Source organism: Mesorhizobium sp. M0174, from assembly GCF_040322275.1.
GTDB lineage: Bacteria > Pseudomonadota > Alphaproteobacteria > Rhizobiales > Rhizobiaceae > Mesorhizobium.
Genome location: NZ_JAMYTB010000029.1, coordinates 1 through 46275, shown reverse-complemented (window position 1 = coordinate 46275; position 46275 = coordinate 1). Strand labels below are relative to the sequence as shown.

The following is a 46275-nucleotide window of genomic DNA, read 5'->3' as shown; positions in this document are numbered from 1 at the left end:
TGAGGACGAGGCGGGGGTCGGTCACGCTCGCCGATCTCGTGCGCTCGACCCTGCGGCTCAGACCCGACCGCATCATCGTGGGCGAAGTCAGGGGCGCGGAAGCGTCTACAATGATGGAACGAAAATATCCCGCCATGGTTGTATGTACGGATGGGTGGGGTGTATGTGATGAGTAGATATAGATCACTACACAATGCTGCTATGAAGCTCAAAGAGGACATTGATATCTTCGCCCCCGTTGTCCGTTCGCTGCCGCGGCGATCGCCGCCCGCGTCGTCGCCCTCCGGCCCGATGCCGAGCTTTTGGTGTGGTGGCTCGCCGACCTGGTGCTGGCGCAAAACCTGCGCTGGCCGCGCCCGCTGCCGCTGCTGATGGCACACGCTTTTGGCCCGGCGTTTCGGTCCAAGCCTGGCGGCGGCAAGCGGATCCGGCCAGGCGAAAAAGGGTTCGAGCGGGCAGTGTGCCTGGCGCTGGCGCAGGCGGCGGCGGACGCCTGCCGGTTGGCCGCCGAGCTGTCGCGGCGCGCGGAGCGGCTCATCGCCGTCGCACCGAAGCTCAGGGCAAAGGGGGCGGGCGATGTGATCCAAAGACTGCTCGATGACGACGCCCTCTCCGGATCGCTGACGACCAAAAACCTGTCGCGGTTTGCGGCGCGGCGCCTGTTCGAACGGCTGCAGCAACTCGAGGCCGTGCGCGAGCTGTCGGGCCGCCCCAGCTTCCGGCTTTTTGGGCTGTAGCGATGGCTGAAACCGCGAGAGCCGAACGCCCGCGAGACAAGGGTGATGTCCAGCGAATGCTGGTCGACACTGAGCTCGAGCACCTGCCGCCAGAACTGCGCTGGCGCGAGTGGATGGGCCGCGTGGAAGCAGTGGTCTTTGCGGCAAGCGAACCAGTGCCGCGAGCGGTGCTGGCGCGGGTCGTCGGCAAGAACTGCAATCTTGAACTGATCATCGACGACATCCGCGCCGAGCTCGCCGGCCGCCCCTATGAGCTGGTCTCGGTCGCCGGCGGCTGGCAGCACCGGACCAGAAAGGTTTTTGGCGATGCCATTCACGCAGCCTTCGGCACGTCAGCGGGCGAGGGGCAAAAGAACTGCCGCAGGCGGAGGCGCTTGTCTTGATGTGCATTGCCTACTTCCATCCGATCACCCGTGGCGAGCTCTCCAGCTTTTTCGGCAAGGAGGTGTCGCGCGACCTGATCGGCATGCTGCGCGCGCAGGATCTTATCGTTTCGGGTCCGCGCTCGCCGCAACCTGGCGCGCCCGATATTTATGTGACGACGAAAACTTTTCTGTCGCAGTTCGGGCTCGACACGCTGCGCCAGCTGCCGGATTCCGAGGCGCTTGAGGACGCAGGGCTGCTGTCGAAGGAGAAGCTGCTGGCCGGCGATATTCCAGCCGGGCTGGCGAGCGGGGAGGGCGACGGCGAGGACGATGTCATTGGGGAGCAAGCGCCGTGACGGGGGGCGTGGTCGCGTTGCGATCCCAGAGACAGTCGATAGCTCAGGACCAGGACGACTGGTCGTGCGGCAACCATTGATCGGGATCGTGAACCGCGACATGGTCGCTATCGACAAGATTGGCCGGAAAGATCACCAGATTGGTGCCGCCGGCGTGACGCAGCGACGGAAACAAGATGCCCCGAAGGCCGGCGGTGATAACCAAATCCGCAAGCTTCCACGATGGGGGAGCCTTCTTGTCGATGCGGGCGATCTGGCGCCAGGCACAATCCCAGTCCTTCCAAGCGCCGTCCCAGATGTCCGGGTCGAAACCCTGCGAAAGGTCGGCTACCTCGGCGAGCGTGATCTTGTAAGCGGCAAGGGTGGCGGGCGGGGTGATGCTGGCTCCCTGCTTGTATTCATCAAGCGCCGTCTGGGTCGCACGCGACAGATAAAGTGCTCGATGCCTGGCCGGTTGAAACGACCGCCGTCCATCGCTGCGCCTGCACCGCTGGTGGGCAGGAAAGCCCATTTGGGAGTCAGATAGCGATGGAAGATTTCGTCTGGACCGATGCGGGTGATCCTCACCCGCGCGCACCATTCTCGAGATCCCGGATAAAGGCCAGAACCGCCTCGACCTGGCCGCCCGCGACGAGCTCGGCTGCGGTACGATGGCCATAGTCGGCGATCGGTTCATTGCGGTACCAAAAGATCGCCTTGTTGACCTCGCCGGTGAGTTCCGTCGCCGCCGAGATCACTTTCACCATCTCGCGCATCCGGCTCTGCAGGCGCTCCGATGAGGGGTTGCGGAGCGTGTTGCGGTGGACACCGGTCAGCTGGGCCAAGTTGGCCACCTTCACGCCCAGCGCCTGCGACAGCCGCTTCGGCGAGATATAAGGCGTGCGCGGCTCCTGCAGGCTATCGACAAAGCCTGAAATCACCGTGGAATGTGCGAGCTGTGCGTGGGCCATGACAATCTCCGACCTCTCATATGCACAATATATGCACATTCCGATGCATAGCAAGTGGACGGAGGCCTACTCCTTCCACCAGACTACTTGCCCTTCTTCATCCCGTAGCGTTTGTTGGCTAGCGGCGGCATGCGCCCAACCTCGGTCGTTTATTGCGGCCCTGCACGCCCCTGAAAGCGGACATCGCTGGTGCCGACGCCATGAGCGGTGCTGCGCCATGACCCGATATTGCAGAATCGAGCTTAGGCCCTTGTCGTCAGGGTAGAGAGCTGGTCAGTGTCGTAACGGTTCCGCAAGTCTGCAAGCGCTTTCGGATCCGGAGAGCCGTGCGCAGCGAGCCTGGCAAGCTCTTCAAAATAGTGCTCGTGTCCGGGCGGAGAGACGGTCATCAGCACCCGCGCCGGCTCTTTTTGTGTCTCTGCTGACCATCGCCCTCGTCGGGACGTCCTGATCTTTTTAGACAGCAGGATTGGACCGGCGGGCGCGAGGTCTTGTGAGCTTAGGGGCGGATGCCGCGCTGCTGCACCAGCGCGAGCAGGGCCAATTCCACTTCGTCGAGCCGCGTCGGACGCGCGTTCTACGGTATCCCCTCGGCGGTTGCGAGATCGGCCAGATACTCGTTCCATGCCCAGTTGCGCAGGATGGCGCGTTTCTCGTCGGCGGTCAGAAGAGGGTCGACGACCACATCCATCGGCGATGCAAAAAGTGCCTCCTGGTCCGCCAGCGCCGGTCGATAATGCGACGCCTTCGAAACAGCGCCATAGCTGGTCTGCAGCAAAGTCAACTGGAGGCGGTTCAAGACAACGTCTGCGCCGGCCTGCAGCCGCTTGTCCGCATCAGAAGATTCGACGGACTTTTCGGCCGCCGGGCTTCCTTGAACCTCGTAGGCAAGCCCCTGCCGTTCGGCATAGTCGATGGCCGCCTGAGCCGTCGGAAAATCGAGCTCCACCTGGGTCAGCGTGTCACCACTTCCGGTGTAGCCCATCAGCGGTTCAATGACCGGCGCAGTACGCCGCTCGAACACCAGCCGCCAGACCTTCGGCCGCGCACGGCCGGAGGTCATGACTGAGCGGCAAGGCTTGTAGATCCGTGCGACCGCATCACTCGGGAACTCGGATCTGCCGAACGACGGCGCTCGCCCGCGTTTGTCGTTTGCCAGTTCGAGATTTTCTACGACTGGTGTGACTTCTCTTTCTTGCTTCTGCATCACTCATCCCTCCCATTTTGGCGAAGGATGCGCCGGAGGCAGCGGCCTGCCGCCTCCGACTTGCTCCATGCGTCAGTGGGTGATCGGGATGCGCTTCACCTTCGACTGCGCGTTCGGGTTCTTCGGCAGCGTCAGGGTCAGGACGCCATTGGCAAAGGACGCCTTGACCTTGTCGTCCTCGACCTCGTAGCCAAGGGGTATGCGCCGCTCGAAGCGACCATAGAAGCGCTCGGAGTAGTCCTTCTCGTCGGTCTCCGACTGCTTTTCGCCACGCAGGGTCAGCACGTCTTCGTCGAGCAGAACTTCGATGTCCTTCTCTTCCATGCCGGGGACCTCGGCGGTGACGCGAAGCTCATTATCCGACTCCGAGATCTCCACCTTCGGCCAGCCGCTATCGAAAGGCGAAAGCTGCCCCGCAGCAGGCAAGCGCGTCTCGAAGCTCCTCAACATATCGTCAAAGAGCCGGTTTACCTCGCGGTGAAGCGAAAGGAACGGGTCGCCACCGCTATAGATGCTCGGGGCCTGGTTGTTGTTGCGGCCCCACGGGATAAGGTCACGCATGTTCATTGTCATTCACCTCCACGTTCAACCGCGCGGCACCGGGCGATTGCCGGTGCCGGTCGCTTCTGATTCACTCTGACTTCAGGCTGCGTTCTTTTCGGCGTCGATCTGCCGAGGCGCCGCCTTTGCCGTACTGCCGGCGATGGCGATGCGGCGCGGCTTCATCTCTTCGGGAAGCTCGCGCTTGAGATCGATGTTCAGCAGCCCATTGTCCAGGCTGGCGCCGACGACTTTCACATGGTCGGCCAGTTCGAACCGACGCTCGAAGTCGCGCCCGGCAATGCCGCGATAGAGATACTGGCCGTCATCGTCGCCAGATTGCGACCCGCTCACAACCAGCAGGTTAGGTTGATGAGTGATGGTCAGCTGATCCTGTGAGAAGCCGGCGACCGCCATGGTGATGCGATAGGCGTCCTCACCAGTCTTGGCGATGTCATAGGGCGGCCAATTGTCTATCGCAGTGACACGGCTCGCATTTTCCAACATGTTGAAAATGCGGTCGAAGCCGATGCTGGACCGGAACAGAGGGGTAAAGTCGAGGTTTGTCCTCATAGCCACATCCTCCTTTGAGCAACATGGACACAATGAGACGCCAAGAGAGCCTTGACGCCTCCTGGACTTGCGCCGGCCCCATCTGGCGACCGGCGATTAGGTATTTATTAACAGTGCTTTACGGATTCAAGGGCGTTATAGGAAAATTTTCAGCCAGACGAATCGTCGCAGAAGAACACGTCTATCCCGCCCGCCGGCAGGACCTCGCCGGTGGGCGGATGCCTCGGATGAAGAGCGTGGCCGCGCTCCGCTCAAGGTCGATCGACGGATGCTGTAAAACCGGTGACCGCGATGCTGTCAATCTCACGACCCCGACCGGCGCCGGGAAGCTTCTCCAATTGATCCAGTTGGCGCAACGCGTCCATGATGGCATCGAAGCTGACCGGTTCGGTTGCTCCCGGCGGCATGCGCAGCGCCGGCACTGATTCCACTGCACAGGCATCCGATGCCCATGACGAAAGGATTGCACGCTTCTCCTGGACGTCCAGCGTCACGTCGGTCAGCACGTCCTGAGGTCGCTCGAAATGCCGTGCCGGATGGAGCAGCCGGTCAAGAAAAACATCGGTGCCCACGGGCGCGATTGAGGGAAAACTCGTCGAAATGGCTCCTTCCATCGAGGGTCCTCCGCTTTGAATAGTCTCCTCTGTTGACGTCATGTTTGGTGGCTCTCGCGATTTCCACCAGCCAAAATTTCGGAGAGTTTCGAGCAAATTTCAATGGCCCCGCAAGGCCACATTTTCGCAGTTCAGCCCACCATCAACATTTTTTCGAACCGGTGAAACAATCGCCGTGAATGTCAGTTCTTGCGTCTGGGACAAGTCGCGCAGCAGCGCCAGGGCGGTCGGGCAGGAGAACCAATCATGTCTTACATTTCCAGGAAGCGACTGTGCATTGGCTTCGTCGCAGGAATTTCGATGCTCTCGGCTGGTGGCTTTGCTCCGGTTTCAGCACAGGACATCCCGAACGACTTCAGCGCAATCGTGCGTCAGAAGCTGCCGGCCGTGGTCGCGATCACGACAAGGCAGATCATCCAGGACCAAACGATGCTCGACGATTTTCTCAACCCCTTCGACAGCCGCGGGCCTGCCCAGCCGCAGGTGCGAGAAGCCCTTGGCTCCGGCTTCGTGGTCAGTCCCGAGGGCTACATCGTCACCAACAATCATGTCGTGGCCGACTCCACCGAAATCCGCGTCGTATTCTCCGATAAGGAGACTTCGCCCGCTCGACTTGTGGGCCGCGATCCAGCAACCGACATCGCGGTGCTGAAGGTCGATCCACGCCCCAACATGACGACCACCGCCTGGGGTGACTCTGACGCAATGCAGCCGGGGGCCTGGACGATCGCGATTGGCAGTCCCTTCGGCCTCGGGGGAACCGTGACCGTCGGCGTTCTTTCCGCCCGCTCGCGCGACATCCAAGCCGGCCCTTACGACGATTTCCTCCAGACAGACGCCTCGATCAATAGAGGCAATTCCGGCGGCCCCCTGTTTAACGCGCGCGGCGAAGTGATCGGGGTCAATACAGCCATCGTCTCTCCGTCTGGCGGCAGCATAGGCATCGGTTTCGCCGTGCCGTCCCGAACCGCACGAAGCGTTGCCGATCAGCTGATCCGCACCGGCCGGATCGAGCGCGGGTTCATCGGAGTGCGTCTCCAGGAGGTGACGCCGTCGATTGCCCAGGCACTTGGCATATCGAGCACCAAGGGGGCGCTGGTCGCCTCGGTCGAGCCCGGCAGTCCGGCGGAGAAGGCGGGCTTACAATCGGGAGATGTGATCACCCGGTTCAACGGCAAAGACATCCAGGGCGTCCATGACTTGACGCTGGCGGCAGCGAACGAAAAGCCAGGGTCGAAAGCGACGTTGACAAGGAACCGCGGCGGCTCCGAGCAGGAGGTGGAGCTGATCGTCGGTCAACGCAAGGACGAGGAGGTGCAGACCGGTGCCGTTCCGAGTCCGGAAGCGGCGGGCCAACGGCTCGGACTGTCGCTCAGCCCCATTCCGGATGAAGCGCGCCAACAACTCGGTCTCCAGCCGGGTACCACCGGCGTGTTTATCCAGGAGGTGGCGCCGAATAGCCCCGCCGCCGAGAACGGCCTTCGGCCCGGCGACGTCATCGTCTCGGCCAACAACCGGGATGTGGCACAGCCGTCAGATATCCAGGAGGAGTGGGCAAGATCCCGGCAGCAGCACAAGCCCATTCTGTTGAGCATAAACAGGCAAGGACAATCCCTCTTCATTGCCCTAGCTGCTTCCTGACGTAGCGTGCGTCGAAACCAAAAATGTGACAAAGTTTCCGTTCCGTATCCGAAAGAACGGAATCAGGTCGCCGGAGCCCAAACATCACTTCAGCCGCCTCCTCCCATCTCGCGCGCGGCAAAAAGCAGCCAGCCGGCCGTGGCTCCCATCATCGTCCGCACTTGAGCAGCTCGTGCCGAGTCCGTGTCAATTTTGACGCACTCCGTTCCTACATAGCGTGACAGAAGACCTTCGCCGCGTTGGCGATGATGAAGACCGGCCTTGCCGGAACCGCGCAGCGAGCGCCCTTCCCGAAGACGCCATATGACCACATCTCGCACGGTCATTGTTGAGACGGCAGCGTCAAAGTTCGCCGCATCAGTTGCAACGAGTTCTGGAAAATCAGGCCGGACTTGAGGCCAGCGAATGATAACGTCAGGTCGGCTCGCCGTGTTCTGCATCGCTCGTTGTCGATGGGTGGCGATCATAATCGACGGGCGGTGACAACATAACTTCGGCCTCGGCTCTGCCGAACTCCCTGCCGATTTGGAATGCCGCTGAAAGCTGTCTCATGAACGGAGGGCGGCACGTATTTTGGAGGCATCGTTGGATCTTCCCGCTTTCATTTAGTCGACAATAGCTGGTCCGCTTGGAACGGCAGTCCGTCACCGTTCAAAAGCCCCCCGTCGAGGCGGCCTTTCATTAGGAACCCCTCCACATGACCAAACCCACCCCAACGCGCCGCGGCGCCAACACCGACGTGCGTGCGACCGTGAAGCGGCAGCACTTGCAGGTTCAACACTGGCTTTCGCAGGCGATGCCGTCTTTGTCGCGGTCTAGCTTGCGGCCCCAAGAGCAGTTGGCTAGGTACCAACTTGCTTCATCGCACGAGCTGATTTGGGAACAGGTGCGCCGCGGCTCGCATGAATAGCCGCTTTGTGCGACCTGATGGCGGTTGATTAAGCCAAGCGGCTGGTTAAAAAGCGGCCGGTTGTCGGCATGCGCTAGACGCCACACCCAAGGCGCCTGAAAAGTTCCGGCCCACAGACCGAGCTTTGCCGCCTCTGCCTTCGCCTGCTGCCCCGCATAGGCGCCGTGGCTGTAGAGGGGCCAGTCCAGTGCCAAGCCCTGCTCGACAAGCCAGCGCTGAACGCTACGACCGTCCGCCCGATCGCAGTTCCCGACAAGACGCCCGTACCAATCACGATCGACAAAACTGCAATGCAGCGGTTGCGAAGCTGCCAGGAACTTGTCCAAGGCTTGGGCAGCGCGGCGCCCGCATGGATAGTCAAAGCCCTTGGCGTCGTCGCAGTGCTGACGGCTCTCGGGCGCGTCGATGCCATTGAAACGAATCCTTTGGCCTGCAATCTCTACTGTGTCGCCATCGATCACCGAGGCGCGGCCTTCCATGTGGCCAGGCAATGGTTCTGTCCAGTTTGTTATCGTGCTCTGTTGGCCGGCGGTGCTCTGGATCGCGAACTGGGTGACTGCGGCGGCAAGCGTGCCGGCGCCGAGGAAGATCAGCCCCAAGAGGGGTCGCGGCAGCCGCCGTGACGGCATTCTTCTGCCGGCGCGCCTTCGCCAGCGGTCAGCCTGATTGGCGCCTTGATAACGGTGGCCTTTGCCCACGCCCGCTCTCCCGGAAGAGAGAATGCCGCCATTCCGGGCGAGAGTCCAGAAGCTGCACTAGCCGGTCGGCAACTGGTCAACGCGGGGGGCAACGGCTCAGCCTTTCAACCGTCTCAACTATGGCCTTCGCAAGCGGGCATCAAGGTCCGCGTGAAGCACCTCCGGGGCGAGGAAGACCTGCGTCATGCATCGCTGCAGGATTTTTGGGATGAAGACTAGAACGCAGTTTGTGTCTCCAAGACGCGACAACGCAAAGTTGACCGGCCCGGCCAAGCGCCGACTATTTGACAAGCGCGCAAATGGCGTATGCTGTCAGCGTCCAAGCTGTTGGGGACGTAGCGGCTACATGCGCTTGTGCTACCCACCCTGGAGCTGGGGAAATAACCGGCAAGCTCCTAGAAATTAGAGCATTTGAATTTGACGCGCTGGCACCGCCACCTATGACGACTTTTGGCTTGGGACACCAAGCCTGTGCGGATTTGTCTGGGCTTGTATCACTCGCGCTTGCATACTGGGTGATTTCCCAACCGCCGACGCCGTCCTTCCCCGCCGGACCCTCAGCCCCCATTGCACCTCTAGGTCCCTGCTTGCCGGGAAGACCTTGTGGACCGACAGGCCCTTGGGGCCCTGGGGGGCCTGCCGTTGTGCAACCTGCAAGGAGGGCGACGCATGCTAGAGCGGTAATAATTCTCATGACCACCTCCCCGGTTTCCCGGTGAGTTGACGACAAAAAACATTCGCCAAATCAACCGAATGTACCACCACGCGATTGTCGTGGATAGGAACGCGATCGGCGGCTAACGGAACGTCGCATATGCGCCGTGACGACGGGCGGCCAGCAATCGTAGGGTAGAGTGTTGACGCGCCTTTCCTTGCCGTTGAAGCTCTCGATGAAGCCTTATCCGGCATGATGTTCTTGGTGCCATCGGTTGTTCGGTACGTCAGGTTCGTTAAGCTTGGCGCATCCGGGCCACGGGGCACCGGGAGCACGCAAGTGCGGGCAGGCCGTCGTATGCAGATGAACTGCGAGTTCGAGCACATTATCTGGCCGCCCCTACGACTCGCCCGGATGCGCTGCGAGCGCGGATCCGTATTTGTCGTGTTGCCCGCTCGCTCCCTGTTCGTGACCAACGATGGAGGGAACCGTGCGTATTATCGGCATGGACATACACCGCGTAGCCGCCGAGGTCGTGTCGTTGCTTGATGGCGAGATCGTCAAGCTCGGCCGCGTTCAAATGCTGCGCAATAAGCTCGAGGAGTTCGCCAGGAAGGAACTCACCCACGATGATCATGTGGTGATCGAGGCCACGGGCAATGCTGCTGCCGTCGCTGAAGTGCTGTCGCCCTACGTCGATCGGATCGTGATCGCCAATCCCAAGCAGGTGCACATGATCGCGCACGCGAAGGTGAAGACTGACACGATCGACGCCACTGTCCTTGCGAAGCTCTACGCCTCGGGCTTTCTGCCGGAGGTCTGGGTTCCGGATCCGGGGACCCTTGCCCTCCGAAGACAGGTCACCAGGCGGACACAGCTGGTTCGCCAGCGTTCGCGGCTGAAGAACCTGATCCAGTCAATCCTCCACGCCCACCTGATCCCGCCGTGTCCGCATGGGAACCTCGTCGGGATCAGCGGGCGCAAATGGCTGACGAGGCAAATATTGCCTGCGGATGAGCGCGCCGCCATCGAGCGCCACCTCGGCTTGATTAACCAGATCAACGAGGCGTTGACGGTGGTCGAGGCGGATATCGCCGTACATGCCCTCCAGGATCCGACAATCCGCCGCCTGATGACGTTGCCCGGCCTCGACGTCACCGTGGCTGCGAGCGTTGCCGCGGCAATCAGAAGCTCGTTGCCTATCTTGGCCTCAATCCGAGCGTGCGGCAGTCCGGTGAGGGGCCAGCCTATCACGGGCGCATCACGAAGCAGGGCCGCGGCCATGCGCGGGGGATGCTGGTCGAGGCGGCATGGGCGGCTGTGCGATCGCCAGGACCTCTTCGCGCCTCCCACAAGCGGATCGCCTCGCGCCGCGGGAAGCACATCGCGGCCGTCGCCACTGCGCGCAAGCTTGCAATGGTCATCTGGCACATGCTGAGCAAGGATACCGCAAAAAAGCCCCGGCGCTGGGTCGTTGCGCCGAGGCTTTGGGCACGTACAAGCTACACCAACATGTCCGCTTATAAACGTGCGCTAATAACGTAAAAAACGGTGAACCACGCACAGGCGGAAGGGCGCACGCTCAAAGCTGGGGTGAAGCGGCAATATCAGTGATGACAAGTTGCGCACCCTGATTGTTCCACCTAGCTTTCGACCGAATGAGGGGACGAGGATGCCGGCTGTGTTGATTTGCCAAGATGATGTACTCCGTCACCGCTCATGCCGATGAAGGGAGCCGGCTCGAACCGCAAATCTCGAAATGTCTAGTGATGGCCACTGGGACCCCGCACATTCGGGGATTCGAAGCTGATTTTCAGGTGATGCTAAGCAAGGCCGGCAAGGTGGAGACGATCACCGTTATGCTACGCTTTGCTCTGAGTGGCGGCCCAGCAGCTTGGGTTAGGGGGGCCGCTGGGCCTGACCAGCGAGCGTTCGGGAATGCTCGACTGGCTGGTTAATATTTTAGATAAATCTAATATAATCGAACCATGCGAACGAAGTACGCGGCGGTAAGAAAGTGGCTGGCGTCCGATTCACTTACCGCGCGGTTTTGCCTTGGGTTCTGGCGAGCTTTCGGAGGGGTTTGCAGCCAATTTTGCAGATCGCCGATCTGTTACCCACAGGGACTTTTTCCTCGCCACCAAATCATCACGATCGCCCTCAGCGGTCGCTCGGCTATGCATGGCAGCTATGGCGTAGTCGGCTCTGTTGGTTCGATAGTCTTCTTTTTGGACAGTCATCGTTTTCTCCCAGTTTCATAGCCCCTCTTTTGCCCTTGCGGGGAGATTAACTGCCGGTGCATTACGCGAGTCAATCGATGAAACGACCACTCCTCAGTCGCGAGGGCGGGAAGCAAGCCGACAATCTTAACGTTGGAGCGGCTTACAGAGTGCCGGCAACACAGCCGCCCTTTCGTCGGGCTGCGTTGATCGCGTCCATGTTGCCCTTCAGCTCGCCGAGCTTGGCTTCACCTGCCTTGATGTCTGTGTTGTCCATCATGCTGCCAACCGGCAAGCCAAGCCAAAACACGCCATCCACGTCATGGCAGGCCGTCCTTTGTTGTACGGCCAGTGTCGGCGCCAGGTCGGAAACGTTCGGCTTCCAACTGGCTGCAGGACCTGCCCGCGTATACGCTGGACGAAACCAGCACGGGCTCGATGTCGGCTGGGCGAGTAGCGCAGCCCGACAAAACGCTGATGGCTACTAACGGACACAACTTGTTTTTCTTGCTTCCCCCAAATGCCCGCGGCGAGCATGCGCTGAGGGCAGGACGAAGTCTATTTGCCTTGACGGATGCGGAATATATTCCTATTTTGCGGGATGCCGCACCCTCGCCGACACGAAGCCGTTTCCGAATATCACCTCGCCAAAATTGAACGACAGGCGTGGCTTCTGACGGTAGAACTCCGCGACGCGCAGTTGTCGCTCAAGCCATTTGGCGAGCATTGGGAAGCGATCGACCATCTGCATCGGGACATAAAGCGGGCGCTCAATCTGCTTAACAATAGGCCGGCGGACTACGAAGAACCACATTTCGCGCCTATGTCGCGAGGGTGAAGAACTAGCCTGTCAGTTTAGTGAAGTCGTGGCGCCGCGCGCGAACATGTGCCAGCAAATTCGTTTCGTTTACGACCCCTGATAGAAAGAGATTCAGCGTGGTCGAGGCCAGAATCTGACCGTCTATCGGGGTGCTGTACCATTTGGCGTCGGCGGTGACCTGGTCGACAACCCGCTGGCAGATCGCCCGATCTTTAGGTCTAAGGAACTGATTTTTCGGTGCTCGTAGCATCTCGACGCCTTGAAACGGGGAGTCACTGTCTCCCGCGCGATACCCATGCGGGGTCTCCGAGCATGGACCCTAAACGCATTCAGACAGAAAATTGCCATTCGTTTGAGTGGTACCGATGTCGCGTGGATAAGCGCGGTCCGCGAGCTAATCCACCATGTCGCGCAGCGGCTTCTTGCGCTTTGGCGTCCTGTACTTCTCGACCAGCCTGACCTTGTCGATGTCGATCGTCACCAGCGGTCCCAGATCGACGGTCACCCTGCCGCCTTCCTCGTCTACGCGCGCGATCTCTCCGGTAAGCTCGATCTGCTGCCCCTTCTTCACCTTGGTATGATCGATGATCGAATGCGGAAAGCTATAGCTCGGAATCGAGACGTTTACGCAGTGCTGAGTGACCCGTTTGCGAAGGCGGCCGGGATCGCCACCTCGTCACGAATGGAAATTCCGCGCGCCGTTCCATGAGTCTGGTGCGCTCGGCGCCTTACTCAAGATATTGCTAATTATGGACGAGCCGGCTTCCTCCAATCGATGGATGAAGCCGATCGTGGGCCGGTGCTACTTTGATGCATCGCGCGACTTACCCGACAAGAGCTGGCTCCAGGGGCAAAATATGAGCAAGACGACTCTCATTGCTATCGCAATCCTCGCGATCAGTGTCGGCTGTGCCGAAGCCAAGGACCGTAAGGTCGAAACCGCGACCCACCGTAAGGTCGAAACCGCGACCCTCGGCACGCACGCCAATTCGAAGAACCTGCCGGTTTGTACCGCGGCAAGCTCACTCTTCGAAGTCCTCGGTGATAAATGTTTTCTCGTCACAGGTTCGATGATCTATGGCGACATCGCCGAACTCTCCCGGACAATCACTTTGAGTTGGTAGCCGAAGCAACAACCTCCCAGCGCGGCCTCCATTCTCCGGTATGAAGTTGCGTCGCAGGGGCTCGCCCAGATATCGACCCAGTCTTCGCGCGTCGCCAATACCGGCGCAATCCCCAGTCACCACGGGCCTGTCCAAAATTCTTATGCCGTCCGCACCTGCGGTCGAGCTTGTCGCGCCAACAGCAGCGCCTCTGCGGACGTTTCGTCTTCACGTAGACCGGGGGAGAGAACCAGAGAGGACCCATAAGGGGGAACTTAGAGCGGCAAGAGCCCGCTGACCAACCCCGCTTTAGCCGCAGCTAAGGGAACGATGTAGGCCCTCGCGGGTTTAGAGGTGGCAGCGGGATTCTTCGTGGATGTGCAGCCGCTGTAGGGGGGGTCCGTCGCCTCTCCCTCACCGGCGGCGGGCTCCTTTCGCGAAGGCGGTGTTGGTAATAGACACCTAGAAGCTTATACCGCATCCAATTTAGCTAGTTCTCATTGGGGGAGTAATGTCCCCTCCTCTTTTGCAGCAGCCAGGAATGCCTTGCGGGCCTCCTCGGGTTCCATCTCATCGAAAATCACGGCCATGGAAACGCGCACCGCGAGATCCCAGCAAGGGCCACGCTTGGTCCACTTCATCAGGTCCTCGCCGGCTGTCTCGGCGTTGTTGACGTTGCGAATGAACCCGGGACGCTCGGTCTTGACGGGGACCGGGGGTTGAACCAGTGGCGAGCCATGAAGGGGCCTTAGGGCGGCTAGCGGGTTTCCTCTCTATAAACCGGCTCAGCGATGAGGACGGCTAACCATTTGTTAGGGATGGTCTGAGTCCGTGACGGGTGTTTCCAAACGTTCATCGACGTTTATCCGAGCGGTCGGTACGAAGCCGGTATGCATCATCTTCCGGTGGGTGTCGCCCTAGTCATTTCGCTTGTTGTCGGTCTACTCGTTGCGGCGATCGCCTCAAAGGACCATTCGGAAATCTGCGGCATCCGATGCTTATTCGTCCTCGGCGAGAGCGTTAATGTGAGGGCTGTCACGCCAAGGCGGGAATGTCGAGAATGAATGGCAGCACACGGTCGCCATTGCCAGGTCACGACAAGCGAAGCTGGCTGACAGCTATTCGCGACCGTCGAAAGGCACGCAGAGGCCCATGGCAGTTGCTGCCTCGAGGATCGCCTCGGTTAGTTCTTCGTCGGAGGCCACGAAATAAGGCGCAGCCTCCCGAGCTTCGCGTAGTGCCGCTTTGATCGAGACCGTGTCGCGACGGTCCGCCCTGTTGAGGAGTACAGTGATTGCTTGGTCTAGAAGCGGACCGACCCTTTGCGCGACGCTCATCCGGCCCTCCCCAGGGACACGCCGAAGGGGAATCTACTCACTTCCTGACCGACATCAACGCCATGTACGAATCGTACGAATTGGCACGGTGCTAGGCCGCAACAGTCAGCAATTTTTAGCTCGAGTTTCTGATCGGTGATCGGATAATTGGCTCGCGCGCAGACCCCCTCCGACCATAGAGCGCGCTTCGATCCGCCTTTCGTCCACAACCTTGGGTCGAATCGTCCCGAGGTATACCGGAGGGAAGAACCTGCCATCAGGCTATTCGCGAAGGTCGAACGCGACGAACATGCCAAACGTTGGGGCAAGATCGACAATAAGCTCCACCAGCTCGCAGTCACTTTCCGCCAGATGCGGGCCGTCTCGGCGCACCGCTGCGATAGTCTCTTTGACGGAGATGATGATTTGGCCGCGCCGGGCTCGTAAAATCAGCTCTTCAACAAGCTCATTGGCAGTCACTTTGATGCGTCGGCAGTTCGTCCAAACGTTCATACCAGGCCTCCCACCTCAGCGAGAACCCACGCGGAACATTCATGACCCTCTGTCGGGAAAAATCAAGGGAATGTTTGTAGGAAATTTCCAAGAGGGGATTAGAGAACAAGCACGCAGCGAGCCTCTGTACTCTTCCGCTTTGACGCTCACCCAGCCGGCTAGGGACCTTCTTCCGTCGGGGCCTGTTTGGCCCGATCAATAGCCGCAAGTAATGACTGTAGGGTTGGCGGCAGTTCTGGTTCGACCCCCAGATTTAAGAACGTTTGTCGATAGCCTTCGGAACGGATCAGTTTCCGAAACGCTTCGGAGACAGACTGATGGTCTGCTTTGTTGCTGGTTGTCATGTTCGGGAAGTCCGTCCCAATGAGCCGCAACTCGCCCGCAACGAATGGGTTCCATCAGGAGGTCGGAATATTTGGTAGAAATTTCTGAGCGGGAGATCGGATAACTGGCTCGCGCGAAGACCCCCGTCGCTCGAGCGCATTACCTTCACCAACTACTTCGCGCGCGAGATTGCGTTGCCGGTCCGTGTCGACTTCGATGCCGATTTCCGAGACATGTTCGCGGTGCGCGGCACCACGCGTAGCCATTGCGGTCGTGCCCATGACGCGCTGATTGGTGAGGCAAGCGTCACATTTCGGTACGAAGGGCTTGATAATGTGGCGCGCCAGTCGGTCATTGCGGAGCCGGATCAGGTGCATTCCAGTTACGCCGAGTTCCGCATTGTCGTGCCGAGCCGTGACCGCAGGATTCTCCATCTGGAGGTCGGTCACGGCGAAGAGATTCCGTCCAGTGACCGGTTTCGTGCCGCCGCTGCGCGAGCGCGATGTGCGATTCGCTCAAAGCGCCGGCAAGGCGCCACCGTTTTCAGTTCCGGACGCGTGTTCAATGACTGGCTGGCCCGCACACGTGCCGACATCGCGCTCCTGACAACCGACCTCGAGACGGGACCATACCCGTATGCCGGCATTCCATGGTTCTCAACCGCCTTTGGGCGCGACGGAGTCATTTCCGCCTTGCAGATGCTCTGGCTCAATCCCGAGCTTGCCCGTGGCGTGCTGGCGTTTCTCGCCCGCTACCAATCGACCGAGACTTCCGTCTTCGGAGACGCGGACCCAGGCAAGATCATGCACGAAACGCGCAAGGGCGGGATGGCTGTGCTTCGCGAGTTGCCGTTCGGCCGACAGGACCGGAGATGAGGACTTTGTCGATCGCATTTGGGAATCACTGGGTGCTGCCACGGCTTGGATGGAAGAAGTCGGAGCCCGCAACGGGGAGGGGTTCGTTACCTACAGCAGGGCAGCGGATACGGGCCTCTTCAATCAGGGCTGGAAGGACAGTGCCGATGCGATCTTTCCATACCGACGGCACTGTTCCCAAGGGACCGATCGCCTTAGTCGAGGTGCAAGGTTACGTCTTCGCAGCATACCAACCGCGCTGAACGCTCGCACCTACCAAGCCGGACAGCGCTACTGGTCGCTGCATGTTGCACCGGAGCGGAAGAAGCTCGAACGCCGAGGCTTTACCCCAAGCCAGATCGACGCCGAGATCAGCCGCTATGCGACGGCGATCAGCCGCATCCTTCACTCTCAAAAGCAATATGGCTTAACACCGGATAGTGCCGCATGAGCGAGGGAGCGAGCATATCCGTCCGCGAAGCGGAACGGAGTGGGGGGTGTGGGGCCCCAGGCCCGCGTCTTCCTTCTGTTGGCGCTAACGCCGCGCGCGATGGCATTTCGTTCCGCCGTCGCTTGGATCGACCAGTCGCTCGCGCATGTGGCCGAGGCAGCATGCCCGATGATAGATTCGGCCGAGCACCAAGCCGCGCAAGATGAGCCGCGGTCGCCGTCTGTCGACCTGGTTGCCGCCGTGCTTGAGCGCGTGGTGGCGCCGGTGGCCTGAAGGTCGCGACGAATGAAACGCCGGCCCAGTTCAACCGGCGCGACGTCCTTCAAAGCTGGGGGGATCGATCTTCACCAAGCGGTCTGCGGCCTCGACCGCAGCTCGTATCCTGCTGCACAGCGCGAGATTTTCGGCCAGCATTTCTTCAGTGCGTTGAAGCGCGAGCTCAGTCCGGTGGATGCGCTGCCTGGCATTGGCAACTTCCGATGTCAAAAGATCGGCGGCACCCGTGGCCGTGGGGTTCATAGTGTCCATAGATTTCTAATACATGGGGGGCGAGATCGTTCCTGATATCGGGCGAACGGGGTGCCGCAGAAAAGCGCGATGGGCCGAATGACCAATGCGCGCCCTGTCAAAACAGCGGACGCTGAGGAAGATCACAAGGGAAGCACTAAGGCGCAACTCAACCTCAAAGCGAACGGTCCGTTTTTTTGGAATTTTGTGGGCTGGTCGACAAATTGCACGAGGTTCCCTGAGATGACAGGCACTCTGACCCTGTCATTCCCAGTCAGGCGAATGTCGCTGTCGTCTCGACGGACCAAAACCATCACCTTTCGGACCGATCACGTGACGATTCGCGACGGCATGAAAAGAAGGCGGCACCCGCTACCGGGTGCCGTGTCGGTGCTGCAGGCCCCAGGCCGAAGCAAAAGGAAGGCCGGTTTTCTGCTTGTGGGGGAACAGCGCCCTTTATTCCCCTGCCCAATACCGAGCAGGTGCGCGACAAACGCAGGCGTGATGAATGCGAGCAGTTCCACACGAGCAGAGCGACCCCACCAGCGCCGCATCCTCGCGACGACTCGGGCCGTCTCGAAATGCACGAGCACTGTTTAAACCATCAGGACGGTGGAGAGGGCGAGAGCAGTAGCTATTCTGAAATCTCCAACGATGGTCGGCAAACCGATAATGGAAGCGAGCAGTCAGTCGGCGCCAGAATGGTTGTCGGCCACCTAAGTCGAAGAAATTCTGGAGGAGGAACAAGGCGTCCAAAGAACGGGGTCAATCACCGCCCAGCATACGGCTACGAGGTGTGGTTCAGGGGATTTAGCCGTAGTGCCAGTGCGGCTTCGCTCGGTGCCGGTGAACATGACGCCGATGCGGTCTTCGCGACGCCAACGAACCACCGCCTTGTAGGCGATGCCGTCGGTCGGCACATAGAGCAGGAATTCGTCGGGGACGCGAGCGTCGATCGAGGCCTTCAGTTCGGCGCCGCCGGCATGCATGTTGCGCACCGTGCACGTGACCTCGGAATGGGTCATGCCGGTCAGGATTGTTGCGCCCTTGAAGACGCGCTGCCTGCGTTGGCGCCTCTGTTCGTCTTCAGCCATTTCGCCTAATTCCCGGCGTCTGTCGCTTCGTGTAGCTTTTGGTCTGCCAGATAATTGAGCTTGGCTGATGAACATAGCGTTATCGTCAGAGGCGCCGTGACATGCGGGATCGGTTGTGGAAGTACGTTTCAGGAGCATGCCGGCCTCCTACCAAAGGGCTTGCCAAAGCCGTCGGCGACCCCAATGGGTCAAGCCGGGGATCAAAGCCCGCGTGAAGCACCTTGCGGCAAGGAAGAGCTTCGCTGGAGGTTTTTTGACGGAGAACTAGCTGCGGCGTCCGACTAGAATGAGCCTTATGTTCCAATCAAAGGAACCGTGACGGTTGTCGCATAATTAATCGGATACCGGTCGAAATACGGGAATTCGATCACGAATGCATATTTGGCGGTCAGATGGGCCATTCGAAAGCCGCCGCTGGGGGCGTCGATTGCTATTGTTATATCGGCATCGCTTAATCCCAACTCAGCAATTTTGCCGTGGCTATCGCTTTTATCTCGGCTTCGGTCAGCGAGTTCTTCATTTGCAGCGCACGTGAGGACGTTTCCAGCGTATACCGAACACTGGACATGGCATTCAAGGCCCAGCCGAATGCGAAGACGCCGATCAAGACCATTATCAGAACAGGGGCGATCAGCGCGAACTCCAACGCAGCTCCGCCTGATGCTCCCCGTATGAAGGCCCTCGCTTTAGCGAACACGGATCACCTGTTGGTGGCTGAGCTCGCGCGAGAGCGAAAACGCGCCGAAACTGAAAGGCGGGAACCAGGTGGTTGTCGCCTGTATTACAACGAAAACCGCGGGAGCTTTCAAACTGTCGCACAGGACAGATGGATCGACCACGGTGATCCCGCACATATATTTTCGGCTCAGCGTCACCTGCGCGCCAGCGGGGAGGTTTTCCCAGCTTGAAAGAGCGACAGCTTGGATAGTCGCATCCTCGACTGCTCCTTGCATCACGAGGTTCGCCGCCGTTTTGGCGCCTGCACGCATCGACAACGCGCTTGATACGAAAGACCAGCCGTTAATGACGCCAAGAAGTACCAGACAAAGGATCGGCACGATCAGCGCAAACTCCACCGCAGCAACACCTGAATCGCACCGGAAAATCCGGACGTACTGCCGCTCCACGAAGATTACTCGACAAGCCGAACGGATTGCGTCGCCGGAATGTCTCGCATTCCGAGGCTGGTGCAATCCTGGCTGATGCTCGTGTTGCCGGACCACTGCAACGTTCCGGCGACGACCTGCGTGCAACCACCCTTGCCAGAGAAGTTGCCGAGATAATTGACGTCCTGGGTTGGAAAATACAGAGCGCCGGTCAAAAGCGAATCCGCCGTGCCATTGAACGTGTTCGACCCCGTCAGGTTACCTTTGTTGCCATAAAACAGAACCCCGGAATACGTGCCCGACGTCGGTGCGCTAAGCTTGATTGTGGCGTTGCCGTTCATGCTGACGCCGGAGCTGCCGGCCAGATAAATGATGACCCCGTCGCCGGAGATATTTGCGTTCGAGTTCGCTTTGAAATCACCGCCTTGGATGACGTACACGCCGGGCGAGAGGGCAACATTGCCGCTCAGGCTCAGCCCACTGCAGTATGTCCCGGGGCTCAGGGTCGACAATTTCGAGTTTTGACAGGGAGTTGTGGCTGGCGGCGTCGGCAGGTCGATAAAGGGATCACCGGCGGGTAAGGCCTGGGTTATCGGGCTGGCGCAAACGGTCGTCACCGGGTTGCTCAACGAAACACCGCCGGCCGATATCAGGCAGTCGGCCTGAAGCTTTGCCGATCCCTGAAGTTTGATGGCGTCCGCGGCTATCGAATTCGACATCACGGAGCAGCCTGTCATTTTTATGGTCGAACTGCCCGAAAACAGCGCCGCTCTCGGAACGGAAGGATTGAGGGCTAGAGCGCAGGCTTTTGAGGCGTCAGTGATAAGCGCCACCGCTTTTGCCTGTGCGCCGACGGCGTTTTGCGTGAATATCGATGTAAAAAACCGATCGAGGGTCTGATGAATGATGACCTCGACAGCCTTTTGGGCCACATTCGGGCCGGAGGACGGGGGCGTGAAGATTTCGATTGTGCCTGTCGACGGGTCCCAACCATTCGTCATCGCTGACAGTGTCGCGGCGGCGACTATCGTTGGCTTGTCAGATCCCGAAACCTTTTCCAAAGCGCCAGCATAGGCTGCCGCATCCGCCACCGCTTGTAATTTCAGGCTGCTAAAATACCAGTAGGAGGTCTCGATACCGAGACCCGCTGCGCCGACGACAATCGGCAAAGATAGGGCAAAAATAGTAGCAACGTTGCCGCTCGTCCCGACGCCTCGTCGCAAACACCGAACCAACCGCCTCGATATAATGCGCCCCATTTCCATGGGGTATTTAACGAAAAGATGGATGAAGGAATGGCTAAGAATTTCGCTCCATTTGATATATCCGCTCCTTGGCGCGGCCGGCACAAGCTCCCGCGGCCGCACTCGGCGACCACGCTGCTGGTCGCTGGCCCTATCTTCAACCGGCGGCGGGCCCGCTGTCGTTGTTTATGATCGATGCCGATCACTTCAAGCGCTACAACGACAGCTATGGCCACATGGCAGGCGACGAGGTGCTGAAGCAGGTCGCCAGTGTAATCCAAAGCAGTTGCAACCGCTCGACCGATCTCGCGGCGCGCTACGGCGGCGAAGAGTTCGTCGTGGTGGTGGTCGATATTTTGCAGGCGCAGTCGGGCGCTATGGCCGAGCGGCTCGTGCAGAGCGTGCGAGCCTTGAGCATTCCACACGGTTCTGAGCGGGTCACAATCGACGCACGATGTTTGCACAAATGTAACGGTCGCTGCAAGAGTGATGCACGATGGACAGTGGTGGGGCACGCGTTGACGAGATGTCAAGCGTTCAGGATTTTCGCTTCCTTGGCGGCGTTGAGAAATGCCACGCGCGCTACCTCCGGTGCGCTGCCGCCGCCGAGCACCTTCATGCACGCCATGCGAGCCTGGATGCGGCGCCCGGTTTCTCCAATGGGCCAGCGGTAAAGCAGCATTTCGGCGGCTTCGCGGGTGCTCGAAACACTGACTTTGCCCGAGGACAGCAAAACGGTCACGGGCTCTTCGAACGTGCCGACGTCTCGTTCGCAGGTCATATGCTGGTCTCCTTTCGCAATCTCCCCAAGACCTTACGGGTGAACCATCCGTTCCGTTGCGTCACGTTTGTCCCGGTGGGCGAACATTCTGTGAGGATGGGACCTCGTCCAGAGCGCGGGCTTGATCGCTCAGACTAGACTCGCCAACCGGTTGCGGTCCTCAAATAGCGAGAACCGTCCTTATCGTTACGAGCCCGCTATGCCTTGGTCAGTTGCCGGCGCTGATATCGGAGACCGAAGTCAATACTCATTTCTGGGGATGGAAATCTCGCTTGCAGATCGGCGAAGCTGGGCAAGAGGAGCGATTGCCATGGCCATCGGCCCTGATGCTCGCTGCCCTGCTTACGGCGTCCAATTTGCTTCGCGTAGGTGAGAGGATCCCCACAAAGGCCTTCAACGACTGGGCGGCGTCGCTAGAGTCATTTCGACTGGACCTGTTTCAAAACGGAGAGCGCGTGCCAGCGGCGGCGGTTCCGACGTCCTCGGGAGCCCCTTGAAGGCGCTGTGGCAACTCAACGGAGCTGTTATCCGAGCGCGCATTCGGCCCCCCTCGCGGCACACGACCTCGTGCTCATCGGTCTGTGGATGGTCTGGCGCGCGCTGAACCACCGGCCAAGGCACAAACATGAAGGGGAGGTCGTCGGTGTCATGGCCGGCCTGATCCCGTGCCCGCTGACGCTGTTCGTGATGAGCTTCGCCATGTCGCGAGGCGTTCGTGGCGCCGGCATCCTTTTCGCGATCAGCATGATGCTTGGCGTCGCGCTGACACTCTCGTCAGTCGCGGCGCTGTCGATCCTTCTTCGCGAGCGGCTGGTGCATTTCTCCGAGAGTCGGCCCTGCTCGTTCGACCTCACCTCGCGCGGCAAAGAAGGTGTCGCCGGCCTCATCTGCGCCGGCGTCGCGGTCTGGCAGGTCGCGGCGCGCTGATCCAGGACTCGGACAGATTTCTGACTTGCGTCTGCTCATCCGGCCGACGCATGGGCTGGCGGAAGAGATTCGCTAGTTCAGGATCTGGGCAAGGAACAGTTTGCTCCGCTGGTGACGCGGATGCGAGAAGAATTCGGAGGGCGTGTTCATCTCAACGATCTCGCCCTGGTCCATGAAGACGACACGGTCGGCAACCTGGCGGGCAAATCCCATCTCGTGCGTGACACACAGCATGGTCATGCCATCCTCGGCCAGTGCGACCATGGTGTCGAGCACTTCCTTGACCATTTCCGGAACGAGTGCCGACGTCGGCTCGTCGAAGAGGATGATTTTCGGGCTCATGCAAAGCGCGCGCGCGATCGCAACCCGCTGCTGCTGGCCGCCTGACAATTGGCCGGGATATGTGTGCGCCTGGTCCGGAATCTTCACTCGTTCCAGATAATGCATGGCGGTCTGCTCGGCTTGCCCGCGCCGCATCCTGCGCACCCAGATCGGCGCCAGCGTCAGGTTCTCCAGAATCGTCAAATGCGGGAACAGGTTGAAGTGCTGGAACACCATGCCGATGTCGCTGCGGATTACGTCGATCTTCTTCAAATCGTTGCTGAGTTCGACGCCTTCGACGACGATCTGCCCCTGCTGATGCTCCTCCAGCCGGTTAATGCAGCGGATCATCGTCGACTTGCCCGAGCCGGACGGACCGCAGATCACCAGCTTCTCGCCGCGATGGACGGTCAGGTTGATGTTCTTCAGCACATGGAAGTTTCCGTACCACTTATTCATGCCGGTCATTTGGATAGCGGGCGGAGGGCTGGGATCGGGCATGGACGGAACGCGCGTTGGGGCGGACAATAACATCAAGGCATTTCCTAGTGGGCGATCGGGCCGCGCCGCTCCAGGAAATCGGCGAAGCGGGCGAACGAGAAGGAGAGCGCGAAGAAGATCGCGCCGATGAACAGGAATGTCTCGGCCGCCGGCGACGGCCAGTCCGGGTCAGCCAGCGCCGCTTTTCCGGAGCTGATCAGGTCGAAGAGACCGACCACCAGGACCAGGCTGGTGTTCTTGATCATGACGATGATGGTGTTGGCCAGCGCCGGGATCGCCATCCGGATCGCCTGCGGCAGGATGACGAGATATTGCGTGCGCCAGAAGGGCAGGCCGAGCGCCGCCGCAGCCTCGTATTGGCCATTCGGGATGGCCTGCAGGCCGCCGCGGATCACCTCGGCGAGATAGGCCGCGGCGAAGATGGTGAGCGCGACCAGCGCACGCACGAATTTGTCGGGCAACAAGGCTTCGGGCAGGAACAGCGGCATCATGATCGATGCCACGAACAGGATGGACAGCAGCGGTAGTCCGCGCACCGATTCTATAAGGACCACGGCGCCGATGCGTATCGCTGGCATGGTCGAGCGCCTTGCCAGTGCCAAGAGAATGCCGACCGGGAAGGCGACGCCGATGGCAACGACGGTGAGGATGAGCGTCACCGGCAGGCCGCCCCAGGATGAGGTTGGAACCTCGGTCAGGCCGATGCCGCCGCCCATCAGCCAGAAGATCAGCACCAGCGCTGCGACCCAGAGCGCCAGCAGCTGCGGGGCCCAGCTGGCGGGCCGCACCGACCAGGCAAGCAGCGCCAGGATAAGCACGCAGACGATGGCGGGGCGCCAGCGTTCGTCGAGCGGATAGATGCCGAACAGCAACTGCCCGGACTTGGCGTAGATGAAGCTCCAGCACGCTCCGGCGGCCACCCGGCACGCGCGTGGACTGGGGTCGAACAGCACGGCGTCGATTACCAGCCAGCGCAGCATCGGCGGTACCGTGGCGACGAGCAGAACGCCGAACAACAGCGTCAGGACGGCATTGAGTGGCGTGCCGAACAGGAGCATGGCTGACCGCCGCAAAGCGCCGAAGCGGATCTGTCCTGGCATTGGCTCGGCCGGAAGGGGAAGAGACAGGGCCTTCATGGTTCAGCGCTCCACGATGGCGATGCGACGGTTGTACCAATTGGCCGCGCTCGAGAGGCTCAGGTTGAGGGCGAGATAGACGCCGAGGATGATGAATACGCCCTCGATCGAATGGCTGGACTTGCTGATGATGGTGTTCATGACCGCAAGGAAGTCCGGATAGCCGACCGCGATCGCCAGCGTCGAATTCTTGACGACGTTGATGTATTGGCTGTTGAGCGGCGGGACGATCACCCGCAGCATCTGCGGGATGATGATCAGACGCAATATTTTGCCGCGTGGCAGGCCGAGCGAATGACCTGCATCCCACTGACCGCGGCCGACCGAAAGCACGCCGCCACGCACGATCTCGGCGACGAAGCCGGTGGTGTAGATGGTCAGCCCGATGAGGATGGTGCTGAGTTCGGGCGTCAGGTCCTTGCCGCCTTTGAAGTTCGACCCAGTGAAGGTCGGCCAGTCGACGGAGAACTTCGCATCGGCAAGCCAGAGCCCGGCAATGCCAACCGCGAGGATCGCCGGCGCGGTCAGCGGTGGCAGCCATCCTCTTCTCGCCGCCGCCCAGCCAGCGGCCGCCAGTGCCAGGGCGAGAGCAATGACGAGCAATCCCGCGGTGGCGACGTCCATGCTGACGGCCGGCACCACAAAGCCGCGCATCGAGGCGTAAACGCCTGGCAGCGGATTGAGCGCTTCGCCGACCGGCGGCAGCACCTTCCACCACAGCGAATAGAGAAAGATCAGAAGCACGATCGGCGGTGAATTGCGTGCAACCTCCACCCATACGCGGCAGGTGCCCGCCGCCAGGGGATTGCTGCTCAACCGGGTGATGCCGACGACGAGGCCGAGCGCGGATGAAAAGACGATGACGACCGCGGAGACGAAGACCGTATTGGCGAGCCCGGTCGCGATCGCCCAGTAATAGGGGTCCCGCGACTTGTAAGTGAGGATGGCTTCCGAGATGACGATCCTTGACGGCATCGTCAGGAAATCGAAGCCGATCGGGATGCCGCGTGCCCTGAGATTGGCGAAAGTCGTGCTGATGAGCAGGGCAGCGAAAGCGGCAGCCACGGCCACCAGGGCACACTGGATGATGATCGATCTGGTCTTGGCATCGCTCAGCATGTCGACCTCGAGGGTTCGCGGCGTTGGCAGGGAAGGGGAGCGCCGGGCCCGTTCCCCTCCATCATGCGGCTCAATCCCAGGGGAAAGGATAGTTGAGGCCCCCGTCCTTCCACAACGCGTTCAGACCGCGTTCGACCTTTAGCGGGCTGTCCTTGCCGAGATTGCGGTCCCAGATCTCGGCGTAGTTGCCCATTTGCTTGATGACGTTGTAGGCCCACTTATCGTCCAATCCGAGCGGCTTGCCGAAACCGGGTTCCTCGCCGAGCACCCGTTTGACTTCCGGACTGCCCGAGGCAAGCTTTTCATCGATGTTCTGCGAGGTGATGCCGTTGGCCTCGGCCCAGAACAGGGCATTCAATGTCCAGCGCACGACGTCGAAGAGTTGATCGTCGCCGCGGGCGACCGCGACGCCATTGGGTTCGGCGGCTTTGCCGACCTTGATGATGTCGTAGTCGTCGGGGTTCTTGGCCACCGAAGCACGCTGTCCGGCTGCCGCAGTGCCGTCGGTGACGTATGAATCGCAGCGGCCGCCAAAGAAGGCGTCGCGCGCCTGAATGGTCGAGTCGTAATAGACTTTCTCCATCGCGATCCCGAACTCTTCCTCGGTTTCCTCGATCGCTTTCTCGGTCAGGCTGCCACCGCCTTGCAGGCAGACGGTCTTTCCGTCGAGCAGTTTGGGCTGGGTAATATTGTCGGCCTTGCGCACGAGCATGCCGTCCGTGTCGTAGAGATTGATCCAGACGAAGCGGACAACCGTATCGCGACTGTAGGTGATGGTGGATGTGCGCGACAGAACGTCGATCTCTCCGGTCTGCAGCGCAGGAAAACGCTGGCCTGCGTTAAGCGGCACGTAACGGATCTTCTCCTTGTCGCCGAGGATGGCGACCGCGAAAGTGCGGCAGATATCGGAATCGAAGCCGCGATAATACCCCTTCTCGTCGGGCCGGGAGAGACCAGGCACGCCCTGGCTGGCGCCACAGCTGACGTAGCCGCGCTCCTTGATTTTGTTGATGACCGCCTGCGCGTTGGCGTTGCTGCCGCCCGAAGACAGGCTGGCCAGCCCGATCGCCAGACCCGTGAGCCATTTCAGACCTTGATGTTTCATAGTCATTCCCCTTCTCGTTGAGGTTCTAATCATTCAGCGGCCTTGGCGTCGGCTGCTGCGGTTCCGTTGCGCCGGACTTCAGCAAAGAGTTCGAAGGCCTGGGAAAGGTCGGCCAGAAGATCTTCGAGCGCCTCAAGGCCGATCGACAGGCGCCAGACCGGGCCGGGCTTCAGCCAATCGAGGCTGGCGCGCCCTTTGCGCGGATCGCTGACGGCAATCAGCGAATGCACGCCGCCCCAGCTTGCGCCGAGCCTGAACAGCCGCAGGCTGCGCAGAACATCGGATTGCAGTGGCGTCAGTTCCGGCCGCAGCACGAAGGAGAACACGCCCGCCGATCCGGCGAAGTCACGCTTCCAGACCGCGTGGCCGGGATGGCCCGGCTCCGCGGGATGCAAGATCTGCGCGATTTCCTGGCGTTCCGATAGCCAGGCGAGGATCTTCCGCGCGGTGGCGTCGGCATGACGCATGCGCACCGGCATGGTCATCAGGCCACGCTCGCACAGCGCGCAATCCTCCGGCGAGACCCCGTAGCCGAGGAAGCGCGCCGTGTCCTTCAGGCGTCGGAACAGCGCCTCGTCGCGCACTGAGACTGAACCCATCAGGAGATCGCCATGGCCGCCGGCGTGCTTGGAAAGCGCCTGCATGGAGATGTCGACGCCATGGGCGAGCGGCTTGAACAGCAGATGCGATGCCCAGGTGTTGTCGGCCGCGACGAGCGCGCCGGCCTTGTGGGCCGCGGCTGTGATGGCGGGCACATCCTGGACTTCGAAGGTGGCCGAGCCAGGCGATTCTACCCAAACCAGCCGCGTTCTGCCGTCGATCATCGCCGCGATGCTTGCGTCCAGCCTTGCATTGTAGGAAACCGCCTCGATCCCGAGGGGGCCAAGAAAACGCTCGGCCATGTCGCGCGCCGGGCCATAGAGCGTCTCCGGGATCAGAACCCTTTCGCCGCCACGGCAGACAGCCATGGTCGCCAGCGTCATGGCAGCCATGCCCGACGGGACGACGAGAGCCCGCAATCCGCCTTCCAGCACGGCGATGTGATCTTCGAGCTGCCGGCTGGTCGGTGTGCCGTAAAGTCCGTAGCTGAACCCGTCGTACAGGCGCTCGACGCGACGCTCGAACGACTCCAGATCGTCAAAGACAACGGTCGAGGCTCGCTCGACCGGCATCGCCACCGCCTGGAACGGTTCCTCGGAGCGCTTGGGAGGATGGACATGTGAAGTGTCGTCGCGTCGGTTCATGCGCGAAAGTTAGCGGGCTCATCCATTGCTATCTATGACCGCAGCGATAAAGTTAATTCGCTTTTGATATGGGCTGCACTATGAACCTGCGCGACATCGATGTCTTCAACGCGATCATGATCACGCGCGGCGCCGGCGCGGCGGCCGCGCTGCTCGACACCTCGCAGCCGGCCATCAGCCGTTCGCTAGCCAAGCTAGAGGCTGAACTCGGCTTCAGGCTTTTCGACCGCATTCGTGGCAGGCTGGTGCCGACACGCGAAGGGGAGTTGTTCCATGCCGAGGTGAAAGCCAACCTGGTCGGGCTCGACCGGCTGAAGCTGCGGGCGGCCCAGATCAAGGAGGTCGGCACCGGTACCATCCGCGTCGCCTCCCTGTCGGCACTCGGGCATGGGCTGGTGCCGCGCGCCATCGTAGCGTTCTCGCACCGGCATCCGCAGGTGCGAATCAGCTATCAGGTCCGCACCTCCAATATCGTGCGCGACCTGGTCGCCTCTGGCAGTTTCGATATCGGGCTCGCGGCCGACGAGGTCGACACCAGCGGCGTGCTGCACAGCGTCTTCACCACACCGCGCGCCGTCTGCGTGATGCCGAAGAACCACCGGCTGGCACGGAAGGAGATAATCACACCGGCCGATCTCGCCGACGAGGCCTTCCTGGCATTGTCGCCGGAAGATACGGCGCGGCTCGCGATGGACAAGATCCTGGCCGCGCATGGGGTGCGACCGCGCATCCTGATCGAAACGCCCTACGGCCTGACAATCGCCATCCTCGCAGCGAAGGGCATGGGGATCGGCTTGGTCAATCCCTCCGTCATTGCGGACGGCATGATCGGCAGTATTTTGGCCAGGCCATTCGAGCCAGCCGTCAATTTCCGCGCGCTACTCCTGCGCCCGCCGGACGGCATCAATTCGACTTTGATCACCGACTTCATTGGCGAACTCTATGCCGCTCGCAATATGCTATCGAGCGAGGCATAGGGGCGTTGTCACGGCAACCGCGTGTCAGGGATCGCTGCGATAGATGCTGGGGATGAACACTTCGCAGATCAGCTAGAAACGGCATCGGTTCCCACCCGAGATCATCGCCCACGCGGTATGGCTGTATTATCGATTTCCGCTGAGCCTGCGTCATGTCGAAGAAATGCTGCTGGAGCGCGGCATTATCGTTTCCTATGAGACGATCCGTCGGTGGGGAAAGAAGTTCGGGCTGGACTACGCTCGGCGCCTGCGCCGCAAGCAGCCCAGTCGAATGATATCTGGCCCCTCGACGAAGTCGGCATCACGATCGCCGGCAAGAAGCATTGGTTATGGCGGGCCGTCAACCAGGACGGCTATGTGCTCGACGAGATCGTCCGGACCCGGCGCAATACAAGGCCGCCAAGCGCTTGCTGACACGGCTGTTGAAGAAGCAGGGCCAGGTGCCGAAGCGCATGATCACCGACAAGCTCGGCTCCTAGGGAGCAGCGCGGCGTCAGGTCATGCCGGACGTCGAGCACCGGTCGCACAAGGGCTTGAACAACAGAGCGGAGAATTCGCATGTGTCACTGCGAAAACGAGAGCGTATGATGCAAGGCTTTCGATCGCCGGGGAGCTTCCAGCGTTTCCTCTCGACCTTTTCTGCAGTCCGCAATCTCTTCGTCCCGCCCATTCAAAACGCTCCGCCTTTCAGATCCATCTTCACCGCCTGAATGCCATGGCGCAATGGAAAGCTGCTGCCGGCGTGATCGCCTGAAATCATTCCCAAAAGTCACAACCACAGCCCATCTCTGTTTTTGTGACATCACCGCCGACGCAGGTCCGTAGCAGTACTTGTGCAAGAGATCATCGATTCAGGGTAGCGGCATCGGCTTGTCACTGAGTGTGCGCAAGTACGCGATCAGGTTGACCCGTTCGGTCTCGTCCGAGACACCAGGTATCTCCATCTTAACGCCCGGCGTGGTGAGCATGGGCCCGAAGAGAAATCTGTTCAGGTCCTCGTACGTCCACACGCCTTCCCAGCCGAGCAAAGCGTCGGAGTAACGCATTTTGCCATGGATGCCTTATCGCGGCCGACGACGCTCCACAAGTTCGGTCCCGTTTTGTTCCCTCCCAGTGTCCCAGTGGCTCGGCATTTTGACAACGGTCACACGCACGGGTGAAGTAGGTCCGGCCTTTCTCGACGTCGGCAGAAGCCAAACTTCGCTGAGATCGGGGCCGGCGTTGGCAAGACGACGCCGTGCGACATGAGATAGTCGGCAACTTCGCGTTGCCCTTGCGTTTTGCAAGATGGAGTGGCGCCGGGCTCGACTGTGCTCGCTGCTCCGCGAACCGCTTGCAGCCGGCGGCTTTGGCACCGCAGACAGGCCTTACGCTGATCGAAGAAATCGCTGGGTCGCCAGGCGCAGCGCGACATTTGGAGGCTAACGATGAATTTCACGGACAGGCGCCTCTGGTACGGTGTGGCAGCCGTGATCGTGGTGTTGTTTGTGATCGGGTATGCGGCTGGGTGGTTTGGCGGCACAGCGCCACCAGCGCCACAGTAGTAAGCGTACTCTGGTTGCGGTTGCCCCGGTTTCGTGGACAATGCGAAATGAACGCGTTTGTCGTCCAAAGAACTGCAAGCGCCTTAGGCTCCAAAGAGATGCGCTAAACATCTTGGATTCGAACGCGCAGCAGTTTTGCCGAATTCAGGAACACCAGGACGTCTGGCCCAAGTGCAAAATCGCTGCCTGGATAGGACCGATCCAGCCCATCAGCGCTGCGGTAATGCCCAAGACGTGCACAACACCGACACCGACGAAGATATTTTCCTGAATTGTCCGGTAAGCGCGTCGCGCAATCGCGCGGGCGCTGACAATTCTTGCCAGATCATCCTTCATCAATGCAATGTCGGCCGCTTCCAGCGCTGCCTGCGTGCCGCCGCCGCCCATCGCAATGCCGACATCGGCGCGTGCCAACGCCGGCGCGTCGTTGATCCCGTCGCCGACCATGCGCGATGGCCCTGCTTTTGCAGTTCGGCGATGGCGGTGACCTTGTCCTGCGGCATCAGATTGGCACGCACTTCATCCACGCCGAGCTCGTTGGCGATGGTCGGCGCTGTGGCCTCATTGTCACCCGTCACCATCACCATGCGCTTGACCCCGGTTGCACGGAGCTTTGCCAGCGCTTCGCGCGCACCTGGTCGCAATGTGTCGGCAATAAAAATCACGCCCGCGAATTTCCCATCGACCGCGACGTGAACGGCGTCTGTCCGCCCTTTTCGATCGCATCGGAAAGCGGCACGCCGGCCTCGCGCAGCAACGATGCATTCCCGACCAGCACGATGCGTCCGGAGACCGTCGCCTTCACACCGCGCGCCTGCAACTGCTCGTATTGGTCCGGTTCCGGGACATCGATTTTCATCCGGGCGGCATAGTTGACGACCGCTTTCGCCAAGGGGTGAGCCGAACGCCGATCGGCGGCGGCGGCAAGGCTGAGCAGATCAGCTTCCGAAAGCGTGCCGTCCTGCATCTCCACGCCGACAACCTCGGGCTTGTTCGCCGTCAGGGTGCCTGTCTTGTCGAACACCAGGACATCGACCTTGGCCAAAGACTCCAGATAGACGCCCCCCTTGACCAGAATTCCACTGCGTGCGGCTCGCGCAATGGCTGCGATAATCACCAGAGGAGTCGCCAATCCGAGTTCGGCAGGCGATGTGAAAATCAGCAGAGTGACGATCATCCGAACGTCGTGGGTATAAAGATAAACCGCAACGAGGAAGATCAGCACGACCGGGATCAGCCATGACGCGACCTTATCCGCCAGTTTCTGGACGGGTGCCTGTTCCGCTTCGGCATTCTCGACCAGACTGATGATGCGGGCAAAGGTGGTGTCGGCACCAACCTTCTCGGTCTCGATGTCGAGGGCGCCGGATTCGACGATGGTTCCGGCAAAGACATCGGCGCCATCCCTCTTGTCCTTGGGAATGCTCTCTCCAGTGATCGATGCTTCGTTGACCGAAGCCGCTCCACCGACGACGGTGCCATCGACCGGGATCTTCTCGCCGGCCCGCACCAAGACAACGTCGCCCGCGCGCAAATTCTCGATCGGGACGATGCGTTCGCCACCTGCGTCCCGCACAAGCGCGACTTGGGGCACCGAGCCGATCAGGTCTTTGATTGAGGCTCGCGCACGATCCATATTCAGATCGGCGATGAACTCCGCGATCAGAATGATCACCATGAGGACCGCGCCGGCGACGGTCTCGCCTCCGATCAGCGCTACCACCGTAGCGATGGTGACGAATATCTCGGTACCGATCTTGCGCTCTTTTACGACGTCAAAGGCGCCGGTTCTGACGAGCGGATACAAGCCGATGGCAACCGCCCCCCACAAAGCTTGAATGGGGATCAGCTGTTGCCAGTACAGAAAGGCCATCAGGCCGGTAAATATAATGCGAGCGACTTCGGTCCAACGTTCGCGTGTCATCAACACTCGCCAACCCGATGGAACAGCCTTAGGCGCCGGCTCAACGCTTTCGGTGGCTGCTGTCTCGGATTTCATGATTGGCTCGCTATCTGGATTGCGGTCTTGGCTTGAAGCGTGAGCGCATCAGGATCGTGTCCCAGCGAGTGGTGTAGTTGACGGCTTGGTCGCCGCAGCTTCCGGCATGGGCCGGGAATGATCAGCGCGCCACAGCAGGCTGATGAGCGGATCATCGCTCATTTGGCTGATGGTTTCCAGCGTAATGGATCTCGCCCGCTGCACGGCTCATTCATCGTTCTGCTCGAGCAGGATCGCGCCAACCAGACGGACGATGGCGTCATCGTTTGGGAAGATGCCGATGACCTCGGTGCGCCGCTTGATCTCAACGCTGAGGCGCTCGATCGGGTTGGTAACCGGTATGATCATGAGGGTGCCATCTGATCCCCCGCTGGAGATGCGAGATTTTCAGCGTATGGTGTGACCATCCGGGACAGGGGCACCGGGAGCACGCCAAATGCGGACAGGCCGATGTATTCGATGAGCTGCAAGCTCGCGTTAGTAGCTGGCTGCCCCTGCGACCTGCCCGGTTGCGAAGAGCGCGGATCCGTAGGTGTCGCGTCGCCCGCCGGCTCCCGATTGTTCAAGGAGAGAGGGGGCCAATGAGACGTGTAATTGGAATGGACATCCCACCGCACCTTTGCGGAGTGGTTTTCTGGGAAGATGGCCGGCTGCGCCATCACGGACGGGTCGACATGACCCGCTCCGGACTGGAGGGATTTGGCCGCAGCTTGAACAGGACGGACGAGGTCGTTGTCGAGACGACCGGCAACGCCATGGCGGTGGTGCGGGTGCTTTCGCCTTTTGTCGACCGGATGATTGTGCATCACTGTCAGTCACGTTGGATACAGTTGGTTCGCGGGCACTGGCGACCTCGACGAGCCATGGTGGCCTATTCATTGGCCTATGTTCTGAGCCCATCTACCTCCGATGTTTCTTGCCGTCCCGTGGGAGAGTTCCTTCGTGCGAGCAGTTTGTCGATCCGCCGGCCATCCATGTCCACGATCTTGAAGTGCCAGCCGCCATACTCAAAATGTTCCCCAACCTCAGGCAGATGCCCTAGTCGAAACAGGGCAAATCCTGCGATCGTATGGAAATCGCCTTCAGTTGGCCGTGCTCGAAAACCAAGGCGATCGAACGCGTCCTGGGCCGACATCATACCATCCACGAGAAGGGAGCCGTCTTCACGCTCGACGACATCCGGCTCTTCGCCTTCGATGTTGGGCAGGTCGCCGGCGATGGCTTCGAGCAAATCGGTCTGGGTAACAATTCCTTCCAGACTTCCGTACTCGTCGAGGACCATTGCTATGCGGACGGGCGCCTTCCTGAACTGCTCCAGCACTTTGAAAATCGGCGTTGACTCATGAACGACGAGCGGCTCACGGATGATCGCCATCGGATCGAGAACCTGCCCGTCAAGAACCTGGTCGAGCATGTCCTTCTTCAGAACCATGCCGAGCAGTTCATCGATACCGCCCTTGCCAACAAGGAGCTGCTCATGGCGGCAATCGCGGACCGTACGAAGAATCTCGGTTCGGTTATCATTCACGTCGATCCAGTCGATATCCGGCCGAGGCGTCATGATGTCACTGATGCGGCGCTCGCCGATATTGAAGACCCGCTCGACCATCTCCCGCTGCGCCTGCTGCAACAGCCCGCCTTCCTGACTGGCCGAGATCAGAAGCTTCAGCTCGTCTGGCGAGTGCAATGAATCCTCACCGGTTCCCGGGCGCAGGCCGCAGAGTCGCAGAACGAGGTTGCCGAGACCATTCAGCATTAGAATCGCCGGCCTGAGCAGAAAGAGGAACAGACCGAGCGGACGCACGACCCAGAGCGCAGTGTCTTCGCTGCGCTGGAGCGCCAGACTCTTTGGTGCGAGCTCGCCAAGCACGATGTGAAGCGCGGTGATCATGATGAAAGCGATCGCGACGGCGACAGTGTGTGAGCCCGCACTCGCCAACGACCCGAGCAGCCCGATCAAGAGAGGCTCGACGAGATGCGCGAGAGCAGGTTCGCCGATCCAGCCGAGTGCTAGCGATGAAATGGTGATGCCGAGCTGGGTCGCCGCCAGATTGGCATCGAGATTGTCGACGGCCCGCTGGAGCGCTGCCGCGTTCAGCCGCCCAGCCGCAGCGAGTTCGGCAACTCGGCTTCGGCGCACGGCGACCAGGGAAAACTCGGCGGCGACAAAGAAGCCGTTTGCGGCCACGAGTAGGAGAACCAACAAGATTCCAAGAATGTCGCTCAAACTGCCATCGCCTGTCGGCATGATATCCTCTTAATGACGCAATTGGATACTTCTCTGAAACGCAAATGATGGCATTGCGCAATCACTATCAGCATCACGATCGCCAGAAGCATAATCCCCTGATGGCGATGGTAGTGCATCTACTACTAGCGACTGATCACGGTGCGGTCGAATACGTTGAATGCGGCAAAGTGAGCTTGCAGCGCGGGTCATGTACCGACGCGCCCCATTCTTGGCGTGGATGCGCAGATCACATGAAGGCAGACGCCATCACGCAGCCCGTCGATAAAGCTCAAATGATTGGGCTTGAACTGCTGACGGTAACAGGGCTGAAGCCTGGGCGAACGCTATCCGCAGCTCTCCGGCGGACAGCAGCAGCGCGTGGCGCTGGCCCGCGCGCTGGTCTATGAGCCGAACGTGATTCTGCTCGATGAGCCGCTGTCAAATCTGGACGCCAAGTTACGCGAAGAAGCGCGGATCTGGCTGCGCCGCCTCATCACCAATCTCGGGCTATCGGCGCTGTGCGTCACCCATGATCAGGTGGAAGCGATGGCGCTCGCCGACCGCATCCTGCTGCTCAACGGCGGCCAGATCGAACAGGACGGAACACCCAAGCAAATCTACAACAAGCCGAAGAGCCTGTTTGCAGCAGAGTTCATCGGTGCCAGCAATCGCCTTGACGGCGTGGTACCGCCATCAACGGCAACCGTGCGGAAATTGTCGCCAACGGCATCCATCTTGTGGGCAGCGCCCAGCAGGAGCTGACCGTCGGCCCCAAAGTCACCGCACTCGTCCGGCTTGAGCGGGTGACGTGGTCCGGGGAGGACGGCCCTGGACGTATCGCCACGACCTGCGTCGAGAGCCTTTTCCTTGGCGATCGGCATGAAGTCATTTTCGAAACAATGACCTGACCATCCGGAGCTATTCCCGGGACGCCCTTCCGTCCGGCCAATACCATGTCGAGTTCCGGTTCGAGGATCTGATGGTCTTCGCGGCGGAATGAACTTCGGCGTTCACCACCAAGAGGATCATTCTTGCCAACCGGCATGAACATTCTCGAGCGGCTGACCTGCCACGGGCAATTTCCTCCACCTGAGATTAGAGTCCGGCTCGATTGAAGGGCGGACTGATGAAAAGAAAGCGGTTTACGGAAGAGCTGATCATCGCGGTCCTGCGTGAGCATGAGGCGGGGCAAAAGCGGGCGACCTGGCGCGCAAGCATCGGACCTCCGAGGCGGTTAGCCTTACACACGTGTTGAACGCGTGTTCGCTTGCGCATCACCGGGTATCAAAGCAAATATACCCGGAGAGGACTTGGCTGCTTCTGCAGGTGAAAAGTGCTGACTTTCTCAGGGTTCTATCTCGCGTCGTGTCTGCTCGCGCTCATTGCGCTCGTCGCCGTTCTCGAACTCGGGCTGCTTCCGGCACTGCTTTCGGGCCTTCTCGTGTTCAATCTCGTTCATTTCGCCGCACCGATGCTCCATCGAATCGGCGTTTCCAGCAGCGTGACGAAAAGCCTTGCGCTGACCTTGGTGGCATTGATTTTCACGCTCCTGATAGCCGCCGCTATCTTTAGCGGCATGTCGCAATTGACTGGCGGTTCGGAGAACGTCGTGACGCTCCTCAAGAAGATGGCCGAGATCATCGATACCGCGCGCGTCCATCTCCCGACCTGGGCGATGGCCTATTTTCCATCAAACATCGAGGAACTGGAAGTCTTCGCGGCCCGGTGGCTCCGCGAACATGCCGGCCAGCTTCAACTCGTCGGGCGGGATGTCGGCGTCCTTGTGGTCCACATTATCGTCGGCATGGTGATCGGCGGCTTGATCGCGGTGAGCTCGGCGGCGCCATCGCGCGAGCCCGGCCCACTGGCGGTCGCGCTGGCAGATCGTGTCAACATTCTGAGCAAGGCCTTTCGCAACATCGTGTTCTCGCAAATCCGGATTTCGGCGTTGAATACGTTTCTGACGGCGGTCTATCTCGTCGCTGTTCTGCCGTCCTTCGGCATCGATCTGCCATTCATCAGGACAATGATAGCGCTGACTTTCGTCGCCGGCCTTCTGCCGGTCATCGGCAATCTGATCTCCAACACGGTGATCGTGGTTGTCAGCCTTAGCATCTCCTTCCTTGCAGCACTCGGCTCGCTTGCCTTTCTCATCGTCATTCACAAGCTCGAATACTTTGTAAACGCCAAGATCATCGGTTCGCGGATCAATGCGCGTGCCTGGGAGCTACTTCTGGCGATGCTTTTTATGGAAGCCTGGTTTGGTATGCCAGGTCTTGTCGCCGCGCCGATCTATTATGCCTATCTGAAGGCTGAACTGACGATGCGCGGGCTAATCTAGGGTTGGGCAGGTGGCGATTTGACGACGCAAGCAAGGTGGCCAGCACCAGCCGGCCAGCGTTCATCGCTCCTTTGATCCCCACCCTGGTGGAGAAGCCTCCCGAGGGCCGAGGGATGGACACACAAGTTCGACGGCTACCGCGGGTCTTCAATGCGGACCGCGTCGGAGAATAACTGGCGAATGATACTACGGGACGACGGCGCAGCCGCCGACAGTCGGATGGAGGTCGATCTCGTCGCAGCCGCTGGGCCCGCTAAATGGCACTCTTGACTAACGTGCCAGAGGGTCCATTTTTTGACCCTGCGGTGTGCTGATGTCGAAGCCCCTCTTTATCCCGGCGCTCGCTGCTATATGCCTGAGATCGCCGCTGGTGCGTGCCGATAATGTCGATCTGGCGTTGGAAGCTTTTCACGGTATTTGTCTTGCCCATGGACCTGACTTCGAACGAACCGTCCTGCGGCCAGGAGACGCGGATGGACTCCGTTGTCCGGCGACGCAGCACTTGCCCCCGTCGGTGACGTAGGCGCCTTCCAGGGCTGGGAGGCGACCGGTGACGACCTCCCGGCCAAAACCATGATCGCGGTGACAAAAGCCACTTGAATGGCAAGTCCGTGCAAACTTGCTCCATAAAGCTAATTCGATGTCGACCGCGCGGCATTCAAGGAGCGTTTCTTCGCCCGGACGGATGCCGAAACAATCGGCGAGGACAGAAACGGAATGCAAGCTTCCAAACTCTACATATTGACAGTCTGCAATCGCAAGCACTTGTCCATTTGACGTTCCCGAGGTCCGGATCACATCGAACACGGTCATTGCAAGCTCGATCGCCGACGACTAGGGCGGATCAGCTGGTGTTATCAGCACGGGACGCGGGGCTTTTTGCGTTTGCAAGGAACTCGCGATAGGAATGCTCTGAATCGATCAGGAGCAGGAAATTGAGCGATCGGCAAAAGATCATCTGGATGATAGTGCTGGCAATCCTTGCTGGTATCGCGGTGATCATGCTCAAACATTGGCTGAAGGGCGACCTTGGGTAGCTGCCTCCTTAGATGAAGCAACACAGCCCTGATCGATCAAGGTTGGTATGGGCTTTGGCCCGTCCCATTTCGGCCTGCTTGCAATGGCAGGTGTCCTGCCTGATGCGGAATCGACGAGCGAAATGTGAGCGAAGAATGCAACTGACAGGCATGGTATCCGGCGCGGCGCTGTTGCTCGCTTCCACCGCGGCAGCGAACGCCCATCCGCATGTCTTTGCCGAAGCGAAGCTGGACCTGACCGTCGATCCAGACAAGACGGTCAAGTCGCTTCGGCATCTCTGGCGTTTCGACGACCTCTTTTCCAGCACTGTGCTGATGGAATTCGACAAGAATTCCGACCTTGTCCTTGATGCGAAGGAACTCGATGAAGTCGCTCTCACCGTCCATGCGTCGTTGGCCGAGTACAACTACTTTCAGATGGTGACCTTGAACGGCAAGGACGTGACGATGGCGCCACCGCCGAAGTTCAGCGTCAGCTATGAAAACCATCAACTCGTCGTCCAGTTCGAAACGCAGCCGAAGGACCCGTTGGCCCTTGCTGGAAAAGTCAGTATCGGTGTCTACGATCCGACCTTCTACACGGCAATCGATTTTACCGACGACGAAAAGCTTGCGGTGGCCGGTCTGCCGCAAGGCTGCTCACGTTCCGTCGTCCGTCCAGATCCGGACACGGCCATCGCGCAGAACCAGAAGAGCCTGACAGACGCGTTCTTCAGTGACCCGACGGGGACCGATCTCGGCAAGATTTTCGCGACGCGCCTCGAATTGACGTGCGGCTGACCCGGAGCCGGTTCGATGGCCATGTTCCAGACGCTGGTCGAGTTCCAACGCACGATCTACCTGGCGTTGGCCGAGCAGATCAAACTGCTTGCGGCTGGCGGCGGTTGGCTGGCGTTCACGGCCTTTCTGCCCATGGGCATTCTGTTCGGTGCGGCGCATGCGCTGACGCCGGGCCATAGCAAGGCTGTCCTGGCCACCTATCTGGCAGGATCGGACGCCAGCGTCCGGCGTGGGCTTCTGGTGTCGCTGACACTCTCCTTCACGCATGTAACGATTGCCGTGCTGATCGCGGCGCTCTCGTTGCCGTTGGTATCGATTGCCCTGGGCAGTGTTGGCCGCGCCCCACTGCTGGAAGACGTCAGTCGGGGCCTGCTTGGCCTGATCGGCATTTGGATGCTCTGGCGCGCATTGAGCCACGGCCATCACCACAAGCATGAGGGCGAGGCCGTCGGCGTCATGGCCGGCCTGATCCCATGCCCGCTGACGCTTTTCGTGATGACCTTTGCGATATCCAGAGGCGTTCCGGTCGCCGGCATTCTTTTCGCAATCACAATGATGGCCGGCGTGGCGCTGACGCTGTCTTGCGTTGCGGTGCTGTCGATCCTGTTTCGTGAACGTCTGGTGCATTTTTTCGATAGCCGGCCACGCCTGTTCGATGCCATTTCCCGAGCCATTGAGGGCGCTGCCGGCTTGGCGCTTGCCGGCGTAGCCGTTTGGCAAATCTCGTCGGGCTGAAATGCCGTGAACCAGATCGAGCGATGGATCAAGACCCGTTTACCTGAAGGTCAGCCGTGTCTTCGTCGCGGCGCAAAGCTTCGACGCGCATCTGCGCTCGTCGGTGGAACAGACGGATAGGTGACGCCCGACGCTCGAAGTGGCGCCGGGCGACCCTGTATGCGCTAGATCATACGCTTGATGTCGATGTAGTCGCCTTCAGTCTGGATCGTCAGGGTCACGTCGCTGCCACCGCGGTTGCGCCAGAACCAACCATGATTTCCATCGAAGGCGGGTTCAATGGCACCTTCGTCAGCTGGAACGCTGCGACCCTTTTCATAGCTGACGGACTGACCGCCGCCATCGCCGTGCGTCTCGAAGTTCACCACGCCGCCGTCAGCTGTCCAGGAAAAGTTTGCCTTGGCGCCCTGCCGCATCACGAGCTTGACTTCGGCACCCTGGCCTGGCGCCAACGTGAAGGATAGCTCGTCTTGCCTTCCATCTGGCTGGATCGGGGCTTCCGAGGTTGCTTCGGCGGCAGGCGTTATAGCAATGGCCGGAGCCTCGGCAGGAGCGATCTCTCCAACTGTCACATTGTCTTGGGATACGGCCTCCCCAGTTGGCGACGGCTGCAAAGCAGGCCGTTCGGCGGTCAGGGCGACGAGGAGGTTTTCGATTCGGTCCATGCGCGCCATCAACTCGGCCGGAGGGACCATTTGCGTCATCCGCTCGGTTGGTGCCTTCGCGCTGGCCATTTCGTCGGCTGCCGCCTCGGCTGCCAGCTGTGTCTTGATTTCGCCCATTCTGGTGAGGCCGAGCAATCTGCCTGCTCCGGTCGGGTCGATCGCATACTCGGACGGCATGACGACCGTGATGACCAATGCGAAAGCCGTCAGCGCGGCAATGAAGGTGGAGCGCTTCAGCTGCGCTGACGTCGGCAAATCGGCGCGGCTGGGAAGGTCGGTGTTGTACATGATTCGGTTCCTTATGCGGCGACGAACAGGCCGGTGAGCTGATATCCGATCAGCAGGAAACCAGCCGTCATCATGATGACGTTTGCGGTATAGGCGTGGCGCCAGAAACTTCGTGTCCGGCGCCAGTAGCCCATCACGATCAGGATGGCGCCAAGCCAAGAGCTGCCCGATCTCGACGCCGACATTGAAGGCCAAAAGGTTGGCCACCAGGCCGTCCGGCGAGATGTTGTATTCGATGATCTTCGTCGACAGGCCGAAACCATGGAAGAAGCCGAAGACCAGCGTCGTGATCTTGGTGTTCGGCTGGAAGCCGAGCCATCTCTGGAAAGCGCCCATATTGTCGAGCGACTTGTAGACCACGGACAGCCCGATGATGGCGTCGATTATGTAGCTGTTGATGCCGACGTTGAAATAGACGCCAAGCAGCATGGTCGTGGAGTGGCCGAGCGCGAACAGGCTGACATAGATGCCGATATGCTTCATCCGGTAGAGGAAAAAGATTACCCCGAACAGGAACAGGATGTGGTCGTATCCGGTCACCATGTGCTTGGCACCGAGATAGATGAAGGGCAGCACGTTAATGCCCGAGATTTCCTGGATATAGCCCTTGTCGCCCTCGGCCACGGCGTGGGCGAAGGCAGCCCCGCCCAGGAGCGGCAGCGTTAGGAGAGCGATAAGCAGGGGCAGGGCGGGTCGCCGACGCGCGTGGCGCGCGCGTGGCCGGCCCCGGTCGAAGGGTCCTTGCATAGAATTTCCAATCTTCGTCGTTGAGGGTGGCCGCGCGAGCGGCCGCGATCATGCGGCGAGGAATGGTCTCGGCGGTCGCTCGAGCCGGAATGTCGTGTCCGGATCGACGAAAGTCAGCGGATAATTCAGCCAGCCCCGTTCGAGCTGCGGAACGGTCGGTGCGAAGTCGGAGGGCGTACTCGCCGTCTCGTGCGAGTGGTCTGCCGCATTGTGCCCGTGAAAATGTCCAAAGCTCTGCTCGTCCGAAAGGCCATCATCGTGTGCGTGGCCATGATCTTCGATCTATGCGGCGGCTCCGCCGTGACGTTCAACCGCGGTGGCAATCGCGATCGGATCGTGTGAGGTCGAATAGCCGAAAGGACGCAGCACGCCGAACATCATCGCTAAAGCGATGACCAGACAAAAAACCGTGCTGTGGATCCGATTCGGCATGAACGGTGATTATTCTCTAAAATCCTAACGAATGGTTTTTGCTACATCAGAATCGAGGCCTCTTTGAGACTTGCATATCCTTTCCAGGGGGATAGTATCAGGATATGAGGCACCAACCCCACACCCACGAAACCCACCCCGATATCGTCAAGCGCCTGAAAAGGGCCGATGGACATCTCAAGGGCGTCATCGAAATGATCGAAGCGGGCCGGCCCTGCCTCGACCTCGCCCAGCAGCTTCACGCTGTCGAGAAGGCCATCTCGCAGGCCAAGAAGACCCTGATCCAGGATCATCTCAACCATTGCCTTGAAGACGTTGTCGGGCCGTTGGCGCGCGAGCAGCGCCGCTCGATCGACGAGTTCAAGGACATCACCAAGTACCTGTGAGAAGCGCCATGATGGACAAAGTTCGCGATTGGTTTGGGTTTGGCCCGATGACGCATGGCATGGGGGGGCACGGACATGATCACGGTGATGGTGGCCATGGCCACACCCATGGCGTCATAGATCCGACGATCGCCACTACGACGCGCGGCATCTGGGCGATCAAATGGTCATTCGTCGTTCTGGCCATCACGGCAGCGCTTCAGCTCGTGGTCGTGTTCCTCTCCGGCAGCGTGGCGCTGCTGGCCGACACGATCCACAATGTCGGCGACGCGGCCACTGCCATTCCGCTGTGGATCGCGTTCGTACTGGCCCGCCGCAAACCGAGCAAGACGTTCACCTACGGCCTGGGCCGGGTCGAGGATCTGGCCGGGATCGTCATCGTTCTCATCATCCTCTTCAGTGCCATCGTCGCCGGCTACGAGGCGATCGACCGGCTGATCAATCCGCGTCCCATCACGTTTCTTGGCTGGGTCGCCATCGCCGGCCTCATAGGCTTCATCGGCAATGAAGCGGTCGCCGTATTTCGTATCCGCGTCGGGCGAGAGATCAACAGCGCTGCGCTGATCGCGGACGGCTACCATGCCCGCACCGACGGCTTTACCAGCCTGGCGGTTGTCCTGGGCGCTATCGGCGTCTGGCTGGGCTTTCCGCTTGCCGATCCGATCGTCGGGCTGCTGATCACCGTGGCGATCTTCGCCATCGTCTGGCAGTCGTCGAAAGCCGTGTTGACCCGCATGCTCGACGGAGTCGAGCCCGCCATCGTCGATGAAATCCATCATGCCGCCGAACACGTGTCGGGCATCGGGCGCGTTGAAAGCGTGCAGGCACGCTGGATCGGACATCGTCTGCATGCCGACGTGGCCATCAGTGTTCCGGAGATGGCGACGGCCAAGGACGTGCTGGGCGTAACCGAAGCCCTCAAGGAGGAGCTGTTCGCCCACTTGCCGGCGTTGGCGGAAGCCAATGTCCGCCTGGTGAGCCCAGCCGGGCTGGCCGTCACTGGCGCGGAAGCCTCTCATGCTCACCATCATGCGCCGGAGCCCTTCAAAGTCGCCTGCGATCTGGCTGCGGGGACGTTGGAAATCGTCGACACGGCGGCCGGCGAGCGGATGCGGCTGACCATAGAACGGCACACCGATGATTTGACAGCCACGGTGATCATCGACCGACCCAACGGGCCGGAGACGCTTCGCCTCGAACCCGTCGCCGACAACCATCATCGGCTTGAGAGCACCGTCGCCCCTGCCGAACCGCATGAGTTCCAGGCAAGTCTGGTGCTGACCGCGAAAGATCGCGAACAGGTGCTGCCGTTCAAGATGGTCGAACCCGAAGGTCACCATCATTAGATCGACTGGCGGATATCCGGTTCAATGACCGATCTCGCGGCCTATGCTGGTCTGTTCCTGGCGGCCTTGCTCGCCGCTACGATCCTGCCGATGCAATCGGAAGCAGTGCTGGCCGGGCTGCTGCTTGCGGATCACTCGCCCTGGCTGCTCATCGCCGTCGCGAGCGTCGGCAACGTGCTTGGATCGGTAATCAACTGGCTGCTCGGGCGAGGCATCGAGCGCTTTCGGGGCCAACGGTGGTTTCCGATGAACCAAGCGCAACTGGAGCGCGCGCAAGTGTGGTATCGCCGCTACGGAAAGTGGTCGCTCCTGCTGAGTTGGCTGCCGGTTGTCGGTGATCCGCTAACCGTCGTCGCGGGCGTCCTGCGCGAGCCTTTTCGGGTTTTCCTTTTGTTGGTCACTGCCGCCAAGGCCGGCCGTTATCTTGTTCTTGCGGCCGTGACACTGAGCGTCATCTGACGTCGCGAATCTCCAAGCTGAGCTGGTTAGGTCGACGGGTTCAAAGGAACCAGCCGAAGAGCCCCGTCTGATTTAATTTAGGCGGACGGGAAGCCCAGCTCTTTTTGACAGCGACCTTGTTGAGGGCCGCGCGCAGGCCTTTCGCCAGCTTCTGCGTATCGCGCGACCGGTCAACCAAGCTACGCCGCGGCGCTCTAGCCAACATCGACATTGTCAAGACATTCTTGTGGCCGCGCGCCAGGCCTGCACAACGAAGCTGTGCTGGTTCCATATCATCAGCGCTCCACTGACAGCCATGAGCGCGACCACAAGGCCGCGGAATTGTCGTCCACTCAGGCGTTCGAGCCAGCGCTTGGCCAGCAGATTGGCAAGCGCGGCGCCCAAACCCGCGGCTACGCCGTATACGGCCGCCTGACCACCGAGCGCGCCAAGTCCAGTGAATACCGCGATCTTGACGACATCGGTCACAAACGAGTTCACCGATTTCGTGGCGACCAACGTCTCCTTCTCCGAACCGTAGTTCAGATAGAGCGAATTCAGGACGGGTCCCACCGTGCCCATCAGCGCCGACAACAGCGCGACGATCAGGCCGGCCGGGAGGAACCACCAGCGCCGGGCTCGGTAGCTCCGCTCGCGCGCCCCGCCGCGAAATTCCCAGACTGCACCGATCAGATAGATTCCTATGAGTATCTGGAGCCATTCCGCCCGACTGTTGGCGAAGAGCCAGGAGCCCGCAGCGGCACCGGCGATGGCGCCCGGCAGGTACCAACGGACCAAGCTCCAATCTATGTCGTGCCAAAAGGCCAGGGCGCGGATGGGATTGCCGATGAGTTCGGTCAAGGTGATGACCGGCGCAACCGCGGCGCTGCCTGTGATGAAAGTCACGGCCGGGATCAGCAATAGACCTCCGCCTCCGGCCGATAGGGTGTTCAGTGTCCAGGTGAGGAACCCCGCCAATGCCAGGAGGCCTAGTCTAATCCAGTCCATCCGATCAGAACGAAGCGGGCCTTTGATCGTTCCGAACGCATCGATTCGCAAAAGCCAGGCTCGCCTCTTGAGTCTCGTGTGCGATGGAAATAATCACCCATTACCGGGCCAAACGCGGGCGCCCGGAAGACCGGACTCCGGCGCACCGTACCGCCGATAGCTTTGAAAACTGGTTGAAAGCGGACCGCTTAACCAGCCGGAGTTACGGTGAAGTCATCAAAATACACGTGACTGTCGGCCTTCGACCACAAGCCAACACGCCCGCTCACCGGCTCAGGCAGCTGTCCTGGAGGTAGAGCTTGCCGTCGACATAGCCTTCGACCTTGGTGCCGGCGATGCGCACCTTCAGGTCGTGCCATTCATGGGTTGGGGTCGGGGTGTTCTTGACCCAGGTCACCGACGAGCGTTTGCCTTTCTCGAACTTCCACAACACAAGGTTGTTCTCCAGAGGGTTGGCGCGAATCGTGAGATAGTCGCCATTGGGCTTAAGGTTGAACAATATCCCAGCACCCTGGTCGATGCGGCCGCTGATGCCCTCGAAACGGACGGCGATCTCTCCATCGCGGAAATCTGGCGTGCGTTCAAAGACTGCGTAGGGGAAGTATGCATAAGCCTGGAGGCGGTCGAGAAACTCGGCGTACCGCTCCCCATAGAGCGCCCGCGCCTTGTCTGCGAGACCAGCGGAAGTCTGTCCCTCCTTCCATTGGCGCCCATCGACGGCCAACACCTTGTTGTCGCCTTCCATTTCGATCCGCCAAATGCCTACCACGCCGGGCATCGCCTTCGAATCTGTGCCAATTTCCTCGTCCGAAAAATTGACGATGTCCGGCGAGCCCGCCGAAGCGGGCAGCAGCAAGGCCACCAAGCCGACACCTGCCGCGGCAATTGTCTTGAGGCTATGTAAGATGTTCACGGCTGATCTCCTTCTGGCTTGAAGTGTATTTGATGGCCGGTGCGCGGCGGCTCCGCCACCAAGCAACCAGACGAGCAGCGGCAGGCCGCCGAGGAACCAGGGAAGCGCGATCCACGGAGCCGCGACGAGCGGATAGCCGGGATAATCGCCGGCCCCGGTCGCCGGCACGGGCAGAGGTACATTTGCGAGCCCATAAAGGAGCGGCAGTACTCCTCGGTGCCGGTCGATCGACTGACGGCCGACCGGCCGCCATAGCTGTACTCGACTTCGCCATACGACTCATCGCTTGCGCTGCCGACAACACTCTGCTGGTCGCCTGCAAAACGGATGACAATCCGTGGAATGACCCGCTCGAGCTTCGATAGGACGCTTGTTTGCGTATTCCGACGAAGCCGGCCATCGATTCCGATTTGAAGCCGGCCGGTCATTCCGATTTCAATCCGGCCGGTGTTCCGATTTGAAGCCGGCCATTTTTCGG

At 60.4% G+C, this 46275-nt stretch carries 46 protein-coding genes and 12 pseudogenes; 21 read left to right on the top strand and 37 right to left on the bottom strand.

The genetic code is table 11. The annotated features are described in order from the left end of the window. The 3 pseudogenes from NKJ13_RS29035 to scpB all read left to right on the top strand — a co-directional run. Positions 1-119: pseudogene (locus tag NKJ13_RS29035) on the top strand (ATPase, T2SS/T4P/T4SS family); the annotation flags it as partial. Between the two features lie 123 nt (positions 120-242). After that, positions 243-737: pseudogene (locus NKJ13_RS29030) on the top strand (DUF1403 family protein); the annotation flags it as partial. 2 nt (positions 738-739) lie between these two features. Next, positions 740-1458, top strand: a pseudogene (scpB, locus tag NKJ13_RS29025) (SMC-Scp complex subunit ScpB). 43 nt (positions 1459-1501) lie between these two features. Here the strand turns inward: scpB and NKJ13_RS29020 are convergent. The 7 genes and pseudogenes from NKJ13_RS29020 to NKJ13_RS28990 all read right to left on the bottom strand — a co-directional run bounded on the left by NKJ13_RS29020 (position 1502) and on the right by NKJ13_RS28990 (position 5342). Continuing rightward, positions 1502-1969 carry an RES family NAD+ phosphorylase gene (locus NKJ13_RS29020; protein WP_352779160.1) on the bottom strand — a complete coding sequence of 156 codons (468 nt, stop codon included), beginning with the start codon at positions 1967-1969 and terminating at the stop codon, positions 1502-1504. A gap of 52 nt (positions 1970-2021) precedes the next feature. Next, a complete protein-coding gene (locus NKJ13_RS29015) occupies positions 2022-2408 on the bottom strand; it encodes a hypothetical protein (protein ID WP_352779158.1) in 387 nt (128 codons plus the stop codon). A gap of 242 nt (positions 2409-2650) precedes the next feature. Next, positions 2651-2815: pseudogene (locus NKJ13_RS29010) on the bottom strand (cupin domain-containing protein); the annotation flags it as partial. A 170-nt stretch (positions 2816-2985) separates the two neighbouring features. Next, positions 2986-3615, bottom strand: a complete 630-nt coding sequence (locus NKJ13_RS29005; RefSeq protein ID WP_352779156.1) for an ETC complex I subunit — start codon at positions 3613-3615, stop codon at positions 2986-2988. Positions 3616-3687: 72 nt separating this feature from the next. Then, entirely contained in the window at positions 3688-4182 is a 495-nt protein-coding gene (locus NKJ13_RS29000; protein ID WP_352517318.1) for an Hsp20/alpha crystallin family protein, read from the bottom strand. Positions 4183-4257: 75 nt separating this feature from the next. After that, positions 4258-4728 (bottom strand): Hsp20 family protein, encoded by a 471-nt coding sequence (locus NKJ13_RS28995; protein ID WP_352479470.1) that lies wholly within the window; start codon positions 4726-4728, stop codon positions 4258-4260. A 251-nt stretch (positions 4729-4979) separates the two neighbouring features. Then, positions 4980-5342, bottom strand: a complete 363-nt coding sequence (locus NKJ13_RS28990) for a hypothetical protein (RefSeq protein ID WP_352779154.1) — start codon at positions 5340-5342, stop codon at positions 4980-4982. Positions 5343-5642: 300 nt separating this feature from the next. Here NKJ13_RS28990 and NKJ13_RS28985 point away from each other — a divergent pair, with 300 nt between their 5' ends. Continuing rightward, a complete protein-coding gene (locus NKJ13_RS28985; RefSeq protein WP_352779152.1) occupies positions 5643-6983 on the top strand; it encodes a Do family serine endopeptidase in 1341 nt (446 codons plus the stop codon). Between the two features lie 89 nt (positions 6984-7072). Here the strand turns inward: NKJ13_RS28985 and NKJ13_RS28980 are convergent, their stop codons facing one another. Continuing rightward, a complete protein-coding gene (locus tag NKJ13_RS28980; protein WP_352779150.1) occupies positions 7073-7423 on the bottom strand; it encodes a hypothetical protein in 351 nt (116 codons plus the stop codon). A gap of 334 nt (positions 7424-7757) precedes the next feature. Beyond that, complete coding sequence (locus tag NKJ13_RS28975; RefSeq protein ID WP_352779148.1) at positions 7758-8591, bottom strand: thermonuclease family protein; 834 nt, start codon at positions 8589-8591, stop codon at positions 7758-7760. A gap of 1145 nt (positions 8592-9736) precedes the next feature. Between NKJ13_RS28975 and NKJ13_RS28970 the strand changes: the two are divergent. Further along, positions 9737-10689 (top strand): annotated as a pseudogene (locus NKJ13_RS28970) (IS110 family RNA-guided transposase); the annotation flags it as partial. A gap of 590 nt (positions 10690-11279) precedes the next feature. Here the strand turns inward: NKJ13_RS28970 and NKJ13_RS28965 are convergent. The 3 genes from NKJ13_RS28965 to NKJ13_RS28955 all read right to left on the bottom strand — a co-directional run bounded on the left by NKJ13_RS28965 (position 11280) and on the right by NKJ13_RS28955 (position 12856). Beyond that, a complete protein-coding gene (locus NKJ13_RS28965; protein ID WP_084641867.1) occupies positions 11280-11486 on the bottom strand; it encodes a hypothetical protein in 207 nt (68 codons plus the stop codon). A gap of 568 nt (positions 11487-12054) precedes the next feature. Next, positions 12055-12279 carry a hypothetical protein gene (locus NKJ13_RS28960; RefSeq protein ID WP_023680684.1) on the bottom strand — a complete coding sequence of 75 codons (225 nt, stop codon included), beginning with the start codon at positions 12277-12279 and terminating at the stop codon, positions 12055-12057. Between the two features lie 400 nt (positions 12280-12679). Then, entirely contained in the window at positions 12680-12856 is a 177-nt protein-coding gene (locus NKJ13_RS28955; RefSeq protein ID WP_352779146.1) for a hypothetical protein, read from the bottom strand. 67 nt (positions 12857-12923) lie between these two features. On the opposite strand from NKJ13_RS28955, the gene NKJ13_RS28950 reads away from it, so the two are divergent. Continuing rightward, on the top strand, positions 12924-13409 hold the full coding sequence (locus tag NKJ13_RS28950; protein ID WP_352779145.1) for a hypothetical protein: 486 nt from the start codon (positions 12924-12926) through the stop codon (positions 13407-13409). A 476-nt stretch (positions 13410-13885) separates the two neighbouring features. On the opposite strand, the gene NKJ13_RS28945 is transcribed toward NKJ13_RS28950, so the two are convergent. The 3 genes from NKJ13_RS28945 to NKJ13_RS28935 form a co-directional block, all read right to left on the bottom strand. After that, positions 13886-14116 carry a DUF982 domain-containing protein gene (locus tag NKJ13_RS28945; RefSeq protein WP_352779173.1) on the bottom strand — a complete coding sequence of 77 codons (231 nt, stop codon included), beginning with the start codon at positions 14114-14116 and terminating at the stop codon, positions 13886-13888. Between the two features lie 390 nt (positions 14117-14506). Further along, a complete protein-coding gene (locus NKJ13_RS28940) occupies positions 14507-14725 on the bottom strand; it encodes a hypothetical protein (RefSeq protein ID WP_352779142.1) in 219 nt (72 codons plus the stop codon). 261 nt (positions 14726-14986) lie between these two features. Beyond that, positions 14987-15217 carry a hypothetical protein gene (locus tag NKJ13_RS28935; RefSeq protein WP_352779140.1) on the bottom strand — a complete coding sequence of 77 codons (231 nt, stop codon included), beginning with the start codon at positions 15215-15217 and terminating at the stop codon, positions 14987-14989. 476 nt (positions 15218-15693) lie between these two features. Between NKJ13_RS28935 and NKJ13_RS28930 the strand changes: the two are divergent. From NKJ13_RS28930 to NKJ13_RS28920, 3 genes and pseudogenes are all read left to right on the top strand, one after another. Beyond that, positions 15694-16649: pseudogene (locus NKJ13_RS28930) on the top strand (glycogen debranching N-terminal domain-containing protein); the annotation flags it as partial. Beyond that, a complete protein-coding gene (locus tag NKJ13_RS28925; RefSeq protein WP_352779170.1) occupies positions 16643-16846 on the top strand; it encodes a DUF6074 family protein in 204 nt (67 codons plus the stop codon). The pseudogene NKJ13_RS28930 and the gene NKJ13_RS28925, both read left to right, overlap by 7 nt. Before the next feature lie 99 nt (positions 16847-16945). Continuing rightward, entirely contained in the window at positions 16946-17119 is a 174-nt protein-coding gene (locus NKJ13_RS28920; protein ID WP_352779139.1) for a hypothetical protein, read from the top strand. A 30-nt stretch (positions 17120-17149) separates the two neighbouring features. On the opposite strand, the gene NKJ13_RS28915 is transcribed toward NKJ13_RS28920, so the two are convergent. The 5 genes and pseudogenes from NKJ13_RS28915 to NKJ13_RS28895 form a co-directional block, all read right to left on the bottom strand. Next, positions 17150-17365: a hypothetical protein gene (locus NKJ13_RS28915; RefSeq protein WP_352779137.1), complete on the bottom strand. Its 216-nt coding sequence runs from the start codon at positions 17363-17365 to the stop codon at positions 17150-17152. Positions 17366-18163: 798 nt separating this feature from the next. Next, positions 18164-18447, bottom strand: a pseudogene (locus NKJ13_RS28910) (PilZ domain-containing protein). Between the two features lie 451 nt (positions 18448-18898). Further along, positions 18899-19093, bottom strand: coding sequence for a TadE/TadG family type IV pilus assembly protein (locus tag NKJ13_RS28905; RefSeq protein ID WP_352779136.1), 195 nt, complete (start codon positions 19091-19093; stop codon positions 18899-18901). A gap of 40 nt (positions 19094-19133) precedes the next feature. Continuing rightward, a complete protein-coding gene (locus NKJ13_RS28900) occupies positions 19134-19574 on the bottom strand; it encodes a TadE/TadG family type IV pilus assembly protein (protein ID WP_352779133.1) in 441 nt (146 codons plus the stop codon). Positions 19575-19579: 5 nt separating this feature from the next. Beyond that, positions 19580-20902, bottom strand: a complete 1323-nt coding sequence (locus tag NKJ13_RS28895; protein WP_352779131.1) for a pilus assembly protein TadG-related protein — start codon at positions 20900-20902, stop codon at positions 19580-19582. On the opposite strand from NKJ13_RS28895, the pseudogene NKJ13_RS28890 reads away from it, so the two are divergent. Then, positions 20887-21228 (top strand): annotated as a pseudogene (locus tag NKJ13_RS28890) (GGDEF domain-containing protein); the annotation flags it as partial. The gene NKJ13_RS28895 and the pseudogene NKJ13_RS28890 sit on opposite strands and share 16 nt — an antisense overlap. A 98-nt stretch (positions 21229-21326) precedes the next feature. Here the strand turns inward: NKJ13_RS28890 and NKJ13_RS28885 are convergent. Continuing rightward, entirely contained in the window at positions 21327-21578 is a 252-nt protein-coding gene (locus NKJ13_RS28885) for a DUF982 domain-containing protein (RefSeq protein ID WP_352779128.1), read from the bottom strand. Positions 21579-22145: 567 nt separating this feature from the next. Between NKJ13_RS28885 and NKJ13_RS28880 the strand changes: the two genes are divergently transcribed. Next, complete coding sequence (locus tag NKJ13_RS28880) at positions 22146-22505, top strand: urease accessory protein UreH domain-containing protein (RefSeq protein WP_502901953.1); 360 nt, start codon at positions 22146-22148, stop codon at positions 22503-22505. A gap of 72 nt (positions 22506-22577) precedes the next feature. Here NKJ13_RS28880 and NKJ13_RS28875 read toward each other — a convergent pair whose 3' ends face one another. From NKJ13_RS28875 to NKJ13_RS28855, 5 genes are all read right to left on the bottom strand, one after another. Further along, on the bottom strand, positions 22578-23327 hold the full coding sequence (locus NKJ13_RS28875; protein ID WP_502901955.1) for an amino acid ABC transporter ATP-binding protein: 750 nt from the start codon (positions 23325-23327) through the stop codon (positions 22578-22580). Positions 23328-23371: 44 nt separating this feature from the next. Then, the gene (locus NKJ13_RS28870; RefSeq protein ID WP_352779124.1) at positions 23372-24463 is read right to left on the bottom strand and encodes an amino acid ABC transporter permease; all 1092 of its coding nucleotides are present in this window, start codon (positions 24461-24463) and stop codon (positions 23372-23374) included. 3 nt (positions 24464-24466) lie between these two features. Continuing rightward, the gene (locus NKJ13_RS28865) at positions 24467-25582 is read right to left on the bottom strand and encodes an amino acid ABC transporter permease (RefSeq protein ID WP_352779122.1); all 1116 of its coding nucleotides are present in this window, start codon (positions 25580-25582) and stop codon (positions 24467-24469) included. Positions 25583-25652: 70 nt separating this feature from the next. Beyond that, positions 25653-26693 carry a transporter substrate-binding domain-containing protein gene (locus NKJ13_RS28860; protein ID WP_352779120.1) on the bottom strand — a complete coding sequence of 347 codons (1041 nt, stop codon included), beginning with the start codon at positions 26691-26693 and terminating at the stop codon, positions 25653-25655. A gap of 23 nt (positions 26694-26716) precedes the next feature. Continuing rightward, on the bottom strand, positions 26717-27931 hold the full coding sequence (locus tag NKJ13_RS28855) for a trans-sulfuration enzyme family protein (RefSeq protein WP_352779117.1): 1215 nt from the start codon (positions 27929-27931) through the stop codon (positions 26717-26719). Positions 27932-28011: 80 nt separating this feature from the next. Between NKJ13_RS28855 and NKJ13_RS28850 the strand changes: the two genes are divergently transcribed. Both NKJ13_RS28850 and NKJ13_RS28845 read left to right on the top strand, forming a co-directional pair. Further along, entirely contained in the window at positions 28012-28908 is an 897-nt protein-coding gene (locus NKJ13_RS28850; protein WP_352779114.1) for a LysR family transcriptional regulator, read from the top strand. Positions 28909-29008: 100 nt separating this feature from the next. Then, positions 29009-29662: pseudogene (locus NKJ13_RS28845) on the top strand (IS6 family transposase). A gap of 97 nt (positions 29663-29759) precedes the next feature. On the opposite strand, the gene NKJ13_RS28840 reads toward NKJ13_RS28845, so the two are convergent. The 6 genes and pseudogenes from NKJ13_RS28840 to NKJ13_RS28815 form a co-directional block, all read right to left on the bottom strand. Further along, positions 29760-29954 (bottom strand): c-type cytochrome, encoded by a 195-nt coding sequence (locus NKJ13_RS28840; protein WP_352779112.1) that lies wholly within the window; start codon positions 29952-29954, stop codon positions 29760-29762. A gap of 642 nt (positions 29955-30596) precedes the next feature. Continuing rightward, positions 30597-30788, bottom strand: coding sequence for a hypothetical protein (locus NKJ13_RS28835; protein ID WP_352779110.1), 192 nt, complete (start codon positions 30786-30788; stop codon positions 30597-30599). After that, a complete protein-coding gene (locus tag NKJ13_RS28830) occupies positions 30788-31213 on the bottom strand; it encodes an HAD family hydrolase (protein ID WP_352779168.1) in 426 nt (141 codons plus the stop codon). The genes NKJ13_RS28835 and NKJ13_RS28830 overlap by 1 nt, the downstream gene beginning before the upstream one ends. Next, positions 31114-32376, bottom strand: coding sequence for a heavy metal translocating P-type ATPase (locus tag NKJ13_RS28825; RefSeq protein ID WP_352779108.1), 1263 nt, complete (start codon positions 32374-32376; stop codon positions 31114-31116). The genes NKJ13_RS28830 and NKJ13_RS28825 overlap by 100 nt, the downstream gene beginning before the upstream one ends. A gap of 123 nt (positions 32377-32499) precedes the next feature. Continuing rightward, a pseudogene (locus NKJ13_RS28820) lies at positions 32500-32784 on the bottom strand (transposase); the annotation flags it as partial. A 550-nt stretch (positions 32785-33334) separates the two neighbouring features. Then, positions 33335-34699, bottom strand: coding sequence for a hemolysin family protein (locus NKJ13_RS28815; protein ID WP_352779106.1), 1365 nt, complete (start codon positions 34697-34699; stop codon positions 33335-33337). Between the two features lie 315 nt (positions 34700-35014). Here NKJ13_RS28815 and NKJ13_RS28810 point away from each other — a divergent pair, with 315 nt between their 5' ends. From NKJ13_RS28810 to NKJ13_RS28790, 5 genes and pseudogenes are all read left to right on the top strand, one after another. Next, the gene (locus NKJ13_RS28810) at positions 35015-35443 is read left to right on the top strand and encodes an ABC transporter ATP-binding protein (RefSeq protein WP_502901954.1); all 429 of its coding nucleotides are present in this window, start codon (positions 35015-35017) and stop codon (positions 35441-35443) included. A gap of 364 nt (positions 35444-35807) precedes the next feature. Further along, positions 35808-35914 (top strand): annotated as a pseudogene (locus NKJ13_RS28805) (transposase); the annotation flags it as partial. A gap of 100 nt (positions 35915-36014) precedes the next feature. Further along, positions 36015-37022, top strand: a complete 1008-nt coding sequence (locus NKJ13_RS28800; protein WP_352779104.1) for an AI-2E family transporter — start codon at positions 36015-36017, stop codon at positions 37020-37022. Between the two features lie 1172 nt (positions 37023-38194). Next, entirely contained in the window at positions 38195-38839 is a 645-nt protein-coding gene (locus NKJ13_RS28795; RefSeq protein ID WP_502901952.1) for a DUF1007 family protein, read from the top strand. Between the two features lie 21 nt (positions 38840-38860). Further along, on the top strand, positions 38861-39574 hold the full coding sequence (locus NKJ13_RS28790; RefSeq protein WP_352466347.1) for a HoxN/HupN/NixA family nickel/cobalt transporter: 714 nt from the start codon (positions 38861-38863) through the stop codon (positions 39572-39574). 164 nt (positions 39575-39738) lie between these two features. Here NKJ13_RS28790 and NKJ13_RS28785 read toward each other — a convergent pair whose 3' ends face one another. The 3 genes and pseudogenes from NKJ13_RS28785 to NKJ13_RS28775 form a co-directional block, all read right to left on the bottom strand. Continuing rightward, the gene (locus NKJ13_RS28785; RefSeq protein WP_352779102.1) at positions 39739-40527 is read right to left on the bottom strand and encodes a TolB-like translocation protein; all 789 of its coding nucleotides are present in this window, start codon (positions 40525-40527) and stop codon (positions 39739-39741) included. 11 nt (positions 40528-40538) lie between these two features. Beyond that, a pseudogene (locus NKJ13_RS28780) lies at positions 40539-41274 on the bottom strand (HupE/UreJ family protein). A 282-nt stretch (positions 41275-41556) separates the two neighbouring features. After that, positions 41557-41706: a hypothetical protein gene (locus NKJ13_RS28775; RefSeq protein ID WP_352779100.1), complete on the bottom strand. Its 150-nt coding sequence runs from the start codon at positions 41704-41706 to the stop codon at positions 41557-41559. Positions 41707-41810: 104 nt separating this feature from the next. Here NKJ13_RS28775 and NKJ13_RS28770 point away from each other — a divergent pair, with 104 nt between their 5' ends. Genes NKJ13_RS28770 through NKJ13_RS28760 form a run of 3 tightly spaced genes read left to right on the top strand, consistent with a single transcriptional unit; the run spans position 41811 to position 43897 of the window. Then, a complete protein-coding gene (locus NKJ13_RS28770) occupies positions 41811-42092 on the top strand; it encodes a metal-sensing transcriptional repressor (protein ID WP_352779097.1) in 282 nt (93 codons plus the stop codon). 8 nt (positions 42093-42100) lie between these two features. Beyond that, positions 42101-43438, top strand: coding sequence for a cation diffusion facilitator family transporter (locus NKJ13_RS28765; RefSeq protein WP_352779094.1), 1338 nt, complete (start codon positions 42101-42103; stop codon positions 43436-43438). Positions 43439-43462: 24 nt separating this feature from the next. Continuing rightward, positions 43463-43897 carry a YqaA family protein gene (locus tag NKJ13_RS28760; RefSeq protein WP_352779091.1) on the top strand — a complete coding sequence of 145 codons (435 nt, stop codon included), beginning with the start codon at positions 43463-43465 and terminating at the stop codon, positions 43895-43897. A 213-nt stretch (positions 43898-44110) separates the two neighbouring features. Here NKJ13_RS28760 and NKJ13_RS28755 read toward each other — a convergent pair whose 3' ends face one another. Both NKJ13_RS28755 and NKJ13_RS28750 read right to left on the bottom strand, forming a co-directional pair. Then, the gene (locus NKJ13_RS28755) at positions 44111-44884 is read right to left on the bottom strand and encodes a sulfite exporter TauE/SafE family protein (RefSeq protein ID WP_352779162.1); all 774 of its coding nucleotides are present in this window, start codon (positions 44882-44884) and stop codon (positions 44111-44113) included. A gap of 265 nt (positions 44885-45149) precedes the next feature. Further along, the gene (locus NKJ13_RS28750; RefSeq protein ID WP_352779088.1) at positions 45150-45965 is read right to left on the bottom strand and encodes a hypothetical protein; all 816 of its coding nucleotides are present in this window, start codon (positions 45963-45965) and stop codon (positions 45150-45152) included. Positions 45966-46275 lie beyond the last annotated feature (310 nt).

Bases quoted from the DNA above. Each gene is read 5' to 3' on its own strand.
- NKJ13_RS29020 (WP_352779160.1), bottom strand. From the start codon at position 1,969: ATGGGCTTTCCTGCCCACCAGCGGTGCAGGCGCAGCGATGGACGGCGG.
- NKJ13_RS29015 (WP_352779158.1), bottom strand. From the start codon at position 2,408: ATGGCCCACGCACAGCTCGCACATTCCACGGTGATTTCAGGCTTTGTC.
- NKJ13_RS29005 (WP_352779156.1), bottom strand. From the start codon at position 3,615: ATGCAGAAGCAAGAAAGAGAAGTCACACCAGTCGTAGAAAATCTCGAA.
- NKJ13_RS29000 (WP_352517318.1), bottom strand. From the start codon at position 4,182: ATGAACATGCGTGACCTTATCCCGTGGGGCCGCAACAACAACCAGGCC.
- NKJ13_RS28995 (WP_352479470.1), bottom strand. From the start codon at position 4,728: ATGAGGACAAACCTCGACTTTACCCCTCTGTTCCGGTCCAGCATCGGC.
- NKJ13_RS28990 (WP_352779154.1), bottom strand. From the start codon at position 5,342: ATGGAAGGAGCCATTTCGACGAGTTTTCCCTCAATCGCGCCCGTGGGC.
- NKJ13_RS28985 (WP_352779152.1), top strand. From the start codon at position 5,643: ATGCTCTCGGCTGGTGGCTTTGCTCCGGTTTCAGCACAGGACATCCCG.
- NKJ13_RS28980 (WP_352779150.1), bottom strand. From the start codon at position 7,423: ATGCAGAACACGGCGAGCCGACCTGACGTTATCATTCGCTGGCCTCAA.
- NKJ13_RS28965 (WP_084641867.1), bottom strand. From the start codon at position 11,486: ATGACTGTCCAAAAAGAAGACTATCGAACCAACAGAGCCGACTACGCC.
- NKJ13_RS28960 (WP_023680684.1), bottom strand. From the start codon at position 12,279: ATGTGGTTCTTCGTAGTCCGCCGGCCTATTGTTAAGCAGATTGAGCGC.
- NKJ13_RS28940 (WP_352779142.1), bottom strand. From the start codon at position 14,725: ATGAGCGTCGCGCAAAGGGTCGGTCCGCTTCTAGACCAAGCAATCACT.
- NKJ13_RS28935 (WP_352779140.1), bottom strand. From the start codon at position 15,217: ATGAACGTTTGGACGAACTGCCGACGCATCAAAGTGACTGCCAATGAG.
- NKJ13_RS28920 (WP_352779139.1), top strand. From the start codon at position 16,946: ATGGCATTTCGTTCCGCCGTCGCTTGGATCGACCAGTCGCTCGCGCAT.
- NKJ13_RS28915 (WP_352779137.1), bottom strand. From the start codon at position 17,365: ATGAACCCCACGGCCACGGGTGCCGCCGATCTTTTGACATCGGAAGTT.
- NKJ13_RS28885 (WP_352779128.1), bottom strand. From the start codon at position 21,578: ATGACCTGCGAACGAGACGTCGGCACGTTCGAAGAGCCCGTGACCGTT.
- NKJ13_RS28875 (WP_502901955.1), bottom strand. From the start codon at position 23,327: ATGCCCGATCCCAGCCCTCCGCCCGCTATCCAAATGACCGGCATGAAT.
- NKJ13_RS28870 (WP_352779124.1), bottom strand. From the start codon at position 24,463: ATGAAGGCCCTGTCTCTTCCCCTTCCGGCCGAGCCAATGCCAGGACAG.
- NKJ13_RS28865 (WP_352779122.1), bottom strand. From the start codon at position 25,582: ATGCTGAGCGATGCCAAGACCAGATCGATCATCATCCAGTGTGCCCTG.
- NKJ13_RS28860 (WP_352779120.1), bottom strand. From the start codon at position 26,693: ATGACTATGAAACATCAAGGTCTGAAATGGCTCACGGGTCTGGCGATC.
- NKJ13_RS28855 (WP_352779117.1), bottom strand. From the start codon at position 27,931: ATGAACCGACGCGACGACACTTCACATGTCCATCCTCCCAAGCGCTCC.
- NKJ13_RS28850 (WP_352779114.1), top strand. From the start codon at position 28,012: ATGAACCTGCGCGACATCGATGTCTTCAACGCGATCATGATCACGCGC.
- NKJ13_RS28840 (WP_352779112.1), bottom strand. From the start codon at position 29,954: ATGCGTTACTCCGACGCTTTGCTCGGCTGGGAAGGCGTGTGGACGTAC.
- NKJ13_RS28835 (WP_352779110.1), bottom strand. From the start codon at position 30,788: ATGAAGGATGATCTGGCAAGAATTGTCAGCGCCCGCGCGATTGCGCGA.
- NKJ13_RS28825 (WP_352779108.1), bottom strand. From the start codon at position 32,376: ATGACACGCGAACGTTGGACCGAAGTCGCTCGCATTATATTTACCGGC.
- NKJ13_RS28815 (WP_352779106.1), bottom strand. From the start codon at position 34,699: ATGCCGACAGGCGATGGCAGTTTGAGCGACATTCTTGGAATCTTGTTG.
- NKJ13_RS28795 (WP_502901952.1), top strand. From the start codon at position 38,195: ATGCAACTGACAGGCATGGTATCCGGCGCGGCGCTGTTGCTCGCTTCC.
- NKJ13_RS28790 (WP_352466347.1), top strand. From the start codon at position 38,861: ATGTTCCAGACGCTGGTCGAGTTCCAACGCACGATCTACCTGGCGTTG.
- NKJ13_RS28785 (WP_352779102.1), bottom strand. From the start codon at position 40,527: ATGTACAACACCGACCTTCCCAGCCGCGCCGATTTGCCGACGTCAGCG.
- NKJ13_RS28775 (WP_352779100.1), bottom strand. From the start codon at position 41,706: ATGCCGAATCGGATCCACAGCACGGTTTTTTGTCTGGTCATCGCTTTA.
- NKJ13_RS28770 (WP_352779097.1), top strand. From the start codon at position 41,811: ATGAGGCACCAACCCCACACCCACGAAACCCACCCCGATATCGTCAAG.
- NKJ13_RS28765 (WP_352779094.1), top strand. From the start codon at position 42,101: ATGATGGACAAAGTTCGCGATTGGTTTGGGTTTGGCCCGATGACGCAT.
- NKJ13_RS28760 (WP_352779091.1), top strand. From the start codon at position 43,463: ATGACCGATCTCGCGGCCTATGCTGGTCTGTTCCTGGCGGCCTTGCTC.
- NKJ13_RS28755 (WP_352779162.1), bottom strand. From the start codon at position 44,884: ATGGACTGGATTAGACTAGGCCTCCTGGCATTGGCGGGGTTCCTCACC.